Genomic DNA, 55,954 nt, shown 5'->3' with positions numbered 1-55,954 from the left:
CCATGGCTTCTCGGGATGGTTCTCGCAGACCCACCGGCAGTTGTCGCAGCGGGCGCACCAATGCATCAGCGTCCTCTTAACGGCACGATGTCACGAGTCTTCGTCCGCCATCGGCACGCCGTATTGATCAGCGGAGCCGGCGAGGCGGAGGTCGCTTAGTTCGTGCTTGAATGGGACGCCTTCCGGGTCGTGTATTTCGAACCAGGCTTGGGCTTCTTCCTCAGAATCGAAACTCTTGAAGATTTCGCCGTTGTCGTAGATCCGGACTGTTTTCATGAGAACGAATCCTTCACGCGCTCAAAGCTCGGGTGCGTCCGGTTCTTGACCTTGATCCAGTGATCACAACGGCCGGCGCGGTAGGGACGTTCCTTGTGCTTGGAGACCAGGCCCTCTAGGCCCATCTCGCAGGCGGCCCGGAATAGCTCCGGCCGGATCTCACCCTCTTCAAAGCGCCCCCTGGATGCTTATCGCGGCTGAGTGGCCTAATGCAACCTTTCACTCCACGCCTCCGTTGTTGTGCATGACTGGTAATTCCCACAGCAATTGCGCATCAAGTTCTTCCCCGCCGGCACCTGCCGACTTCGATCCGAACACGGCTATCGAGACAACTGAGCAGCTGCGCATTGCAATCGACCAGGGTCACGCCGGGGATAAGGTGGATGCTGGAGACCCAGCGGCCGCTCCCCTCGGGACAGACGACGAAGCTGGGGGAACCCCCAACAGTACAGCCCAGGTTCGGCTGGCCGCGGCCAACGAGGTTCGTGCACGGCCCGACAAAGACCGGCAGCGAACCTCCGGCATCGGGCACGCTTGGTGGCTGATCGGCTTTTCCGTGTGTTCAGACGAACTTGGTATCGTCGCTGACGGCTGCGCCGCCCAAGCCGGCAACTGTAACAGCCAGGATCTTTGCGTCCCTCAAATAGGAACGCGCTCAACATTACCGAATTAGCCGCTCGTGCAGCGAAAGTGCAGAGAGACCCTGGTCCATTTGCACTCACATTGCGGGCTCGCAAAAAGCATGAAGCGAGGTCTATTATTTATAGCCATGGCTTGCCTAGCCGTGGGTTTTTCAAGCGTGTGCTTCGGGCAGGACCACGCGATGGATGACAAGCTGACCAGGGAGGAAAGCGTCAACGCCACCCGTGAACGGCTGAAAGAGCGGCGGGAGGAACTGCGGCTCGAACGTGAAAAACCACTAGAGGCAAAGCGGGAAGAACTACGGCTCGATCGCGAGAAGCGGCTTGGACCAAAGCAGGAAGAACTGCGGGTCGATCGCGAGAAGCGACTTGGACCAATGCAGGAAAAGCTAAGGCTCGATCGCGAGAAACTTAGACCAAAGCAGGAAGAGCTACAGCTCGAAATTGAACCAAAGCGAGATGAGTTACAGCGTGATCGCGACAAACAACGAGAGAAGAAAGGCATCGTGTCGCCGTCGACTACGCAGGCCAAGTGAGATGTTTCAACCGAGCGCAACGAAATAGAACTGTTTAGATGGCCGGCAGTGACACCCTCAAGAACCCATCCAATTGGCGCGCGGGGCCATCCTCACAAACTACAACCTTACTGAATGACTCCAAGATAGGCGGTAAGCGGACGACGTGGAGTCGGGTAAGGCTCATCTGTCGCGCGGAATGCGCACTTTATGGGATAGGAACCGCCGTTCTGCAACGCATTTGCCCGTGGAGGCTGCAAGCAGCAAGGAGACTGGCCGTGATGGGTGAAACGTCCTATGCGATGGTGTGGCTATGGTTCATAGGAGCCGGCCTGCTAGGAGCTGTGCTGGCTTACGGCGTGATGAGAGCAGGGAATTTGCGACGGAGCGAGCGCGCACGCTTGGACCGCAATACCGTGAAAACGCAGCAAGCTGAAGATCAGCAGAAGCGTCCGCTCTAGGCTTTCAGCAATTCGGGCAGGTATCTCCGATGCCGCGCGCGCACCATTTCATTGCAGGTCCTCCCGCAGGCCTTTGAAGAAGGGATGTCGCACCTTCCCCTCGGCTGACTTGGCGCGGTACTCGATTTCAGCGAGTAGCTTCGGCTCAATCCAGATGCCCTTGTGCGCGATGCGTTTGGTGTAGGGCTGCGTTTTCCGGATCAGCGGCGTTAGACGTTCTTGCAGGTCGGCGGCGGACACCTTGTCGAAGCCATGATCGACCTTGCCGGCATAGATCAGACTGCTGCCCTTGCGCCGGCCGAGATAGATGCCGTCCCATTTGCCGTCGTCCAGGGCAAAGCCGGCGATCGTCAGCGTCTCGCGCTGGGCGCACGGCTTCTTTACTCAATCACGGCCGCGGCCGGATCTGTAGGGACTGTCGGCGACCTTCGAGACCACGCCCTCGTACCCGATCTGCCAGGCGTGCTCGAACATCGCGCGGCCGTCGACCTCGAAGCTCTCGCTGAACTGGATGTCGGTGCCGGCGATCAGCTTCTTCAAGGCGGCCTTGCGTGTGCCGAGCGGCAGCTTTCGCAGGTCGTGCCCATTGAGGTAGAGCAGGTCGAAGGCGATCATCACCTTCTTCGAGCGGCCCTTCAGCTCGTTCTGCAGCACCGAGAAATCCGTGCTGCCGTCCTCGCTGGGTGCGACCACCTCGCCATCGACGATCGCCCCTTCGGCGGAAATTTGCCAGGCATCATCGGGGATTTTGCGGAAGCGATGGGTCCAATCGTGGCCGCGTCGAGTGAAGATCTTTATCCCTGTCGGCACCCGCTCGATGTCGGTCGCCAGCGCCGGCTCGATGAAGCCGGGGTAAGGAGCCTTGCTGCCGATCGGCGCCGGCTTCTTACGCTGGAACGCCACTCAATAGCCCACAAGGAAAGGCTGATTCAATTGCACCTGCGACCTTTCGTTCCAACAGCAGTTCGCGACGGGAACGGAAGATCATGGCGTCGGTTGACGCAGCGAAGGCAGCAAATGTGTGAGGAAAGAAACAATGAGGATTAGAGCGATCAGTTTAGCCACAGTTTTTGTATTGTCGTCGGCCGTTGCAATGGCGCAATCCGGCAGCAGCGCTGGCGGCAGTTCGGAGGCGGGTGGGCCGGCCGCCAGCAAGACCACTACGGGAGAGTCCATGAGTGGCTCAACGACCGGAGGCGGCGCAAACATGAAGAACAGCGGGACGGGACCAGCTGCGCAAAGCTCGGCTCCGTCCGCCAAAGAGCCGAGCACTCAAGGTGCTGGCCCAGCCGGGGCTCCCGATCGGAAGGGCGACGCCGCATCGCCCGGAGGAGTCATGAAGAAGTAGTTCCGGCCCAGCGTCTAGCCTCAGCTCCTGCCGCGGAGCTGAGGCCCATTCGCATTTGACTCCGACTCATGGATGAGGTTGGCTCGGCCTTCAGCGAGGGCGATGGGTCATCGCCCAATTCGGCGGTGACCCCTCATTCCTGAGATCGTCGCAACAATCCGAGCCGACATGAGCGGGAACTGATGGCGCCCTAAACTCGTTCTGCGAAGCAGCAGGGTGCCGATAATTGGTGAGTTGACCTCACTAAGTCATCCTTAGAAGGTGTTGTCGTATCAGCGAAGGAGGAAGACGCGATGTCGACTTCAAAGATGCCGCTGAAACCCGATGATTTTCCGGTGAGTGCCGAAGGCAAAACCATCAAGAAGCAGGACGGTACGCCGATCGCGACGACGGAAGCTTCACCTATCGCTGATGATGTGGCCGAGCGGCTCAATGAGGACGAAGCCCGCCGCGAAGAAGATAAGTGGGCCTGATCGCAAGCCGTCGATGGACGACGGACCACCGCGCTGACGATCCCAATCTGGAGATAAACAAAAGGGCCACTAGGGTTGACCCTTGAGCTGATCCAATTCGACCCTTATCAACTGATCCACAATCAATGACTTCGTCCCAAAGAAGCAGCCCGGCCAGGGGCGGACCGAGCTGCTAGGGGAGTGCACAGCACGGTTGGTGATCGTGTGTGCGCGCTTCCAACCTTGGGGCGAGGCATCGGTTCCAAACAGCCTGCCCTCAGGCGGTGTGGGCCGAGGTAGGCGCACCTGAGTTCGTGACATCGGCGGAGCCTCGGACCTCGGAGCAGTCCTTGCAGGGCATGTGGCGGCCGGGTGTGCTTCGGTCATGCCTCTAGCAGAAAAAAGCCGCCCGAAGGCGACTAGTACTTGGTTGTCTCATTGCCTACTTCTTTGCAGCATCAGCCGCATTCCGGACGGCATCTTTCACGTCGCCCGCAGCGTTATGCGCGGAGCCTTTGGCCTTATCCATCTTGCCTTCGGCTTCCATGCTCTTGTCGCGAGTGAGCTTGCCAGCGCCCTCCTTAATTGCGCCCTTTGCTTTATCAGCGGTACCCTTCACGTGTTCGCGGTCCATTATCGTTATCCTTCCTTGCGGAGATGGCAAGGCAACGGCGTGCCTGCTGGGCCGTTCCTAAAGGCTTTGGTGATTATCATGCGCGGCCCTGCTGGTCGGCGAGGCTCCGCAGATTGTCTCTCGCGACTTGGGACGCATCCCTCGCATCGCGCCTGGGCTGCTCCATGCTGCGTTTGGAACGTTACACCGCAAGCCCTGTTGTTTTTTCAGAAATGAACCGCGATGTGCGAGGAGAACTTAGTGGGCGAACTGCTTCGGCAGTACCATCACGATGTTGACTCGCGCTTCAAAATCTTTGCAGCGATGATCTGGATGTGGGAAAAGTTATCCTCGACTTCAGCCGCGGTCTCCTCATCCTTCGCGTAGACGAACAGGATATCACCGTCTAGTTCATCGAACCGGATGCCGGCGAATAGCCGGTCAAACGTCCTCGTGCCCACGATGAGGGCTATTCGCGCTTGTATCGCTTGATCTTCGACCTGTGTCAGATCCATCTGCTGAAGATAGAGACGTCAGAGTCGATTACAAGTAGTTGCGTGCGAGTGAGGCTTTGAGGTGCCATTGCCTGCCAAGCGCGACGCGGATGCGCGCTACATCAGTACGTGACCTCGTGGATCCATTCCGGCCGGTCAGGGAATGCAGGGAAGGTACTTGGGTTTGAGCATGCCCAGGAGATAGGTGCCTCAGTACGGGATTGCGAATCCGCCGCATGCCTTCCGGTTTTTTGTAGGAACAAATGCCGCAGCAACGGCTTGTGGCGCATGCCTCGCTATTACTTCGATACCCGCGACAATGAGAAGTTCGTCCCCGACGAGCTCGGTCTGGAGATCGCCTCGTTTGAGAAAGTGAGGGCCGTCGCGTCCGTGGCAATGGCCGACCTTGCGAGAGACGTTCTGCCCGGCTCTGTCGCCCGCGACCTAGCGATCGAGGTGCGGAACGATGCGGGGCCCGTTCTCCGCGTTAGCCTCCGTTTTGAGGTTGAGCAGGTTGCAGCACGGTAAAGGCACGCCTCGATGGCTGCATCCCGGCGGCGAGTACGTCGTCGCATGCGCATATTTTGAAAGTGGTGCATGGGACCAGACGAGAGGCCATCATTTCAGCGTCCGGCGTTTTCTTAAGCCGGGCAATGCGACAGCGCCGCAGGGGCCCCAGTTTTGCCCAGAGCTTGGGGCCTTTGTCGCGGCCGGATCGAACGTCAGCTATCGCGTTCTTCTCCTCGTTTGACGCGTTCTAATCTTGCTCAGTGGAACGGATTTCGCAGTCCGAATTGTAGGCGAATGAGGCGGTACTACTTCGACATCATCGATGGAGACGCCCTCTCCGTCGATGAAGAGGGGGTTGTCCTACCAGATCTGGAGGCAGCGGTGGATGAAGCTGCGCGCTCATTGGTCGACGTCGCCAGGAACACGCCTCGGCCCAAGGGTAGTCGCTCGCCTTTTGCCATCGATGTCCGGGATGAGAACGGCCCCCTATTGCGGGGCTCCATCGTGTTCCATCCTCGGGCTGTAAAGCAGTAGGGGCGCTGCTAAATGACGAGCCAATACACGCCGGCCGCCAGCAGCAGCGCGACGAGTGACCTGACCACCGCGACCACAGCCCAATCCCTTTTTCTGAGCAGTTCATATTCAAACATGTTCATGCCGCTCTACCGGACTACGCCGGCGACATCATCCTCACTGGCACGACATAGTCGACAGCGAGAAGTGCCGACTCAAGAACGAGAAACGCCACTGCGCCTCCCAACCAACCAAAGAACACAATTGAGAAGCCGCCCAGGAGCACCGCGCAAAAAACGTCGGCTACGACTTTGCATGCTCTTTGTGTTCTGTTCTGTCGCGCGGAGAAATAAGGCATGGTCTTCCTCTCGTTGATGGATGTCAGGCTGCCAAGTAATCTTCCATGTCCGGTCCTTGCATGACGATCTTCAGGGTGTCATCGGGCAACGGCCGCTGGAGTGCCTTGGCCTCATCCCACGGGGCACAGCCAGTCGTCGCGCTCCTCGTCCGTCGTGAGGATGACCGGCATCGCCTTGGGATGGATCGGCGCCACGACAGCGTTCGGCTGGGTGGTGAGGAAGCCATAGACCAAATGAGGGCCGAGGATCGGCTTAGACCTCGTGCCGCGGTCGCCGTTGAATACGGTCCAGATCCCGGCAAAGGCGGTGAGCGGCCGGTCATCATTGAGCGCGAACCAGACGACATCCTTCTTCTTAGTTTCTGGGTTCGGCTCGGGCGCGTATTCCGCAAAGCTGTTGAAAGGGACGAGGCAGCGGTTCTCCGGCTTCAGCCAGCCGCGCCAGTGCGGCGAGCTGGTATTGCCGATATTTGTCACCGGCGGGCCGCCGTTGCGCGGGGGTGGCGGCATGCCCCAGCGCATCAGCACCATCTCACGGCCGTCGCTGCCGTTGCGCACCACGGGTGCCGGATAATCCGGGAAGACGCCAGGCATCGGTGGCAGGTTGCCGACATAGCGATTCATGACCCGGAACAGCGCCCGGATCGCTTCCTGGTTGGTAGTGATGCTGTACAGATTGCACATGCCTTAGTGTCCATATCTGCTTTCTGAAGCGCAAACAGCGAGATCGCGATTGGGCGGGCCCGCTCAGTAGACCGGGATGGTCTTGAAGCCCCTGGTCTTCATCTCTGGGTAGTGCTCGTATTTAACCCCTAGTGTCCTAAGCGGTTTTTCTTGAGTGTCCTATTCGCCCGGCATTTGAATAGCGCTCCGCTAGCGGTGTTAGCATAGGCGTAGGCTATGAGATGCGTCTGTGCTGGAGCTGATCCTGATAGTGTTGACGCTTGGCATGGTGACCGTAGGTTCGGTCCTTGCCGTATTCGAGCTGTTGGCAGCGCGAGAGCGGCGGCGCCTCAAAAAGTAAGGCCGTTGGCCAGGGCCCGTAGTTCTCCGGTCGAGAACAAAGTTCCTAACATAGGTCGAGGTAACTTTCAGGTTGCAGGAATCTGCAAATGCGGCGAAGGCGGCAAGAGTGGCGTCATGGAACTACGGATGCATCGACTGGCTGAACTCACCGCACCACAATTGGTGAAGTGAAGCGCCGTAGGGGATACCCTCCATTCAAAAAAGCGCGGATTGACGAACCGGCGGTGCGCACGTCGTCGTCGGGTTGACGATAGGACATTCTGTCGCTCAAAAGAAAAAAGCAGGGCATGGCGCCAGACGAGAGGCCATCATTTCAGCGTCCGGTTTTTCCCGAGCCGGGCAATGCGACAGCGCCGCAGGGGTCCCAGCTTTTGCTCAAGAAGTTGGGACCTTTGGCGCGGGGTCGGAATATCTGTTCGGGTGAACAGTCTTGCACCTTCCGTGATCTGCAGGTAAGTGCCGCTCTCGTGCGCCTACTCAAACTCGTAGAGGCTGGCCTTAATCTTTCGGCTCAAATCGCTCGATCTTGCGTGTGCCGTCCCATAGCTCCACAGGCCGCCCGTTGACGAGCTCTTTCGCTCGTTGCTTCGCTGTGGTCTCGTCCTCACAGTCTAAATCTACGCGGTCGATGATGTGACCGTCGTCGCCAAAGATGAAAATTCGGTAGATGTGGTCCATCGAAGCCGCGCCAGTTTCCGGAGGTGGAACCTCCTTTAGCGCCACGTAGATCGGTGGGCAATAATGAAAGACCTTGGATATTAAGCGGCCTCTGTCATTCGCGGCCAGCGACCCCGCGGGCTTCAATAAATCCGAAGGACTCCGCACCTTCGAGCGTGACCTTCACGTATGTACCGCTTTCATGCATCCAGAGCCAGCCGCGCTCGACCGCGAGCTTGACGCCAGCGCCGTACTCGGCCCGCAGCTTTTTTAGCTTGCCTTGTTGTAATTTTGGATCGCAAGCCAGACACCAAGTTCTTCCTCTACGATTTTGATCGCGCGTTCGGGACTTTACGAGATCCGCAACGACAAGAGTTCCGACAATAAATTCGCCTGCGGAGACAGTGTCTGGCCTTTGGTTAGTATTGCATCGCATCAGCTCCGCTAGGACCCATAGCACAGCCGCAAAATCAATTTAGTGTACTCATAAATGTCGGCTCACCTAAGTAAAGCGGAAGTCACCCTGTGCCTACCGCAAATCAGATGCGGGCATATTGATGGTGCAGTCCGCCCAAGATCGGATAGCAGACAATGCGTCCAGCTGTCTCGGCGGCGCGAGACATCGGTGCATCCTTGTTCAACGATAAATGTGTGCGCACCTCATTGTAGTATTTCATGTACGACAGCAGCACATGACGCAGATGTCGTTCGCCGAATACCACGACATGATCAACGCACTCCCTGCGGATCGAACCGATTAGCCGTTCAGCATATCCGTTTTGCCATGGGGAGCGAGGAGAGGTTGGCCGATCGCGAATGCCCATTGATCGAAGTCTTCGGATGAAGATCTCACCATAGGCCCCGTCCAGATCACGGATCAGATAGCGGGGAGCCTGGTCCCAGCCGCAAGCTTCCGTGATCTGATTTGCAATCCATTCTGCCGTCGGATGCGCCGTGACGCCAAACCATAAAATCTGTCGTCGACCATGCCCCACGATCAATAGGCCATACAGCAGACGAAATGAGATTGTCGGCACGACGAACAGATCCATCGCGGCGATGCCGTCGGCACGATTGCGGAGGAAGGTCTTCCAGCCTTGGGACGGCGGATCTCTTCGCCTGGCCATATACTTGGCAACGCTAGTCTGGCCGATCTCAATGCCGAGCTTGAGCAACTCACCGTGGATTCGCGGCGCTCCCCACAATGGGTTGGCGACGCTCATCTCCCGGATCAGTCGTTGTATTTCGGCCGAAACCGTCGGTCGGCCGGAACGAGCTCGTGACTTCCAGCGCCAATACGACCTGAACCCGGCACGATGCCAATGGACGACAGTCTCCGGCTTCACAATCGTCAGCGCATTGAGGGCACTTGGCACCAAACGATACAGCCCAACAAAGATCAGGCGATCCACGGCACTGAAGGTCAGTCTCTTCGGCAGATGCCGGCGCTGGATGTTAAGTTGATGACGAAGGATCAGGATCTCAGCTTCCAACGAGGCCCGCGACCGGAACAATAGGAGCAGCACCGACCAGACCAGGCTGCAAGCTTCTCGCATAAGATGAACATTGCGCGATTCGGCCCCGCTTGCCAGCCGGATTAGGTTTCCGACAGGGACAGCTAGACGCCTTGGCTGCCACGAAGAATGTTCATCAGCGCTACGGGATTGTCCGGCAGCCGGTCGCCACGCCACGCGACATGCTGATCCGGACGGGCCAGCGACAGAGAGTGCCGATAAACATCGGGCAACTCCGCTGCGCCTGTGTCGAGAACTGTCAAGGGCACACCGGCCGCCGCAGCAGCAGTCGTCAAGCCGTCCACATCGACGCGTGGATCGGTTCGAAGCAGTGTGTAGTAAGGTCCCATGGCGTCATATATCGAGCGACCATCGGCGAGCCAAAAGTGAGGAACGCGCGCGCCGGGAGCAGTCGATGGCCTGAAGTCGCCCATTGTATAGGGCGGCGGAATCTCGTCATCATAAGCAATGATTGGGGAATCTTGATAATAGTAGCCGAAATTGAGCCCGGCACAGCAATATTGCTGAACATTGAGGTCGTAGGCCGATTGTCCAATCGAGCTGCGAATGGCGTTGCCTTCCGGCCCCTCCACTTCGATTTCGGGTGGAATGGTCTTCCGCGCCTTCGCCATGGCGTCCGCGTGGTTCATAGCGAAGTGTGACACCTGCTCCGTAATCGGAAGCCGCTCGGCCTCGTAGGCGTTCAGAATGCGCTCATCGGCCCATCCTTCCAGATGGGCCGCCAGCAACCACGCCAGGTTTGCCGCATCGGCGATCCCCGCATTCATGCCGTAGCCGGCGTAAGGAACCCACAAGTGGCAGGCGTCTCCGCATATGAAGACCCGCTCCTCGCGGACCTTGTCCGTGATCAGACGCCGCCCGATCCAGTCCTCCCTGGCGAGTAATTCGTACTGAAAATGCTGATCGACGCCGAGCACTGTTCGGATTGCACTGTCGCGATCGACGGCATCGAATTCCGTCACATCGGCATTGAGGTAGACATGGACGAGCCAGGTCTCCCTGCCATCGATCGCGTACACGTTGCCGGACTGACGCGGGTTCAGCGCAAAGGATGCCCACGCCGGCGTCCCGCCAAGTCGTCGTAAGATCCCGAGCAGTTTCGGCGCTCGAATGAAGCTCGACTGCACCCGCTGCAGAACAGGGTCACCACTCAGCCGCCCGCCGATCATGTTGCGGACCAGAGAGCGGCCACCATCGCAGCCGACCAGAAAGCGGCAGGATAGTGTCATCTCCTCTGCCGTGTCGCGCTCCCGCGCACATGCGATCACACCCTCCGGACTCTGTCGAAAATCGACGAGCGATGTTCCGCTCAGGATCCGCACGCCGAGCATCGATGACAAATGCTCGAACAGGACGGGCTCAAGATAGATCTGGTTAATCCGATGCGGCGGCTCCGGCGTCGGCCACCATGTATCCGGGCCGTCCTTGGACGTATATCGCTCCGCGCGGCAGGGAATCTTGATTCTGGTCAGTTCATGGCCAAGGAATGACGTTCGATAGGCGACATCGTTCGGATAGTCGGGTGGCAGTCCGGCGTTGCGCACCTTTGCAGCGACGCCGAGCCGCCGGAAGATTTCCATCGAACGCGCCGAGACATGGTTTGATTTGACGCTGGGCGGCTCATTACGTCTGCGCGTCTCCAGCACGGTCACGCGTCTGCCGCGCCAAGCCAGATCCATGGCGAGGGTGAGCCCGACCGGCCCAGCGCCGACAACCACGACATCCGCGTCAAGCATCCCTGGCATCGCACCGCTCCCCGCCCGCGCCGTTCACGGCTCGATCTTGACATTGCCGATCCGTGCAATCTCGGTCCAACGCGCGATATCCGATGCGATGAGCTGGGAGAATTCGTCCGATGAAGTGCCCATGGAATCGATGTTAAGAAGCTTCAATCGGGAAACCACTTCCGGAAGTTTGGCAATCTGCATGAATTCATCCTGCAGCTTCCTCACGATCTCCGATGGCGTCCCTTTGGGCGCAAGGATGCCGCTCCACAATACGGCATCGACGTCTGCACCTGCTTCCTTCATGGTCGCAACGTCAGGCAGTTCCTCCATGCGCTTCGGCGCCGCAACGGCGAGCGCGCGCGCCTGGCCTCCTGTGATCTGGCCCCAGACTGAACCGGCGTCGGCGATCGTCGCTGTCACCTCGCCTGCGATCACCGCGACCACGGAATCGTTAGCGCCCTTGTATGGGATCATCTGCATCGGCGCGCCGGTCTTCTGCTTGAACAGCTCTGTGGCTAGCTGGAACGCCGCGGACGAACTGGAGTAGTTGGCTTTGTTCGGATTCTGCTTTGCGTAGGCAACGAGCTCGGAAACGGACTTGAACGGCGACGCCGCATTGACGATCAGGATCAGCGGAAATGACCCAAGTTCTGAAATTGGAATTAAGTCGCGAACAGGATCATACGGCAATTTCGTGTAAACCGCCGGATTGATAACCATGGCGCCGCTGGCACCGATCAGGAGCGTGTAGCCGTCCGGCGCCGATTTCGCGACATAGTCGGTCGCGAGAATCGCGCCTGCGCCCGGCTTGTTTTCGATGATGACCGGTTGACCAAGGCTCTCCGACAATTTCTGTCCGAAAAGACGCGCGATAATGTCGTTGCCGCCACCGGGCGTGAAACCGACGATGATGTGGATAGGCCGCGATGGATATTTTGCAGGCTCCTCGGCAACGGCGGTGCGAGCGGACACCAATGCGAACAATCCAATACAGATGCCGGCCAGGAACTGCCTTTTCAAAATCTTCACGGTGACGTTTCTCCCTCGCAATTGCCGCGTCTTGTTTTGTTGTTGTGACGACGGCACTGTTCAGTGTTGTGAACTAAAGGCGGCGTGACGTGAACATGCAGGACTGCGGCCCTGCCGTCGTCCACCGCCGCCAGGCACCGATCGATCGCCCCGGCAAGCTCATCGGGTTCGACCACGCTCTCGCCATGAGCTCCAAAAGCGCATGCGACATCGGCGAAACGCCGTTGCTGACCCTGACGATCCGACCTCAGCCTGGACTGGAACGAGTTGGTTTCCGCGGCAACGCCCGTGGGGTAAACGCGCTGAACTGCGGATTTCACGGCCTGCCAACCGCCGTTGTCCAGCACCACAGTCAGGATCGGAAGCTCATATTGCTGCGCGGTTGCATAGACGGCGTCGGGCGAGGAAAAATGAAAAGCGCCGTCGCCGATGATCTGCACGATCCGCCGATGCCGCTGCGCCAGCTTCAATCCCAGCGCCATGCCGCCGCTGAAACCGAGGCCCCCGCCGGCGAGCCCCACATAGCTTCTGGGTTGCGTGCGGCGAATCTGCTCCTGCAGCATCGGCCCGTTGCGGATCGCCTCGTTGAGAATGATGTCGTCTTGCGCCAGCTTGCCATTCAGGACAGCAAACAGATAGCTGGGATTGAGCGCACCCGAACCGCCTTTGTTGGCGCCAGCCGCGGCGCGGCGTTTCGCGGCGGCCTCACGCGCCCCATCCCAACTCGCGATGCGCTCAGCGACCCGCCGGCGATAGCTGTCGTCAGCGCGCGCCTCGACGACGTCGAGAACCTGCTGCAGAACGGTCGCGCAGTCGCCCTGAATCCTCATGTCGGTTGGAAAGCCCCACATCGGAAAGTCGGATTTCAGGGGATCGATGTCGATCTGGATCCACCGGATCGCTTCGATCCGCTTGGCGTACTGCGGAACGAATGGGACATCAGTGTCCAGCAGAAGCCCGAGATCCGCCTGCTCCAGCAGGGGCAGAGGATCGAAGCCAGCAAAGCAGGGCGAGTCCTGCGGAATATTGAGATCGATTGAATTGAATTCGGCAACGCCGATGCCACAGGTTTGCGCCAACCGATCGAGCACGGCAACCGCCTCTGACTTGCGACCGAGATAGGCTGTCAGCGCGATTGGGTTGTCGGCGGCCATCAGCCGATCGGCGACGGCCTCCACTCTTGCCTGATCGATACCCCCGGACCGAACGCAGCCGTAGCGGGCGGGGTCGTAGGCGGGCATCCGCCTCTCATCCCACGTCTCCGCGAGGGTCTCGCGCGGCAGCATCATGTAGACCGGTCCGGGAGGATCGCTGTGCATGAAAGCGCCGGCACGCGCCAGAGCCTCCTTGACCACGATTCCCGACGGCAGCGAGTACTCCCATTTCACATAGGGACGCACGATGCTTGCAATGTCGAAGGGATCCTGCACGAAATGCACATAGGTATCGCGCGAGCCCGGCAGTTCGCCGTGCAACGTGTAGGGCGCGCGGCCGGCGAACAGCATCACGGGCAAACGGTGGCGAAACAAGTTCTGGATCGCCATGCACGCATTTGCAGTGCCAGCGTCGACATGAACGAAAACGGCCTGCCCCTTCCCGGTCGCGAGTGCGTAACCACCTGCCATGTGGACCGCGACGATCTCATGCGGACAGAGAATAATCTGCGGACGCTTGCGGCCCTGCTTGTCCCAGCGCGCGATTTCCTCAATCAGGGACACATGGTCGGTCCCGAGATTGGCGAAGATATATTCTACTCCGAGGTCCACGAGACCTTCGAGGAAATAATGCGCAGTGCTGTAAGAGCTCATGCCCTAGTTCCCTGACGTTTCCCTGCCGGTTCCGGCTTTTCAGTTTCTTGTTCTGAGCTGGAGGCGTTCCGGCTTCACGGATCGCCACCCACACCGCGTCGCAGGATATCCGCCGGATCGCCGATCGCCTGGTTGGACGCCCAGGCAACGAACTGATCGGGACGGACCAGCACGAGCGAGGCGTCGTAACGCTCCCGGCCGTCGGCACGGCTGTCCTGGATCACCTTGAGCGGAAGACGCAGCCTGTCGGCTGCACGCTGGAATTCCTGCGCAACACCGTTCGGCGAGCCCAGATCAAGCAGCGTGAAGCCGCTGCCGAGTTCTTCGTAGATGTTCTTGCGCGAGGATAGAGGCTGCGGGCTGAGATGGTGGCCAGCGCGGGCCGCGTAACTATGGGAGCCGATCGCACTGCTCACGGTACCCGGCGGCCCAAACACGATCGGCGAGCCCTCATAATTCGGCTCAAACGCGTTGACCTCGGCGCGCGCGCCGGACTGTCGCGCCTGCCAGGCCGCTTCGAAGTCGGCGCGGTCGACGGATGGATTATGCCGGCGAAGGAAATCGCGATCATCGAAGATCGCCTTCTCAATGAAATCGCGGGCGGTCGAGGCGAAGACCGGCCGTCGCTCCGCGTCATAGCTGTCGAGCAGGCCGGAGCCGCCCCAGCCCTGCAGAGTGGCCGCGAGCTTCCAGGAGAGGTTGATGGCATCTTCCAGGCCGCTGTTGATCCCGTAGCCGCCGTAAGGGGGGTGGCTGTGCGCCGCGTCGCCGGCGACGAAGACGCGGCCTGCGCGATAGCTGTCGGCCAGCGCAAAGCGCAGGTCCCAAAAACCGATATGATCGAACTCGATGTCGAACTCGGCTCCGGCCGCCTCGTGCAGGAGGCGGCGGAAGTCGAAATTGTCGCGCGTGGTGTCGCCGGGAACGGGCGCATGGAAGAACCACGTGGTGCCGAGATCCACGCGGCCGAAGAATTTCCAGTAGCCGTCAAGTTCCGCATGCAGCACGTTATAGAACGATTTTCCGGGGTAGCGCTCAAGCAGTCGGTGAAGCCCGCTCGAACGGAATACGAGCAACACCATCATGCGGTCATGGTCGGAAGCGGTCTGGCGAATGCCCGCCTGATCGCGCACGAGCGATCGATTTCCGTCGCAACCGACCACGTAGTCAGCGCGCAAGCTTCGCCTGATTCCGTCGCGATTGGCGATTTCGATATTCACCCCATCTTCGTCGGGATGAATCCTCTCACAGGTCCAGCCATACAAGCTATCGATGGCCGGGATCTGAGCGGCCCTTCGGCGCAACACCGCCTCGGTGGCGTATTGCGGCAGGCGCTCATTGTCACAGAAATAGAACGGCCGCACGAGTTCGCGCTGCAGCCAGTCGTACCGGTAACCGCTCAGCAAGCTGCCATAGCTGGTCATGCCGCCGATGCCGTAATCTTTCGGTATCGTTCGGGCGGCGCGCAATTCCTTTTCGGCACCCCAGAAATGGAAATGCTCGAGTGTACGCTGTGTGAGATTCTGTCCTTTCGGAATCGGCTGCGGCTCGTTGTAGCGTTCTACAACGATGCAGTTGATGCCCCTTAGACCGAGATCGATCGCAAGCCCGATCCCGACGGGTCCTCCGCCGATGATTGCTACCGGAACAATGTCAACTGAACTCGGCATCCGGGGCCACCCTCACCTCCTAATCGATCCGACTCCGGTTGCACCGGAGACCATTATTCAATGCCGCCCGCCTCACCTCAGTCAAGAGAAAATCTCATCATATGAGATTTCTATGCAACATCAAAAGCCTCGGCGGAGATCAACCGGGCCGTTTCCCGCACCTCCATGCTGATCCGATCAATCAGACCGCCATTCGCATGTTGCCCCGCGATCGTGAGACAGAGACTCGCGACTGGATAGTTTGCATCAAGGATAGGAGCAGCAATGCCAATAGCCCCGGGCGTTACTTCGCCGAAGGCGACTGCGACCCCTGCTCGCCGGATGCGCTTCAGCACCACCGCGACTTCCTCGGCTGTCGCACCGACCCCGACACTGCGAAGATCGTCGGCGTAACGGGCAAGCAACGGGGACAGGTTACGTTTCGGGAGGAACGCCATGATGGAGCGGGCAATCGCACCGCGACCCATTGGCATTGGTCGACCCCGCAGATAACTGCTGACTGGATTGGGTGCCGACGATTGCGAAGCAACGCAGAGCATTTTGCCGCCGTACCAGCGGACAATCAGAGCAGTACAGGGACGCGCCACCGTAAGACGCTCCAGATACGGTGCTGCGACGGCGACAAGCGGGTCGGAGCGCCGGCTCAGATAGTCCATCTCGACGACTTTCGGTCCGAGAGCGAAGCGGCCACCGCGGACGGACATGAGCAGCCCGCTTTCTCTTAGGCTCTTGAGATAGCGATAGAGGGTCGGACGCGTATAGCCCAGCTCTCCCATGAGTTCGTCGGGCGTCCAGAGCGGGCGCGTTTCGCTGAACAGTTCCAGCACAGCGAGGACCCGGTCTTGGCTGTTTCTCTTCTCCACCTGTCAATCCGTTCCAATGTCGGCCCGTCCTGTACCGCGGTCCCGCGTTTCCGGGAACTGGACATCACCGCAGGTTTGTCCTCGACATAATCTCACTATAAGAGATTTTAAGATAGAAGATGGCGGGGCATTTGGATCCGCCAGGAGGAAATCGCACCATGGCAATCGGCGTGAAGGAGGACTCCAAACTGATGGTCGTCGATGTCCCCAGCTACATCGACCGACAGCCGGTCGGCACATTTCAGATTCAGGTGCTGCTGATCTGTGCGGCGGTGCTCTTTATCGACGGCTTCGACACGCAGGCCATCGGATACGTTGCGCCCGCCCTGGCGCAAGAATGGAAGCTGCCGCGCGGTGCGCTGGGACCAGTGTTCAGCGCCGGGCTATTTGGCCTGATGCTCGGTGCCTTGATTTTTGGCCCGCTCGCCGATCGGATCGGGCGCAAGCGGATCATCGTGGTCAGCACGGCTGCATTCGGTATCGGAAGCCTGCTCACCATGCAGGCTCAGGATGCCACTTGGCTAATGGCGCTCCGTTTCCTCACCGGTGTCGGGCTCGGCGGCGCGATGCCAAACGCGGTTGCAGTGACCTCCGAGTTTAGCCCGCACCGCCGTCGAGCGACCATGGTGATGGCGATGTTTGCCGGATTTTCGATCGGCGCCGCGCTCGGCGGCTTGCTCGCGGCTGCGTTGATTCCCGCTTTTGGCTGGCGCTCGGTGTTTCTGGTCGGCGGCATCGCGCCGCTCCTGCTCGTTCCAGTTCTTCTGTACGCGCTGCCGGAATCGATCCGCTATCTTGCACTGGCAGGCGGGCGCGATCGCGAGGTCGCCGGGCTGTTGCGGCGTATCACGCGGGACGCGAATCTTGGGAGCGACGTCCGCTTTGCGGTACAGGAGCCGAAATTGTCCGGCCTGCCGGTTGTCCATCTTTTCACGGAGCAGCGAAGTGCCGTCACGTTGCTGCTCTGGATCGTATTCTTCATGAGCCTGCTCGATCTCTATCTTCTCTCAAACTGGCTGCCGACGGTGCTTAACGATCTCGGCCTATCGGTGTCGGCGGCCGCCGCGATCGGGGCGATGCTGCAGGTCGGTGGCGTGATCGGCACCTTCGCGCTGGGCCACTTTATCGACCGCTTCTCGTTCCGCGCGCTCGCGCTCACCTACCTGTGTGGCGCGGCCGCGGTGGCGGCGATCGGTTTGACCAGTCATTCGACAAGCCTCGCCACCGCCGCGATCTTTTCTGCCGGGTTCTGCATCGTCGGCGGGCAGATCGCCTCGAATGCTCTGACTGCAACGTTTTATCCGACGGCGATCAGGTCGACGGGTGTGGGCTGGGCACTCGGCATCGGCCGCATAGGTTCGATCGTCGGGCCAATGATTGGCGGCGTGATGCTTGCCCGTAACATGGAAGCACAGTCGCTGTTCGCGGTAGCCGCCATTCCGGCGCTGATCGCCGCGACGGCAGCGCTTTTCCTGGCCCGTTTCGTGGCGCGCTGAATGTCTGGTCCGACCCCGAGCGGTCTCGAGTTGTCGCAGCGTCGGTGGGATACTGCCGACATTGAATCGGGATCGGGCTCAGAATGTGACTTTAACCTGCCCCCGAACTAAATGCCGCCGCCGTGGTTCTCGTCTCTTCGATTTTATCGAGAACTCGCTCTGGCGCAATATCCGACGCAGCCTCGTGAAGCTCTGCCTGTTCGCCAGCAACTATGTTCAATTTCGCTGCCATCTCATTCACGAGTCCGACGATTTTTGCAATCTCGTGTTCGCTGAGCAGGCTGATCTGGAGATCCAATTCAGCCCGCTTGTCAGCATCAGCCGCCAAGCGATTTTGTGAAATCAGTACAAAGGTTGAGAGAAAGGTTGCTTCAACCGATGCGACCATGGCAAGCACTACGAAGCTCTCGTCCTAAGCGGGCAAGCCCGGTATCCAGTGAAGACTCGCCGCGATCCAAACGCCGAAAACTGCGAGATGCAGGTAGACGAAGGTCATGCTGCCGGTAAATGCGGTTATCGCATCCGCAACCTTTTGCTGGATAGAAGCGTCTGACTGCTCGCGCCTTTGTCTCTCGACTAACGCTTGGATGTTGCGCTCAAGGGCCGGTGTCAGCCCGGGAGGAGCTTCGGGATGAGGCGCTAAAGGCTTATTCATCCCAAGGCAACCAGTCCCAGTGAGGAACGTTCCTCAGGCTCTCCAGCAGGTGGTGGTCCACATCGGAGTTCAGCTTGCCAAGTCGGAACCTGCTCGTGAGTTCTGCGCAGTCATGAGCTACTTAGCCGGGTTGGAGAAAAAAATCTTCTTCGCCCACTGCATATTTGGGGCCCAGCCGCGCGGGTTCGACCGCATGCGCGCCAGCGAGCTCATCCAGCGGGATCAGTTAGATCGCCCAATCGCCTTGCTTACAAAGCCCGCCGCATTTCTTGCGCGAGCTCGATGCCGGTTGCCTTCCTGCTTGACGCTGTCTTGGATGCTTCGTCTTGCTTTACATGTCGCAGCGTCCCCACGGTTCGCCCGATAGCCGGCAGGACGGTACGCTTCATGGGCGGTTTGGCCCTTAATAGCTCTTGGGCAAAGTGCTCGTGCTTGGCGGGGGAGAGAACAGGCATCAGTCAGCTACTCACGTTGCAGCGCAGGAATCGTATAGCGGCCAGCGCTCAGGAGCAGGGAACAGGCCGAACGTGACCTGGCCGATAACGTAGCGGCTGTCGACATAGAACGGGAGTGCGACGGCCGCGGCAAGAACAACGAGGCCGATCATGAGATGAGCGAGATCCTTGCCGCGCCGATGTTCCATCTCGCCAACGGGGCGGCGATGTATTCGCTGCTGCTCTCCCGCGGCTCCAATGTGATCGTCCAGGGCTTTACGCCCGACGCCGTCGCGGCCGCGATCCAGAACCATCGGGTCACTGATGTGCTGCTGGTGCCGACAATGATTCAAATGCTGGTCGATCACCCAGCGATCGGAAACCATGACCTGTCCTCGCTGAAGAACATCATCTATGGCGCATCGCCGATCAGCGAGGCGGTGCTCGACCGCGCCGCACGGGCGCTGCCGCATGTTCAGTTCACGCAGGCCTATGGTATGACTGAGCTGTCGCCGATCGGGACGCTTCTGCACTGGAAGGAACATATCGGCGAGGGGCGCAGGAAGGGCCGCCACCGCGGCGCGGGCCGCGCCACCCTAGGGTGCGAGGTACGTGTCGTCGACGAGAACGACCAGCCCGTACCCTCGGGCACGTCGGCGAGATCGTGGTGCGAGGCGACAACGTGATGATGGGCTATTGGGAACGGCCGGAGGAGACCGCGCGCGCCATCGTCGACGGCTGGATGCATACCGGCGACGGCGGCTATATGGACCAGGGTTCATCTATGTGGTCGACGGCCTGAAAGACATGATCATCTCCGGTGGTGAGAACGTCTATTCGGTCGAGATCGAGAACGCGCTGGCGCAGCATCCCTCGGTGCTGCAATGCGCGGTCATCGGCATCCCCAGCGAACAGTGGGGCGAGCAGGTCCATGCCGTCGTGGTCAAGCGCAGCGGCGTCGATGTTTCCGCCGGCGAGCTGATCGAGTTTACCAGAACGCTGATCGCGGGCTACAAATGCCCACGAAGCATCGAGATCACCGAGGCGCCTCTGCCGCTTTCCGGCGCTGGCAAAGTGCTAAAGCGCGAGCTGCGCAAGCCATTCTTGGAGAATCGCGAACGCCGCGTAAACTGATTCTCGGTTCATCGGGATCTGCTTGGCCAACTTCCACGAATCGCTGTTCGCCAGCTTGGCACCGACACGTTGGCACCTTGTCGGATCGAGTCCAACCCATTACGAAGAACGGGCACACTAATCAGCGGTCCATCCGCCGTCGACCAGCAACGAAGAGCCGGTCATCAATGCCGAAGCGTCACTTGCAAGAAAGAGCACCGCGCCCATTACGTCCTCGACAGTGCCGATGCGTCCCAGCTTGATCTTGGAAAGGACGTTCGCGCGGAAGGTGGCATCCGCGAAAAACGGGCGCGTCATGGGCGTCTCGATGAAGGTGGGACACAATGTATTCACGCGGATGCCATGAGGCGCGAGGTCAAGGGCCATGGACTTGGAAAATCCCTCCATCGCCCATTTCGAGGCGCAATAGATCGAACGGCGTTCGCCCCCGACGTGCCCCATCTGAGACGAGATATGAATGATGGAGCCGGCGATCTTGGCGGCGATCATGCGACGGCAAACGGCCTGTGCCGCAAAGAACGCCGCCCGCACATTCAAGCCCATGACAACGTCGAAATCCTCGGACGTGACATCGGTGAACGGCTTCGGGCGATTCGTTCCAGCATTGTTGACGAAAACATGATAAGGCTGCCGCGCTTCAATTGCCGCCGCGAAGCTCGTTATGTCAGTAACATCGAGAACGAGCGTGTCTGCCGCAAGCTCCTCAGCACGCATGGCCTCGGTCACCGTTTCGAGTTCGCCACGGCTGCGCGCGCAGAGCGTCACCTCGGCTCCGGCCCGGGCGAGCGCCGTCGCCGCTGCCAGGCCAAGGCCACGCCCAGCGCCGGTGACAAGCGCACGCCGCCCATCGAGCTGGAACGACGGCGTCTGCGGGAGGACCGCGGTCATTCCGCCGCCCCCGCATAAGGAACATTTCGCCCGCCATACCGACGCACGCGCACATTGGCCTGCTCGGCGTGTCCCGCGAAGCCCTCGAGCATGCAAAGCCGCGAGCAGTACTCTCCGATCATCGCGGACGCGCTGTCGGTCGTTACTCGCTGGTAGGTGACGGTCTTCAAGAACTTGCCGACCCAGAGTCCGCCAGTGTAGCGCGCCGCCTTCTTCGTCGGCAACGTGTGGTTAGTCCCGATCACCTTATCGCCATAGGCGACGTTCGTCCTCGGACCAAGAAACAGCGCTCCATAGTTGGTCATGTTGCGCAGGAAGTAATCCGGATCGCGCGTCATGACCTGCACATGCTCGGAGGCGATCCGATCCGCCTCCTCCACCATCTCCTGCTCAGTGGCGCAGACGATCACCTCCCCATAATCCTCCCATGCCTTGGCGGCGATCGCCGCCGTCGGCAGGATTTTCAGCAGGCGCTCGACTTCAGCCATCGTCTCCCGCGCGAGTTTCTCCGAGTTGGTCACAAGGATGGCTGGCGAATTCGGCCCGTGCTCCGCTTGGCCGAGCAAATCGGTGGCGCACATCTCCGCGTCAACCGTCTCATCGGCGATAACGAGCGTCTCGGTCGGACCGGCGAACAGATCAATGCCGACCCGCCCAAAGAGCTGCCGCTTGGCTTCCGCGACAAAGGCGTTGCCGGGGCCAACGAGCATATCCACGCCTGCGATGGACTCCGTTCCAAGCGCCATGGCACCGACCGCCTGGATACCCCCGAGACAGTAAATCTCGTCAGCCCCGGCGAGATGCTGGGCCGCGACGATCGCCGGTGCGGGCTTGCCCATGAAGGGAGGCGCGCAGGTGACGATGCGCTGCACGCCGGCGACCTTGGCCGTAATCACCGACATGTGCGCGGAGGCAAGCAGTGGGTACTTGCCGCCCGGCACGTAGCAACCGACCGAATTCACCGGGATGTTCTTGTGACCGAGCACGACACCGGGCAGCGTCTCGACCTCAATGTCCTTCAGGGCGGCGCGTTGGTGTTCGGCGAAATTCCGGACCTGCTCCTGCGCGAACTTGATGTCGTGCAGGTTTCGCTGTGAGAGTTCCGACACGCACTGACGGATCTCGGCGTCAGTCAGACGGTAATCGCTCCGGTCCCACTGGTCGAACTTGACGGAAAGCTCCCGCACCGCCGCGTCGCCATGCTGTTCGATGTCGGCGAGGATCGTCTCGACGGTGGTGCGCACCCTGGAATCGTCCTCCGCACGCTGCGCGGCATCGCGGCTTCGTTTCAAATAAGTGACCATGGAACCTCCGCGCTTACTTGATTGCCTGGGGATTGATCGGCGATCCGGCACCGCCGGGCAAATGCAGCGGCGGGGCGGTGAAGAAGAACTCATAGACCTTGTCGGCGGCACAATCATCCGCGAGTTCCTTCAAGTAGAAGATCTCGCCCATGGAGATGCCGATCGCCGGTATAACGACCCAATGCCAGGGCTGGTTCGCGTCCTTGGTTTCATTGGGGCGAACCTCACAGCCCCAGGTATCGGTGCAGATCGCGGCAATGTCCTTCTGCCGAATCCAGTAGCAGGTCTCGAACGCGACGCCGGGCGCATCGCCGCCGCCATAACCCGACCAGTCCTTCTTCTTGAGACAGCGCTCCTGGTGGCCAGTGCGGACCAGCACGAAGTCACCTTTGCGGACCGTCACGCCTTGCGCGGCGGCGCAGCCATCGAGGTCCGCGTTCGTGATAGCGTATCCGTCATCGAGGGACTCGACGCCTTTCCAGCGTGCCACATCGAGCAGAACGCCGCGGCCGACCATCTTGTCTCGAACATTCTCGATGCCGAGCTTACGCGCGCCGCGCGCATCGACGAGCTGCGCGTCGTAGCCGTTGTACATCTTGTCATCCAAGAAAATGTGGCAGAGCGCGTCCCATTGCGTCGACGCCTGACAGGGCATATTGATCGCATCATCAGCGTATCGAAGGTAAGGCGACGGCGTATCCTGGTTGCCCGCGGCAGCATCGGTACCGGTCGCAAGCATCGTGTGAATCGGATTCCATCGACCGCCGAATAGTCCGGACTGGATCGGCTCCCTCAGCGACAGGCCGAGCGCGAATACCTTGCCTTTCTTGATCAATCGCCCGGCATCGATCACGTCCTGCGGCGTCACGTTGTTAAGCGTGCCAATCTGGTCGTCCTTGCCCCAGCGCCCCCAATTCGACAGGGTCTTTGCTGCTTCGTAGATGGCGGCGCGATCGACTTTCATGGTTGATCCTCTGTGTTCTTGTTGATTGGTCTGGCGTTCTGACGGCATGAATGCCGCTCAAGCCGCAACTGTTCACACCGAGCAGTAGCGTTCCTTGATTTCATCGTCGGCGAGCAGCGCCTGCGCGCTCCCCTGATGTACGACCATGCCTTGATCGAGCACATAGGCGCGGTCCGCGATGGCGAGGGCGAGTTCGACGTTTTGCTCGACCAGCAGGATCGTCGTGCCCTGGCTTTTCATACGGCGAAACAGCTCGAACATCTCGTCCACCAGAACCGGCATTATGCCCTCGGACGGCTCATCCAGCATCACCAAGTCCGGCCGCGCGATTATCGCCCTGGCAATCGCGAGCATCTGCTGCTCGCCGCCCGACATGGTGACCGCATCCTGTTCAAGCCGCTCGGCAAGCCTGGGAAATATTCTTGCGATCTCTTCGATCCGCCGGGTTTCCTCGTGCTTGGTCTTCGAGGCGACGAGCCCAAGTCGCAGATTCTCGCGCACCGAGAGCCCCTGCACGATGCGGCGCTCCTCCGGCACATACGCGAGCCCGCACGCGAAACGGACGTGCGCCGGGGCGGCCAGAATCTCTTCGCCCTTGAAGACCACGGACCCACGGCGCCGATCGAGCAGGCCCATGATGGTTTTCAACGTCGTGGTCTTTCCGGCACCGTTGCGGCCGATCAGGCAGACGATCTCGCCTTGATGCACGTCGAGCGAGATGTCCTGGAGCACATGGCTAGGACCATACCACCCGTTAAGATTGTGGATGCGCAGCATCGGCTCCGGCATGGTCTAGTGCTCCCGCTGGCCCAGGTAGACACGTTTGACCTGCTCGTTCTGGCGCACCTCGGCCGGTGTTCCCTGCGCCAGCAGTTCGCCATGATGCAGCACGAGGACGCGGCGGCTGATGCCCATCACGAGCTTCATTTTGTGTTCGACGAGGATGACGGTTCGCTCGCTGGCAAGGCGAACAATGAGATCCATCATGACCCTCGTTTCCTCGGGGCTCATGCCGGCCGTCGGCTCGTCAAGCAACAGCAGCCGCGGATCTGCCGCAAGTGCCATGCCGATTTCCAGCGCACGCTGCTCGCCATGCGCGAGATCGCGGGCCCGGCGCGCGCGACGGTCCTTCAAACCGACGAGTGCGAGCAGTTCGTCGGCACGTTCAGCAAGGCCCGGGACCGTGCTCCGCGGACGCCAAATGTCATATCTGGACACGAAGGCTTGCAGCCCCACCCTGACGTTTTCATGCACGGTCAGGTGCGGGAAGATGTTGGTGATCTGGAACGACTTGGCGATCCCGAGATGCGCAAATCGATGCTGCGCAACGTTGGTGACATCATGGCCCTCGAACTCGACTTTGCCTGTCGTCGGCCGGAACGCACCTGAGAGCAGATTGAAGTACGTGCTCTTGCCGGCCCCGTTCGGACCGATGATGGAGGTGATAACGCCGCGTTCAAATTCGGCGCTGATGTTGTTCAGCGCGACGAACTTGCCGAACATCTTGCTGACGCCGGTAGTGCGGAGGATGATCGGAGATGCTGCGGTTGCGGTCATGGCTTGATCCTCTTCAGGATCGTACCCCAAATGCCCTCCGGGAAGAACAGCACGCAAACGACGAACACCGCGCCGACGAACAGCTGCCAATGCACGGTCCAGAGCGAGACGAGATTCTCGAGCAACAGGAACACCGCCGCCCCGACAAAGGGACCGAAGAAGGTCCCCATGCCGCCCAACAGCGCCATCATCACGGCCATGCCGGAGGTTTCATAATGAAGACTTTCGATCGGCACGATCGACAGATGCAATGCCGCAAGCGATCCCGCAAGACCGCAGAAGCCGCCGGAAAGGATGAACGTGATTAGACGCGTGGCGACCACATTGTATCCGGATGCGCGCGCCCTGGCCTCGTTCTCGCGCACTGCCTCGATCACGGCACCGAAGGGAGATGCGAGTATACGCGACAGCACGAAGAACGCCAGAATGACGAAGCTGGCGACCACGTAGTAGCGGACCAACGGATTGATGAAATCAAAATGGAAGCCGAACAGATCGATCGCGCGGACATTGATGCCGCGCAAGCCATTCTCACCGCCGGTCCAGTCCACCGCCTGATAGAAGATGTAATAAACGCATTGGGCAAGCGCCATGGTCACCATGGCAAAATAGATACCGCGGGTGCGGATGGCGAGACTCCCGATCAGGGTCGCCATCGCCAGTGCGCTCAGAACGCCGATTGCAATCGCGGCGTACCAGGGCAGCCCGAAATGAACGATGGCGATGCCGCAGAGATAGGCGCCAGTCCCGAACAGCGCAGCATGTCCAAACGACAGCAGGCCGAGATAACCGAACAGCAGGTTAAAGCCGAGCGCATATAGGCCGTAGATCAGGATGTTCACGGCAAGTGCCGTAAAGGGCATCACGAACGGGAAGATCAGCACGAAGATGCTGGCGAGCAGCACGCGGTGACGTTTGGCCAGGTCGAACCAGCTGTACGATCTGGAAGATGCAGTGGCGATGGTAGGAGCGATATCGATCATCGTTTCAACTCATCAACCCTGCGCGGCCAAAGAAACCTTGTGGCCGGACCAGCAGCACGATCGCCATCAGCGCAAAGATGGAGACTTTGGCCATTTCAGGGGCGAACAGTGAGGTCATGCTGACAACAACCCCCACCAGCAGCCCGGCCAGCACCGCACCGCCGATCGAGCCCATGCCGCCGACGACGGTCACCACGAACGCCTCGGCCAGGATGGTCGCGCCCATTTCAGGGATCACGCCCTGCAGCGGTGCGGCCAGAAGGCCCGCAAATCCGGCGATCGCGGTCCCGATGCCGAAAACGATCAGCCAGACCCTGCTGACATCAACCCCGAGCACCCGCACGATTTGCGGATCGCGCGCGCCGGCGCGGATGATCAGACCGAAATTGGTTCGTTCGAGGAACAGCCACAAGCCGATAAGGACCACCGCCGTCGCGCCGATGACGAACAGCCGGTACAGCGGGAAATAGCCGACGCCGATGTCGACGGCGCCCTGCAGAAGTTCGGGCGTATCAAACGGATAACCGCTGGTGCCGAATGCGATTCGGATCAGTTCGATCATGATGTAGGAGAGACCAAACGTCAGCAACAGCGGATAATCTATGCCCCGTCCGTACAGCGGGCGCACAAGGAAACGTTCGACGATCATGCCGAAAGTGCCGATCAGAAGCGGCACCGCCACCAGGCAGATCCAGAAGTTGCCGCCCATCGATACCAGGAAAAGCCCGGCATAGGCCCCCACCATGTAGAAAGCCCCGTGGGCGAAATTGACCACGGTCAGCATGCCGAAAATCAGCGACAGGCCAATGGCGAACAGCACATAGATCGCGCCGAGGGCCAGCCCGGTGAAGAGCTGCAGCGCAATCAGGTCGAAACTCAATCCAGCCATGACGTCCCAGTTGCGATCGATTGAGACAAGAAGGCCGGGCGCAACCGGAGGCGCGTCCGGCAAATCGGATCAGCTCTTATGGCCTAGCGCCTCGCAGGTCCGCAGATTGGCCTCGTTCGGCTCGTCGGTGCTGATGACATTGAAGACATCGGCATCGCCCTTCTGCGGGGTCGCCTTGGACTCGATGATGAAAACCGACTGCACCGACTGGTGGTCGCATTTGCGGTAATATTGCGGTCCCTTGTAGTAGTCGTACTTCAATGCTTCGACCGCTGCGATGACCTTCTCGGCATCCAGCGATCCGGCAGCACGCGCCCCCATCAGCAAGGTCTTCACGCCGCCATAGCCGAGCGCGCCGTAGTCGGAAGGCACTTTGCCGCCGTGCATCTTCCGGAAGCGGTCATTGAACGCCTTCGCGGAAGCCACCTTGTCTTCGATTCCCCAGTAGTAGGATGTGCCCCCTACGACGCCATCGAAAGCCTGCGCGCCAGCGGCCACTCTGCCGGTATAGAGCAGAATGGGCGCGACGATCTTCATCGACTTCTTCATGCCGAAGTCGGTGGCCTGCTTGAGCGCGATCTGCTGATCTCGGCCGAAATTGCTGATGCACAGGATATCCGGCTTCAATGCCTGGATCCGCGGCAACAGCGCCGAGAAATCCGTCGTGCCGATCGGGTGGCGAACGTCGGTGACCGTCTCGATGCCAAATGCCTTTCCGGCCTCCTGGAAGCCCCGCACCATCTCATGACCGTAGGCATAGTCCGCCGTGAGAAAGGCGACCTTCTTGCCGAACTTCGGGAAAGCATAGCGGCCGACGGCGCCGGCGGTCATGTGCGGATTGAGCGCCTCATGGAACGTGAACTTGCTGAAATCGGAGGCTTCGTTGATCGTATCCGACTGGCTGATCGAATTGAAGATGATGCCGCGCTGCTTGGTGACGTTGTTGACGGCGAGCTGAACGGCGGCCGACAGGCTGCCGACAATGAGATTCACCTTCTCTTTTTCTACCAACTCAAGCGTACGTGTCGCCGCCTCACCCGGATTGAGCTTGTCATCGCGAACGAGCAACTCGGCCTTGCGACCATTGAGACCGCCGCTTTCGTTGAACTCCGCGATCGCCACCTCGGCAGCTCGCACCTGGTCCTGGGCTTCGGTGCCATATGGACCAGTCAGCGGCACCGGAAAGCCGACCTTGATGGTGGGCTCCTGCGCCATCGCCAGGTTGATGCGAAAAGGCGAAGCGGCAACCAGCGCGCCAACGCCCGCGGAGGCGAGCACGCGGCGGCGACTCATGCGCTTCGATGTCAACTTGTTATCCTCGGTCATCCATTCCTCCCTGGCTGTGTTTTCTTTGATTGAGTGTGCAGGCTACATCATATGCGTCCAAGCGCGGATAAAATCACGCGCGGGGTAAGCGGGATCTCCGTAATGGAGACGCCAAACGGCGACAGCGCATCGTTGACTGCATTGGCGACAGCGGCGGCCGCGCCCGCCGTACCCGCCTCCCCAGCCCCCTTTGCGCCGAGTTCGCTTTCCTTGGTTGGCGTAACCACGTGACCTACCGCGATATCCGGCATCTCGGCGGCCATGGGCACGAGATAGTCGGCCATATTGGCGTTGGTGAGCTGGCCTCGCTCATCGTAGATGCAGTGTTCGAACAAGGCGGCACCGAGCCCCTGGACCACACCGCCGCGGATCTGTTCATCCACCAATTGCGGATTGATCACCGTACCGCAGTCCTCGACCACCCAATGGTTGAGCAGGCTGACGAAGCCGGTTGCGGTATCGACCTCCAGCCATGAGGCCTGGATTCCGTTCGTGAAGGCAAAACCGTATTCGCGCGGAACGAAGTGTCGCGTCGCGACCATTTCCGGCTGCAGCCCCGGCGGAAGCGTGTCAGGCCGGAAGAAGACGATGCGGGCCAGCTCAGACAGTTCGATCTTGCGTTCTCCGCTTGACGGATCCACTACGGCATTATCGCTGATGTCGAGGTCCTCAGGACGCGCCTGCAGGATGGCTGCCGCAACCTGGAGGATATTGCCGCGCAGCATCTTGGCCGACTGCAGCGCAGCCTCGCCGCCGATTCCGGCCGCTCGCGAAGCCCAGGTGCCTCCGCCATAAGGCGTTGCATCGGTGTCACCGAGGACAACACGCACGCGGTCGATCGATACGCCGAGCCCACTGGCAACAATCTGGGCCGTGATCGCTTCCGAGCCCTGGCCCTGCTCTGTGATACTGGTGTAGCAGGTCACCGAACCTGCGGCATCGAGCCGAACCGTCACGCCATCCTGGGATGAAATGCGTGCGCCGCCGACCCCATAGAAGGCGGCGCCAGGATTGGTGACCTCAATGAAACTCGCAAGGCCGATACCGCGATGAATTCCCTGTCCACGTAGCCGCGCCTGTTCAGCACGAAGCGCGTCGTAGTCCATCATCTGCAGCAATTTCTGAAGCGATGCATGATGCGAAAGCGCCTCGAAGCGCAATCCCGTCGGCGAGGCGCACGGATAGGCATCATCGCCGATCAGATTAAGACGCCGGATTTGCACCGGATCCATTCCGATGCGGCGCGCGGCAAGGTCGACAAGACCTTCGGTGACCGAGCAGGCAATCGGATGCCCCACCGCGCGATACTGGCAGGTAACGTTCTTGTTCTGGAAAACGACCCGTGCCCGCGCCCGGTAATTGGGCGTGGTGTATTGCCCGCCGACAAGGTTGACGACCTGGTTCGCCTCGATCGCACTGGTGCGCGGATACATTGAGTAAGATCCGATCCCCGTCAGATCATCGATCTCGAAGGCCTTGATCGAACCGTTGCGATTAACCGCGATACGTCCCTTGCAGATGTGATCACGCGCGTGAATGTCCGTATTGAAGCTCTCGACCCGGTCGGCCACGAACTTCACCGGCCTGCGAAGCAGTTTCGCAAGACCGTAGGTTGCCATCTCGTCGGCATAGATGTGAACTTTGATGCCAAATGATCCGCCCACATCTTTGCACACGACGCGCACCTGCTGCTCGGCAAGGCCGAGATGCTTTGCCGCGATGTTCTGCACCATATGCGGCGCCTGGGTGCCCTGATATATGATGAGACGGCGCTCGCCCGCATTCCAGTCGGCAACAACCGATCTCGGCTCCAGCGTCACACCGGTATGACGGCCGAAAACAAACTCCACCTCGACCACTTCGTCGGCTTCGGCAAACGCCGCATCTACCGCGCCGGCGTCATGATTGCGTTCGAATGCAAGATTGTCGCCGAGATCGGGATGGATCGCCGGCGTTGCCGGGTCGAGCGCCGAGCGCATATCCGTGACTGCCGGCAACTCTTCGTAGGAGACTTCGACTGCTTCCGCCGCATCTTCGGCGAGCGCCCGGCTGCTCGCCAGAACTGCGACAACCGCCTCGCCTTGCCAGCAGACCCGATCGATTGCCATGGCGTGCTGAGGTGCGGATTTCAAACCTTTCAGGTGCGACAACACCCCGACCCAGGGAGTCACGACATCAGCTAGTTCGCGGCCGGTCACCACGGCGACCACGCCAGGCATGGCCCTGGCGGCCTCGGTATTGATCGCGGAAATCCTCGCATGCGCATGCAGCGAGCGCACGAACGCAACATGGATCATGCGCGGCAGCACGAGGTCACTTACGTACTGACCCCGTCCCTGCAGCAGGCGGGCAAGGTTGGGGCGCGGCACGGATTGGCCGATATAGGAATTCGGCCGATCCAGCGCGGTCAGGCACTTGGGCTGATTTGAGCTAATCATGAACGGCGCTGCCTCGCCTTGGCCGTACGCTCGACGGCATCGACAATCGCATGATAGCCGGTGCAGCGACAGTAATTGCCGGAGAGATGCTCACGAATCTCAGTTCGTTCCGGGTTTGCACACTTGCGCAGAAGATCCTGCGCCGTCATCAGCATTCCCGGCGTGCAATAGCCACACTGGAGCGCATTGCGTTCACGGAAAGCGGCTTGGAGATCGGCTATCTCGCCGCTGTCGGACAGGCCTTCGATGGTTTCTACCGCGCAGCCATCCGCCTGTACGACGAGCGTGAGGCAACTGCGAACGATCTCGCCATCGACGCGCAAGGTGCACGCACCACATACCCCGTGCTCGCAGCCCACGTGAGTGCCTGTCAGCCCAAGCTGGTCGCGCACGAAGTCGGCAAGGTTCAACCGCGCCGGCACGTCCGCGCTGACGCTCTCGCCGTTGACCGTGAGCGCAATGCGGGTGGTTGTCACCTCACCGCCTCCATCGCAAGCTCCGGCCGCCCGAGAACGTCTGCCACGCAGCGAAATAGCAGCAGCCGCGCAAAATGCCGGCGCATGGCTGCGCTAGCCTGCTGATCGTCCGGGGGGTCGAGCTCGGCGTCCAGTTCGGCTTGCGCCTCGGCAATGCGCTCGGCAGTGATCTCAACGCCGACCAAATGAGAGGTGGCGCGCGCAAGGTGCGGGCGATCGCTGATGGCGAAGTATGAGAGGCGCAGATCGCCGAGCTGCGCGCCATCAACGTGCGCAAGAGCGGCGAGACCCGTCATGGCGTAGTCGCCACTGCGGCGGACGAATTCATGGAAGTAAGTGCGCGAGCCTGGCTGGGGCCGCGGAACTTCAATCGCGGCAAGCAGTTCGTGTGGTTCGAGTGCGGTCTCGTAAATACCGCGGAAAAAATCGCGCGCATTGACGCGCCGTTCGCCGCCCTCGCCTCGAATGACCATTCTCGCATCAAGTGCGAGCATGCAGGCAGGGAATTCGGATGCCGGATCAGCATGCGCAAGATTTCCGCCAATGGTGCCGCGATTACGAATGGCGGGATGCGCGACATGGGCTGCGGCCTTTCGCAGCAGCGGTAGGCTGGCCGATATTTCTTCCGAGGTCAGCAGGTCGGCGTGGCGCGTAAGCGCGCCGATCGTGACGACATCGTCACGAAGCTTGATACCGCGCAGCTCATCCAGCCGACCGATATCAATCAGGACAGCGGGGGCGGCAAGCCTCAGATTGAGCGCGGGCAGCAGGCTCTGCCCACCGGACAGAATCTTCGCCGCGTTGCCATGGCGTGACAGCAGCTCGAGCGCATGCTCGACGCTCTCCGCGCGCACATAACTGAAAGCCGGAGCTTTCATTGGCCAGCCATCCTCCCAGGTCTTTTCGTCAAGCCGCCTTATGGTGCCGGCCTACAGCGGATTAGACGTTGCAAGTTGCCAAACGTCAAGTTTGTTTATCGATCGATCACTTGGGCCTACGGGTGCCCCGCGCCTTTCGGCCCGGCCGGGGTACCGACAGGCCGCTCATGATCATGCGGTCAAACAGCGCCTCTGCACGCGCCGCCTCCTCCTTGAGGAGCCTTGCAAATAGTGCCGCTGCCGGGGAGATCGCCTTGCGTGCCGGCTCAATTAGGACGAATTCGGAATGAAGCGGCGGATCCTCGAGCGGCCGGATTTCAAATCGCGCCTCCTTTACGTCCGACACCATCATAATGAAGGGCAGGATCGCAACGAAGTCGCTCGCTGCGACGAATTGCAGCGTACCCATCATGGCGTCGAGTTCCAACCGTTGAGCGATCTCGATCCCATTCGCGGCGAAATAAGTTTCGATGTTGCCGCGGCGGGTGTTCTGCCAGCCCGGCACAACGACCTTCAAAGGACCGAGGTCGGACAGTCGGATCGGGCAGGTGCGGTTGCCGCCCCTTTTCCGCGGGCGCGCCCGCACCAGCATCTCACGGTCGCGCAATAAGAGACGCTGCGAGATCCCGGGCGTTCCGGAGAACGCGGGCACTGCGGCAAAGTCGAGCTCCCCCGCCCGCACCATGTCGGTAAGGACGCCGGAATAGGCCTCGGTAATATGAATCTGGACCGCCGGCGCCGCGAGCAGGAAACGCTCGAGCACGGGCGGCAGCAGCGACCGCGTGAAGGTCGGCATGAGGCCGACGCGAAGGGGTCCGCTCGGTTTCTCGGCAGCGACCTTCCGCGCCGCAACGTCGAGCCGCTTCAGCGCCGCGATGCATTCTTCGTAATACGTACGTCCTGCCGCCGTAAGCGCAACGTTGCGACCGTGCCTCTCGAACAGCGCTGCGCCGAGTTCCTCTTCCAGCTGCGCCACATGCTGCGAAATTCCGGACTGCGTCGCGCCCTCGCGGAGCGCAGCCGCGGTGAAGGAGCCTTCCTCATGCACGGCGATAAAGGACCGGAGCTGCCGCAGCGAGACCATAGTTCTCCCATCAAATTAGCTAATGCGAGGGAGCAAGAATTATCATTTTTCTTGCGCCCGGCAATGGCTACTCTCGTGGAGGCCTTCAATCAGGATGACGTCCATGAAACTCGGCTTCTTCACCATGCCGATGCACCCGCTGCAAAAAGACTGGCGCCAGTCGCTCCAGGAGGACCGCGAAGCCTTCATGCTAGCGGACGAGCTCGGGTTCAGCGAAGCCTATGTCGGCGAACACGTGACCGATCGCGCCGAAAACATCACCTCGTGCACCGCGTTCATCGCCTGGATTGCAGCTGCGACCAAACAGATCCGCCTTGGCACCGGAACGGTCAACCTGCCGAATGCGCACCCCGCTGCCGTCGCAGCGTCAATTGCCATGCTGGACCACATGCTCGAGGGACGGCTGATCTTCGGAATCAGCCCCGGCGGCCTTCTGTCCGACGCCGAGCTGTTTGGCAATCTCGACGCTGATCGCAACGAAATGTTCGTGGAGGCAATCAATCAAGTGCTGGCGATCTGGCAGAGCGAACCGCCGTACGACATCAAGGGCAAATATTGGTCGGTCTCCACGGCACGAACCACGATGACGGAGATCGGACAGGGCTATATCGCGCGCCCGCTGCAGCGGCCGCATCCGCCGATCGTGGTTACGGCCGTTGCACCTTTCTCGAGAGGTGTCACTGAGGCTGCCGCCCGCGGTTGGGAGCCGATTTCGGCGAACTTCCTGATGCCTGGCTGGGTCAAGAGCCATTGGCCGAGATATGTCGAGGGCTGCCAGCGTGCGGGGCGAACGGCGGATCCTGCCAATTGGCGCGTTGCCAAAAGCATCTTCGTCGCCGAGGATGAAGCCACTGCCAAGGCTTACGCTACCGATCCCGATGGACCTTACGTGAACTACTACCGTTCGCTCTTCACCAAGTTGAAGAAGAATGGCCGCATCGAACTGTTCAAGACACACCGCGACCAGCCGGATGAGGAGGTCACCCTCGAATCGATTTGTGAGCGCCTGGTCATCTACGGAACCCCTTCCAGCGTGGCCGACAAACTGCTCGCCTTTCAGGAGCAGGTTGGTGAGTTCGGAACCTTGCTCTATGCGGGCAAAGACTGGAAGGATCGCGAGCTCGGGCGCCGCTCCATGATCCTTATGGCTGAAAAGGTGTTGCCCCGCCTGCAGTCAGGAAGGTCACGACGAATGGTGGCAGGCTGAACTGACGAGGATCGGCAGAAGACAGAGGAGATATCCCGTGGCGCTGTCGGAGCGAATTCCTCACCAGGCGCTGATCGACCGGCCGAAGCTTGAGCTGCCCGGCGGAAAACGGCTCGCCGTTTGGGTGATCCTCAACGTGGAGGAATGGCGCATCGAACATGCGATGCCTCGCACCGTGCTGAGCCCTCCCATGGGGCAGCCACTGCTGCCTGACGTTCCGAACTGGTCCTGGCACGAATACGGCATGCGCGCCGGGTTCTGGCGTCAGTTCAAGGCACTCACCGACCGCAACATTCCCACCACGCTCGCCATCAACGGAAGTGTCTGCCAATCCTATCCGCGAGTTGCCGCCGCGGCGCGCGAGGCCGGCTTCGAATTCATGGGCCATGGCTTTCTGCAGGGCCCCATGCACAAGGTCGACGACCAGAGCGATGCCATCAAGCGCACGGTCGACATTATCGCGACGTTCGCCGGCAAGCCGCCGCGTTCGTGGGAGAGCCCCGGTCTTACCGAGACGGGCGAAACGCTTGATCTGCTGCGCCGACACGGGATCGAATACGTCGCTGACTGGGTGATCGACGATCTTCCGCAGGACATCGATACGCCATACGGCCGGATCACGACCATTCCATACACCGTTGAGACCAACGACATCGTCGTGCACGCCCTCCAGCATTTGCCTCAGAGCAGTCTTTGCGCCGCTGCATCGATCAATTCGATCGGCTGTATCAGGAGGGAGCGGATAACGCCCGTGTCATGGCGATTTCGATCCATCCCTACATCACCGGCGTGCCGCATCGGATCGGCGATCTCGAGCAGATCCTCGACCACGTCATTGCCCATGACGGCGTCGCCCTGATGACAGGAAGCGAGATCGGCGACTGGTATCGCGAGAGGCACTGGCCAAGGTTCAGGGTACGGGGCGCGCATCATGATCAAAGCCGCCGTCATCGGCCTCGGCTGGTGGGGCCAGACGATCCTCGCCAATCTTAGCGAAAGCTCGATCATCCGGCCGGTGCTCGGCGTGGATCCGGCACCGGCTGCCCGTGCGGCCGCCGAGGCAAAAGGCTTAGAGACCGCCGACAATTCCGAAGCCGCCTTGAGCCGAAGCGACATCGAAGCGGTCATCCTGTGCACGCCGCAGGACCGCCATGCTGATCAGATCGTTGCAGCTGCGGCAAGCGGTCGGCACGTTTTCTGCGAAAAGCCCCTATGCACCACCGGATCGGATGTGGACCGTGCGCTGGCAGCGGTGAAGGCGGCGAAGGTCCAGCTGGGCATTGGTCATGAGCGTCGCTTCGAGCCGGCGGTCGTCGAACTGCGGCAGAGGCTCGCAGCGGGCGAGTTCGGCAAGGCGTTGATGGTTGAAGCCAACTTCAGCCAGGACAAGTTTCTCGATCTGCCGCCGGACAATTGGAGGCTCTCCGCAACTGCAAATCCGGCAGGACCGTTGTCGGCGACCGGCATTCACCTTGTCGACTTGTCAGTTGCCTTGCTCGGAACACCCACGACCGTCTGGGCGCGGCTGGCCACACTCGGCAGCCATTTTGCAAATGGCGACACGCTGTCGATCACGCTCGGCTTTGAGGGCGGCACCACCGCAGCGTTGACTGCAATCCTCGCCACCCCCTTCATGGGCCGGCTCGCCCTGCTCGGATCACATGGTTGGATGGAGATTCGAGATCGCACTCATCCGGAAAGGCCGACCGGTTGGGACGTGACCCGGGTCGTTCGAGGCTCCGACCGGCATATCGCCTATTATCCCCCGCATCCAGCCGTGCGCGATAATCTGGAGACGTTCGGCCGCGCGATTCGCGGTGATGGAGTCTATCCCGTGACGCATGACGAAATGCGCTACGGCGTTCGGGTGTTCGAGGCCGTGCAGCGTTCAGTCCTCACCGGCAAGCTGGAGACGGTCTGATCGTCTCGAGAGCCGGCGCGGCTCGGCGATCCGCGTAAAGCTTGCAAGATAAACGTCGACGGCATCCGCGATCATCTTGTCCTTATCCTCAAGCACCGATGCCTCGTAGATGTATTTCCTGATACCATAATAGAAAATGCCGCCGTGAAAGACCCAAGCCATCTCGAGCTCAGCCGCCGTGGGCTTCTGAGCCGGCAGATCGGCAGCGGCGCGGCATTCCCTGACGATGCGCGTCAGGATCTTGTCACGAACCACATTGACGTAGGCTCGATTGATCTCGAGCCCTTTCAGACCGGAAAACAGATAGATGCGCAGCCAGATCCGCGTGAAGATAGCGTCTGTGTACGCGTTATAGAATTCACACAGCCGCTCGCGGATCGGTCGCGAGCGGTCCATCAGACGCTTCTCCCAACCGCTCTCGAGCGGTTCGAGATAGACTTTCTTGTAGACCTCCTCGATCAGATCGTCTTTGCTCGGAAAATAGCGATACAGCAGCGGCTGGGTAACGCCGAGGCGACGGGCCAGCTCCCGCGTGCCGCCATTGAACCCTTCATCAGCGAAGAATTCGGTTGCCTTGCGGATGAATTCCTGGCGCCGGTCCTCCGGCGAAAGGCGCTTGGATTTGGGGCGGGCGGAGGTAGGCGGTTTCTTGTTCATGATAAGCGAGGATCACACACCAGGGCTGAAGCGGCCAAACTCGCCGCGTGCAAAGAGCAGCGGCTCGGCATCGTTGTAGGCGTAGCTCTCCACGGCTCCAAGAAAAATGATGTGGTCGCCGCCGTAATACCGGTCCGCCGTGCGGCACTGGAAGTTCGCTGCAGTGCCGGCCAGCAAGGGCGCGCCGCCGAGCCCGCTTCGCCAATCGGTTCCTGCAAACCTGTCGGCCATGCTGGCCGCGAAGCGCGCAGCCAATTCCTGTTGATTGGCTGCGAGCACGTTGACGGCGAAATGCGCGGCGTTCTGGAAGACGCTCATACTCTGTGAATAGACCAGAAGGCTCCACAGCACGAGTGGCGGGTTGAGCGAGACGGACGCGAATGAATTGCAGGTCAGGCCGACGGGCCTGCCATCCTCAGCAGCAGCCGTGACTATAGTGACGCCGGTGCCGAAGCTTCCCAGCGCCTTTCGAAAGTCCCGTCCGTCCAATGGCGCGGCGGCCATTTGCAGCTCGCTACAGCGTTAGGTTTTCGGACGGCAGGCCGAGAGCTACCCGTCCGTAATTGGTACCTGCCGCATCGAAGCTAAAGGCGATGTGGGCGTTGATCGCGTGCGCATCGCGGAATTGACGCTGGAGCGTTCCTGCCGTGTAAAGGCCACGCGCCCCGCTCGCCGTAAACAATAGTCCAACTGCCTCGGTGCACAGATTGACCGAAAACGCGCCATCGCGGCGATAACGCGTTTTCTCGGCAATATCCGGAATCCGTCCGCGTCTTGCATCGGCCATCGCCTCGATGCAGGTTCGGCGCATGATCAGCCGCGCCGCGTCAATCTTGGCGGATGCTTCCGCAATCTTGATCTGCGTGGTCTGCAGATCCCCGAGCTTCATCCGATTATAGGTTGACGCTCGATGCCGAGCGATCTCGATATAGTCATCCAGGCAGCCTTGCGCATTGCCTAACGCTGCGCCGGACAGCACAAAGGGGAACAGCGAGAACACCGGCAGCGCATACAGCGGGTTGTGATTGACTGTGCTGCCGCGCGTCGGTCCTCCAGCGACGTCGCGCACTGCAAGCGTCATGTGATCGGGAACGAAGAGATCCTCGATCTCTACGTCGTTGGATCCTGTTCCCCTGAGTCCGCTGGAGTCCCAGGTCTCGATGATGCGATAATTCGCGGACCGAACCAGAAAGATCCGGTGCTCGATCCCCTCTGCCTCGTCGTCGCTGGAAACGATGCCGGCGAGCATGTTCCAGCCGCTCGAATCGACGCCTGAAGAAAACGGCCAGCGCCCGGAGATGCGATAGCCGTTTGCGACCTTGCGGGCACGGCCTGCGGGAAATACGAACGACGATGCTATCAACGCGTCCGGATTCTCCTTCCAGACCATATCCTGAGCTCGCGGATCGAACATGCCGAGCATCCAGTGGTGGCTGGCGAGATTGGCCAAGTTCCATGCCACCGATGCGTCGGCAACGGCGATGACCTCGGCGAAATCAACCAGAGCAACATAATCCAGCTCCGAACCGCCGACCCGTTTCGGCTGCAGGAGCCTGAACAGCCCCGCCTCATGCAGCTCCCGTTCGGTGTCGGGCGGTAGGCGGCGCAGTTGTTCGGTGGTCGCCGCCCGTTCACGAAGGCGCGGCAACAGTTCTCGCGCACGCTCGAACATCGCTGCATATATCTTGTCGGCAGCATCGCGTTCGCCATTGGCTGGTTGAAGGATGCTTGCCATCGCCCTCACCTGCCCCGACCTGTCCGGTTCGGCTTCATGTGTGGTCGGTCAAGATATAGCGAGGCGCGAAAGCCTTCGGCATCTTGTGCGGCGAACTCGCTCAGCAGCTTCATCTCGGGAATTTTCGAGCGGTCGAGCGTGTTCACATCCGGCCAATCCACTTCGATCAGGTTGCCCGCTGGATCACGCAGATACATCTGCACGCATCCGTCGGGCAGTTCGTTTACGCAATTGCGGAATGCGGTTGAATCTAGTGCGCCGAGCGCCTTGGCGCGCTCATAAACTGTATGGAAATCATCCACATCGATCGCGAAGTGCTGGTACACGGGAATGTGGTCCTGCAATTCAAAAATGTGGAGCTGAAGATCGCCGCAGCGCAGGTACCGCGTCTTGAAGCCGAAATTGTAGGTCGGTATCGGCTCGAGCCCGAGCACCTCCTTGTAGAAGCGCATCGAGGCTTCCAGATCCTTCGCACCCACGGACAGATGGTTGAATCCCAGAACCTTCATGGCGCGCGCTCCCTTTGGTCTTCTTGATTATCGAGTGATAAATATGGTCTTTCGTTGTCGAATGCAAGACTGAAATGGACCGCACCTTGCGGCGCAAGCTGAGCGTCGATGATCCGTATGATGGCCGAACACGTCGATAATCGGCACGCTTCTGCCGATGACACGAGACCATCGATACGAGGATGGTCCTGCCCGCGTACTTACGACAGTGAAATTGACTAGGTCTGCCAGCGTGCTTATCGCTTGGTCATTAATGCGGCTGGCGGATGCGAGCAGCCAAGGGGAACTCCGGGAGAGAAACATGGGCGGCCGAGGCATTGAAGAAAAGCGCGTCGGCATCGTCGGCCTCGGAATTATGGGCGGCGCGATCAGCGCGAACCTCGTCCAGCGCGGCTGGAGCGTGATCGGCTATGACATCGACGAGGCTCGCCGTCATGAGGCAGCAGAAGCCGGCGTCACAGTCGTCGAAAACGTATCCCAGGTCGCGGCTCGCAGTCGAACTATCATGACAAGCCTGCCCACACCTGCGGCCGCCCAGATGGTCGGGCAGACGATCGCGCATGAGTCCAGCCCACATACCGTCCTTTAGCTCAGCACTTTTGCTCTCGACGATAAGCTCGCTTTCAAGGCAATCCTTGATGCCAGCAATCATGTCGCGCTCGACTGTCCGCTCAGCCAATCGAATGCGGCCGGTTCAGGAAGAACGACCGATTTCCCGTCGCCGCCTCTGCATATTGGTCAATGGCCACGATGATGGCCTGAACGTGCTGATGGCACCACCCTTCGAGCGTCGCCAAGCGACGGGCCTCGTTCAGAGCTTTGAGAAATGGCATCAGGTTCTCGCCATCGCTGAAATATTTCACCACTTTCGGCTTCCAAGCACCTTACCTGCGGTCACTCCTGGTAATTCTCTCTTGAGCCTATCGCGCTCGGTGCAAAGACCTTCGATCTTCGCAAGCATTCTTTGGAGGAGCAGTTCAGCTGAGGCGGTGGAGATCCCTGCCCGTTGAAGCTTCAGAATGTCTTTCCGTTGACGTCCAACATGGACGCGCATGTATTCGATTTCCCGGCGGACGAACTCGAGATCCGGCATGGAGGCTCCCTTGTGTAGAGCCCTATGTTTCAAGTTACAAGTTGGGACCAGTGCAAGGTTTTGAGAGGTTCACTATGGCGACAACACCCAAAAGGACCCGGATGAGTGGGTTTCAGGACATGATCCGATGACAGGAGCCCAGGCGTCATATCTCAAGACGCTTGCCGAGCAGGCGCACGAGCCGGCCCCTACGGCGAACGGACTGACGAAGGCGGAAGCATCCGAGCTGATCGAGAAACTGCGGAAGAAAGCCGGACTGGCGACGTAGCCGCTCCAGCCAACCTTGACGGCAGTTCCTGGTGCGCCCGCCGCGCGACCATTGAGGCGGAAACAACGCGTCCTGCGCGTGCGAATCCCTGCCCTGTGCTATCTCGCCGGAACGCAAGCTAAGCTCGCGGATTCCTATGGCACCAGGAGCCTTCAGATGCTGATGACCAGAGAGCGGCGCGCGACGGTCCGGACGCTGCGAGGATGGGCTATCTCCGTTCTGCAAGAAGCCGGCGCTATTCGCGAATGCGAAGAGCACGGCTGGATGAAGGACCGCGCCGATCCGCACGCCCGGGATCGCGCCTTCAATGTCGCCCGCGAGCACCCGCCGCCTTGCGTCTCGTCGCAAGCTGCCGCCGTCGCAATCGCTGAAGTGCTGGACTCGATCGGCGACACTTGCCCAGAGTGCCCGCCAGAAGTTTAGAGGCCGCGGCGTTCGGCCGACGAAGCTTTGAGATCCGGTGCCGACGGCAGACCAGAGCGTTCCGATCGCCGCTCTCTGCCCAAAGCGAAGCTCGGTCTGGCTCTCTGATAGTAGGCCTACCGGGTAAACCGGAAGCAGCCGAACGATCTTCCGATTGGCACCTTCTGACCCATACCAGACCATTTGAAATTCTGAGAGCGCTAGGAACCTTGGAGGTCGGACGCTTTGACTACAGTTACGTTCACGATGCGTGTTCCATCTAGCTCGCGCACAATCCGTTCGTCCGAATGAACGGCCCCGAGATTGAACTCGTGATTGGAAGTGACGAGCGTCATTTTGCTTCCGACAATCACCAAAACTGTCACGTCGTTCACTTCCCCGGCTTCGGCCCATTTTCTTATTTGAGTACGAAACGGTTCTTTGCGCCAAGCATCTGAGAAGCCAGGGTCGCATCTAATCTCCAAGCCATCCTGCGAGTTCGTCAGGACAATTTTAGATTTGTTAGGTTTCCAGTGCGGCCCCAATCTCTCATCGATCAACCAAAGACAATTAAAGCTCCGACACTCCGCTGGTCGGTCGACGTAACGCTTACAGCCACTTCCAATCTTGCAGTGTTGGCACCAAGCCCCTGCTGGCTTCTCCAGTTCTTCGATTGCCATCACCTTGCAACAGAGGGTGCAATCTTCGCATGCTCTCCGAGGGGCCGACGCCGCGGTCATGGCAACTGCTATTTCTTTGTCTCAACCAAATGTCTAGCGATAGCACGGACGGATCGTAGCTGCGAGGGTCGGCTAGTGGCCCATCGGCGAAGTGACGGCAGGCCTCATCCAGGTCAGCTTAGTGGGGTAAAGCGGACGAGATTTGCTCACGGTGAGCTTTTCGCGTTTTGACCCGAAGCCGACTCCAGCGTCCCTTGCGATAGCGCCCAGCCGAAATTGAAGAGCCGCCGCTCGGGGCCCTCCACCAGCAGCGAGGCACGCTCAGGAGCGGAGCCTGACAGTGCCTTCGAGTTCCTCTTGCTTTCGAAGGTGATCGAGTTCGTGATCGAAAGTCACCCAAGGGTGCATCGTCACCTCCCATCCCGATAGCGTCGGCCAGGGCACCGACAGATCCGCGAATGCGCCAAGGGCGATGCCGATGAGGTCCCGGACATATTCAGCTTGCCAGAACACGGTGGAACCGCAATCGGGGCAGAAATGGAGTTCGACTTTTCGGCCCGAGTCGCTGCCGCGTTCGTAAACCTTGTTCGGCCCCTCGGTGCGCACCTGCTCTTTCGGAAAATAGGTTGCGACGCCAAAGGGCGAGCCAGTACGGCGCTGACACTCCATGCAATGACAAGCGGCCACAAGCGCCGGCTCGCCAGTCGCCTCCGCGCGCAGTGAGCCACAGCAACAACGCGCGATCCTCGGCATAGGGAATCCTCAACACGTACTCTCGGTTTGCGCCACTCGAGGAAGTGGCTACTACGGCTCGATTGCAGCTTAGCCATTGCACCGGCTCCTCATCCGCGTGACGGTGACGGAACATGAGACGGCAAACCGCTTACAAATGATTTCAGCGCGGACAAAGCGCGTTACGATCGTAACGTTGGTATGCTGTGGTGATCTGGCTGTGGCTGTCGCCCCGGAAACGGAGGAATGCCATTGCCGCTCGAGGCGCTCCCCCGCCGCCAACCTGCAAAGCGTCTGACGCCGCTGATCCGAAGACGCACCAGGCGCATCGCGCACAAGGGCATCTGGGTTGAGCCGAAGCTGCTTGACAAGATCGAGTACCGCGCCACAAAGGTTGTCTTCACGCCGCCATCGATCAGCTGCTCTGCGTAGGCGCGCCCTTCGTCCTGACAGCGGCTCTTATTGGCGAGCCGCCGACAGGTCGAATCGTGTGTCTCCAACGTGCCGGCCACGAAGCCGCCGCCGTGAAAATAGATCAGTGTTGGCAGCGGCCCATCTGGTGACCCCAACGGCCGATAGCGCCTATAGCCGATCTTGCCAGCCGGTCCAGCAAGACTACCGTCCTCAACCGCGGCAACCTCCGGCGGGTCGGCTTCGCCATCCTCCAACTTCTTGTCGACCTCGGCACGCCCCACTGTGTAGGGCAGCGTATGGAGCTTGGGCCGTCCCTCCTGGACGGCTTTGTCCATTAGGTCAAGCAATGTGCGGACTTCGGCATCGAGCATGATTCACTCCGAGTTGAACATGTAGCGATAGGCGTTACGGCTTCCAGAAGATCCACATCGCATCATCGATGCGACGGACTCCCATATGGCCCTTGATCTTGGGTGGCCTATCCAGGTGCAAGTGAGGTATACGGGCGGCAATCGCACTCAGGCTTTCCTCCAGTTCGGCGCGTGCGAGCGCCTCGCCCAGGCATCGGTGCGCGCCAAAGCCAAAGATCGGATGCAACCGCGGCTGATTGCTGCGACGAATGTCAAATACGTCTGGACAGTGGTAGACGGTTTCGTCCCGCATCGCCGACATAGTCGAAAGCGTAACAAGCTGGCCGAACGGTATGACGGTCCCATCGACGTTCAAATCCTCGCGTGGGACCCTAAAAGTCGCCGCTCCGCTAGGCTCGCGCATCGCTTCTGTGACCGCAGCCGGAACCAGCGAAGGATCATCACAGACCGCTTCCCATTGCTCGCGATGCTGAAGCAGAAGAGAGAGTTGCGCTGCGAGCGCGACCCTGGTCGTGTCGGTGCCGCCGATGATCAGCGCGTCATAACCTGAGAGACTAGTTCCTCCGGTGAGCTTTCGCCTGCTTCGGCGGCCGCCGCTAGGTACGCCGATAGAAAATCGTCGCGTGGGCTGCGGCTACGTTCATCGAGAGCTGTTTTTGAACAACCACGCAGCTTCTGCATGGCCTTATCGATCTTCTCGATTTCGTCCGGCGACAACCCGAAACTAAAGATTTTCGTCACTTCATACACCTGCACGGTAAATTCCGGAATCTCCTCGCGCGCAAGGCCCAACATGTCGGCGATGACGCGGGCGGGCAGGCTCGCCGCAAACTCACCTAAGAAGTCGACCTCGCCATCTGCGTACCAGCCGTTGATGAGATCATGCGCCGTGCGGCGGATGCTTTAGCGCATTTGGTTGATCGTGCCAACGGCAAACTGTCGCGACAAGGGCACGCGGCGTCGCCGATGGACGTCGCCGTCGGCAGTTATCATGCTGTAGTTGAAAAGATCGGATATCGCTCCACTGCTGATGCCCAATGCCTCAAGGTAGGGTGGTCCCGCTGGGGCCGACTCGCCGGTCATTGCCTAGCCGGTCGACATCGGCAGAACGCAGGACGAAATACCCGCCGGTCTCATGCAGCACGACAGCGTGATCCTTGCGATACTTGCGAATGACGCCATGTCGATCCGCATCCAGTTTCTTGAGGGTGAGCACCGGAAGCGCCGCACGATGTGAGCTCCCCAACTTCGTCTCGGCAACGTTCACGACCGGCATTGCACAGTCTCCATTGTTCGAGTGTTCGATTGCGAACCTCCGGTGTGAGCCCGATAGCTCCGTTCGAATCCGGCCGGGGGAAGGGGTCCCTTCGGCCGGGACATAACCGTTACCGGGTTGATCAGACGGGCAGAGGCGTCGCTGAGAAGAAGCTGTCCGGGTCGAAACGCCGCTTCACGGCCTGAAGTCTCCTGATGTTGTCGCCGTAAGCGTGAGCGATTTGATCCCGAGCATGCGGTCCCAGAAGGTTGGGATAGCCGCCCGGCAACGACATGGGGGCGAGTGTCTGAGAAAGATCGCGTGCCCAGCGTTTGTGGACAGAACCGTTATCCGCATCGGTAGGATCCCAACACGCTATGATCTCAACCAGGACATGTTCACGTCGCAGTCCAAAGGCGGTGCCGTCCGGAGGAATTTGCGTGGGCAGGCCGCGGAAATGCTGAAGGATGATGGTCGAGAATGGCGACGTTCGCCTGGCGCCACCTGCAATCAGGGCAGAAATCGCCTCCGGATTGAGTGCCGGTATCCAGCGGGTTTCCAGTGCATAGTGCTTCTCATTCGCCACACGCGCATCAAAGCTCTGAATCAGATCCTGATAGCTCATTGAAGCGATCTCCACGTGCATGGGATTGCCGCAACGCTTCAGGACCTCCATCGCGATTTCGCCGTCGGGTATCTCGCCGGTCCACGCTGGAGCGAGGAACAGAGCCGGGCTACCGTCCGGCAGGGACATGACTCCTGTGACGACGGAGAGATTGTTGCTGGCGGATCCTATTGCCTTGGCGCACCGGGTCAGCACCGTCTCGGCTTCGTCCCATGAAAACAGAATTGTGCCGCCGAGAACCTGGCGAGCAGGATGCAGGCGAATTTTCATCGACGTCACCACGCCGAAATTGCCTCCGCCGCCCTGAAGCGCCCAAAGCAGATCCGGGTGGTTCTGATCGACGGTGAGGCGTTGCCCGTCGGCGAGGACAAGTTCGGCGCCGGTCAGGTTATCCAACGCCAGACCGTGGCTTGCAATCAGAGGGCCATAACCGCCGACGGTCGTCAGTCCCGTCATTCCCGGCACACCATTCCAACCTGTCACGGCCATGAGGTTGCGCGCGCTAGCGGCGGCGATAACTTTGGCGGCAGTGGCGCCGCCGGCAACGGTCGCGATCGGATCGTCAATCTGGATGTCGTCCATTCGAGAGAGGTCGATGACGAGCGCGTCTGGCCGCACCGAACGTCCGGTGGCGTCGTGTCCGCGGCCACGAACCGATACTGGCATGTTAAGGGCACGCGCTGTTCGCACGGCAGCCTGGACGTCTTCGGCGCTTTCGCAGAAGGCAATCGCGACTGGATGGTGATCTACCGCGCAGTTCCATACCTTTCGAGCGTTCTCGTAGCCTCCGTCTCCTCGGGCGGTGACCCGGCCTTGCATTTTGGCCCTGAGATCATGCACCGCTTGTTCGGCCTGTCTGACAATTTCCTGCGACATATTTCTGGTCTCTCGATCGTGATACATGCAACAGCCGGAAGAATACGGGAGAAGATATCGACGATCGCAGGATGGATCGTCAGCGCCGCAGCCTTTCGCTCGCGACCCGGTATTCAATCTCGCAGGACGATTCCCGGGCAAACTCCGTATTGCCGCTTATAGGCGACGATGAAACTGGAAGCCGTCGCGTAGCCTGCATGGCGGGCTGCCTGCTTGACGCTAGCTCCTCCTTGTTTGAGAGCCCGGTCGGCCCGTTGCAGCATGAGTCCCGTGCGATAGCCCGAAAGTGTCGTGCCGTAGACCTGCTTGAAGGCGGATCGGAGCTTGGTTCTGTTCATGGCAGCGACGCGCGAGAGGGCATCGACGTCGATGATGCGACGTGGCGCCCGATCGATGATCCGCTTCACGCGGTCCAGCCGGTCAAGAATGCCCGGATCGAAGGCACCGTCGCCGGCGCGGAAAGCGTCGCGTCGGGAGAACTCGTTCAACAGAGCAGAAACCAATTCAAACGTCTTGGCCTCATAATAGAGCGCGGCGAGCGACGGAAACATCGCGCGTCGGGCAGCAACATCCCTTGCGATCGCACCAAAATGGCCGGGGGCAAGCGTCTCCATCGCGATCTGCCGCCCTCGGATCATGCGTAGAAGCGATTTCGGCAATGCCGCATCAGGAAGACCGCGAGTTTCCATCATGGACATCACGTCCACGACAACAGTAACTGCCTTGAGACCTCGGGAAACACTTGTCCCAAATTGGAAGTGCTCGCGTTGAGGCACGAAGACCATCGTCATGTCTGCACCTTTCGCGTCGAAACGGCGGTCGCCGACGACAAAATCCGTCCGGGCGCCGTCCTGATTGAGCACAGCACTGCAGACGATGACGTCCTTGCCTGCCAGCGCGTTCAGCTCGACGATTTTCGAATCCGCCCAATCGACCACGAAGATACCCATATCCCGTCCGACCCACGCTACGTTGCCGACGGACTCGCTGTCCGCAACGGTTGACCATGGGACGTCGATCAGATTTCCTCCGCGGACCTGCATGCCAATGCGACTTAATGCTTCCTGGAAAACGATCTGCGACATCACGTTCATCCCGATATCAGCGTCGCCGAAACCATGACGCGTGCGGAGGATGGCGGAGCCCCGGACCCGACAAAAGTCACAACCCTGTACGTTCCTCCTTAATTGGTTACGCGCGTAATGTTTCTTGTTGAGCCGCGTATGTGCGTGCTGCACGTGCGTGCACAGGCATCCGCAGGATGGCGCGGCGAGGATAGACATCTCGGCGAGTCAAATGGCAGCGAGGTTGAATTGCTGCGGAGATTCCCGAACCAGGCGCGCCCCACTATTTGGCTCATCAAGGAGCCGTTGTTGACTTTGCTGCCATCTCCTTCAGCGCGCCGGACATCGCTTCGATGACAGGATTGGCGGCTTCACCGATGCCATGCCGATGCGCGATGTAGGCCGGGTCATTGTAAGAAAGGAAGGTCTTGCCGGCCTCGTCCTGCCAGACCAGCGCCCTGAGCGGGAGGTCGATTCCGATCGTCTGCACCGATTGCATCAGCGGCGTGCCGCCCTTGGCCGCGCCGAAGATCAGAAGATTCGTCGGCCGCAGTCGCAGGCCGACCGCGGTAGCGCCAGCAGCGTGATCGATACGGCTAAAGACCGTCATGCCCCTGGCACGGACCTCCGCTTCCAACCGGTTCAATGTTTCTTCGGGGCCAAAGCTGCTGTGTAGCGTGATCAATCCATCGATGCACATTGCATGCTCTCCTGACAACCAGGTCGTTGTGATCAACACGAAGACGATGGTTCTTATAAGGCTTATCTTCATTTCTTCCTGAACAGCTCGGCTGGATCGAACTCCGGCTCCGGAACGAAGCCATCACGGTTCGGCATCTTGATTTTCGGTAGGCTGTCGCGATCGAGCTTGCCGTCGGGAGGCAAAATATCGTTCAAGTGAAGGATATAGGCGGCGACGGCATAGGTGTCGTCGCTGCTGAGCGAACCCGGTGCCTGATAAGGCATCGCTCTGTGAATGTAATCGAACAGCGTGGTGGCGTAGGGCCAGAAGCTGCCGACGGTCTTCACGGGTGCGTCCGAAGCCAACGTGCCCCACCCTCCGACGAGACGGTCCTTGATACCGCCGACGCCGTTGTCGCCATGGCAAGCCGCGCAGTTGTCGGCGAAGACCTGCTTTCCATGCGCCACCGTGCCGCTGCCCGGCGGCAGTCCTTTGCCGTCCGGCCTGACGTCGATGTCCCACAGCGCGATCTCGTTGGGTGTCGCCGGACGGCCGAAATCGTATGCAAGTACCGGAGAAACGAGCGCGAGCGCAATCGCGCCAGTAAGCAATGCCTTGCTAGTCGAGGACATTTCGAACCCTCCCGGTCTCGTCGATGCTCCAGGTCTGCAGCGCGTTGTAGTGGAACATTGCGTTGGTTCCCATCGCGGCGATGAAGGATTTTCGGTCGGGCTGGACATTGCCCTTTTCGTCGGTCGCGCGGCTGAGGATCTTCGTCGGCTTACCGTCCCAGATCCAATCCATCTGAAAGCGAGTTTGCGCCTTCCGCAATACCGGCAGATTTAGCTGCGCTTCCTTCCAGCTCTTGGCGCCATCGGTCGAAACCTCGACTTTGGCGATCTTGCCGTGACCGCTCCAGGCGAGCCCGGTGACGCGCTGGTAGCCGGGCTTTATCAGCATCGTTCCGGACGGCGATGTGATTACCGAATTGGTTTCCATGCGGAGCTGGAATTGGGTGGCTTTGCCGTTTGCCCGAAGTTGCGTGTAGCGCGCAGTTTCCCAACGCGTCATCCAGGGCCGATCGCCGAACTTCAACCGGCGCAGCCACTTGATGTTCAGGTTGCCCTCAAAGCCCGGCATTATCAGTCGCATCGGAAAGCCGTGCGCGGGCCGCAGCGGCTCGCCGTTCTGCCCATAGGCCACGAACGCCTCGTCCAGGATTTCGTCCGTCAGTGGGATGCTGCGGGCGACCCCCGCGGCGTCGCCGCCCTCAGCGAGCATCCAGGTGGAATTGCGGTTCTTGCCGACCAAATCGATCAGGAACTTGAGGGGGACGCCGGTCCATTCGTTGGTGCTGACCAGACCGTGCGTGTTCTGCACGGTGAGGTTCTCGTCAGCCTTCTTCCAGTTCTCCCATCCATTGCCGGTGCATTCGATGAAGGCCACGCGCGACACCGACGGCATCGCCTTGAGATCGTCGACGTTGAACACCAACGGATTCCGCACCATTCCGTGCACCAGCAGCCGGTGTTTGACCGGATCGAGATCGGGCACACCGGAATGGCTTCGCTCATAGTGCAGATCCGAGGGCGTGATGCTGCCAAAGAGCTTGTCGATCGGCGTCTTCGAATTGATCGCATCGCTCGGATCGACATTGCGCTTGCCTGGAGCGGCTTCGGGAATGCGGGAGATCTTGACGTATTTCGATCGCTCGCTGTGGCCGCCCAGGTCAGCGCCAACCTCGCGGGGCGGCACATCAGCAAGCGAATCGGCCGTCGCACGGCCCGCAACGATGCTCCCGACCAGGCCCGTGGCAGCCGCGATTAAATTCCTGCGCGAGAAGCCGGCCGGCTCATGGTTAGCGCCCCTTTTTTCGACGGGGATATCGCTCCGATTGGTCATTATCGATTTCCTGGGTTGTTTGCGATTAGTCGATCGCGCTTCCTGCGATGCGCCGCCTCCGGTCCAACCGCTCGGCCTCGGATTTGTCACTTGCCCATTGCACTGGCGATCTGACCGACGAGCGTGGCCCAGGGCATGTCGAGTGCGCCGTAAACGGCTCCGGCCTCCGGCCGTCTGTTGTCCTTGAGGATCTCGACCATGAGCGTGGCGTAGTCGGACACGACGACACCCGCCTGCATCATGCGCAGCAAACCCGCCTCGCGCTTGGTCTCGCTGAACGTTCCGGACGCGTCGAGGGCTACATAGGCCTCCAGTCCACGCGCCACGGCGGTCATCGCGGGGAAGGCCGCGCACACCTCGAGCGAGATGCCGGCGAAGATCAGCTTCTTCCGTCCGGTGGCCTCGATAGCTTTGACGACGAGGGGGCAGTCATAGGCGTTCACCCATGGGCGATCGATGATCTCGACCCCAGGCAATGCTTCGACGAGTTCGGGAAAAGTTGGTCCCCACATGCTGTCGCGCGCGGTCGTCGTGACGATGATCGGCAGCTTCAGCGCCTTGGCCGCCTTAGCGAGCGCCACCACGTTGTGCTTGAGCTCTCCGGTCGAGATATCCCGGACGCCGGTCATCAGACCGATCTGATGGTCGACCAACACGACGGCAGCGTTGTCAGTCGTCAGCGGTTCGTAGGCGCGGTTAGCCATGAAGTCCTCCTGGTTGTCCAATCCGCTTTCCAGAGCGTGCGAAGCCCGAAATGCGGCCGTGTCGCGCGGAGGTACCCACTGGACTATCGGCCCAAAAGTCCTCAAAATCCGAACTCAGCGTCCCAATGGTTGGACGATGGTGGCGTATGCTGGATTTGAACGATTTTTTTCTATTCGTGCAGGTGGTCGACCGGGGCGGCTTCACAGCTGCGAGTCGAACTCTGCGGACTCCCAAATCGACGCTCAGCCACCGCATCCAGCAGCTCGAGGGCAATCTCGGCCTACGCCTGCTTAACCGCACGTCGCGCAAGTTCGGGATGACCGATGCAGGCGAGGAGTTCTATCGGCACGCGGTCGCGATGTTGCGCGAGGCGGAATTGGCCGAGAATGCCGTGCGACATCGGCTGAGCGAGCCGAGCGGCACGATACGCTGCACCGGAGGCGTGGCGACCATGCAGTTCGCCATGACCGGCATTATCAGCGACTTCCTGATCCGGTATCCGAAGGTCAGTATCGTCGTGCATGCCATCGATCGGTCGGTCGATATTGTGGGAGAGAACTTCGATATCGCTATCAGGGCCCATTCCGGCCCGCTGCCCGATTCCAACCTTGTCCAGCGGACGCTTGCACCGGCTCCCTGGTTCCTGTTCGCCGGGTCCGACTATCTCGCCGCGAACGGAGAACCCCAGAAGCCTCAAGACCTCCGGGATCATCCCTCGCTCTTCATGATGCGAGCCGGCGTCGACCCGGTCTGGCGATTGCGCCCTGCTCGCCAAGCCAAGCAGGCGAAGAATGACTTCGTGATGCCGCTGACCCCGCGGCTGTTGAGCGATGACGAGATCGGGCTCCAGGAAGCGGCGATCAAAGGTCTCGGGATCGTGGCGTTGCCCGGCTACATCTGCCGCGCGGCGGTCAGATCCGGAGCGCTGCGACGGGTGCTGCCGACCTGGATCGCGGGCGACTCCACGATCACCGCGCTCATTCCGTACAGGCAAGGGCTGCTACCGTCGGTTCGTGCCTTCCTTGATCATCTCGCGACTGAGTTTCCGAAAGCCGTTCTGATGTAAGATCGTCCAGCTCATTGGACGCTAGGTTCGATATTTGACGTCTGTTCGGCCGACGGCCTTCTCTCCTACATCCAGTCCGAAATAAAAATCGTTTTAGGGGATGAGGCGCGCTTCATCTCGCAGGCCGATACCCAGAAGCCCGTGATGTCAGACACCGAAGTACGCGATTATCAGCGGATCAGAATGGAGTTCATTAAGATTTCGGTAGACGAGCGCAAGCGCGAGCGCGTTCTACGCCAGCGGTTCGCCGACTTCTGGGCGACGGCGAGCGGGACGCCGAGGGCGATCTACGATGCCTTCATTTCCGCCAGCCCCCTGACCCGGGATGTCACTCTCGGGGCGGTCTATGAAAGCAACGTGCGGGGGTGGTGGGTTCGTCCGCAGCAGGCCGAGCCCGGTGGAGCGATCCTGTTCCTGCATGGCGGCGGCTACGTGCAGGGCTCCGCAAAGGCATATCGGGGATTCGTCAGCCAGATCGTCAGCCGTGCGCGGATTCCAGCGCTCGTCATCGACTACCCACTGGCTCCGGAAGCCACAGTACCAGCGGCTCCGGAAAGAGCGATGGCCGCCTGGCGTTGGCTGGTCGCTCAAGGCTTCGATCAAATCGCGATCGTCGGCGACTCGGCGGGCGGCGGTCTGACGCTGGTGACGCTGGCGGAGTTGATCAAGAAGCCCCACGGCCCGGCGCCGATCGCAGGCGTGGTCTTCTCGCCATGGGTGGATCTGGCTTTCACGGGCGCGTCAATGAAGGATCCAGCCGTCGCCGATCCGTTGATCAGCTACGATTACCTGCAGGACTGCGCGCGTAAGTATCTCGGCGCGGCGGATTCCTACTATGCCCTCGCCTCGCCCCTCTTCGGCGATCTGCGCGGCCTGCCGCCGCTCCTCATTCAGGTGGGTACTGACGAACGCCTGCTCGATGACGCCAAGCAATATGCGGACCGCGCGAGGCAGGCCGGCGTTTCGATCGATCTCGAGATCTTTGAAGGGATGCATCACGTCTTTCAGCTCGACGTCGTACACCTCGAAAGCAGCCGGGTCGCGCTCGACCGCGCCGCTCGATTCCTTCGCAACGCCCTCGACGGCCGATGACACGCTCTTCGCGTCGGCCATCCATCAGGAAAAGGAAAGTGTTATGGCCAGTGCGGCCAAAGCGTTCGACGTCATCATTGTAGGCGGCGGATCCGCAGGCGCCGTGCTCGCGAACCGCCTCAGCGAGGATCGCGGGAGGCGCGTTCTCCTGCTGGAGGCAGGTGAGACCTACAGGCCCGCGGACTACCCGGACGTGATCGCGAACGCGAACCGCGTCGGGGGCGATCAGACGCACGATTGGGGTTACCACACCCAGGATCACATCGGACTTGGTCACGATGTGACGGCGCTTCGCGGCAAGGTGCTCGGCGGCAGTTCGGGCGTCAATGCCGCGGTCGCGATGCGCGCCAGGCCGTCCGATTTCGCGCGCTGGAGTGCGCACGGGCTCGAAGGCTGGTCCTTCGCGGACGTTCTGCCGATCTACAAGGCGATGGAGAACACGCCCACAGGCGACGATGCTTGGCACGGGCGCTCAGGCCCCTTTCCGATCCGCCAGCGGACGATGGAGGAGAATACCCCCTCGATGCGAGCCTTCGTGCTCGCCGCCGAATCATGCGGCCTGGCGCGCGTCAGCGACTTCAACGGCGCGGAGCAGCACGGCGTCTCACCTTATCCGTTGAACGTGGTCGATGGGACGCGCATCAACACCGGCATGGCCTACCTCACGGACGACGTACGCCGCCGGCCGAACCTGACGATCATGGGCGGCATCGAGGTCGACAGCGTCGTTTTCGAAGGCCACCGTGCGACCGGGGTTCGTCTCGCGAACGGAGACACGATGGCCGCCGGACAGGTGATCCTGTCGGCCGGTGCGTATGGCAGCCCGGTGATCCTGATGCGCTCGGGGATCGGTCCGTCCCCGCATCTGCAAGAGCTCGGCATTCCCGTCATCGTGAATGCTCCGGTCGGCGAACGGCTGAAAGAGCATCCATTCTACTACAACGTCTATGCGCTGAACCCGGAAGCCAAGTCGATGGTGCCGGCTGCGGGCGCGATCATCTGGACCAGGTCCAGCGAAGCCGGGCCCGCCGAACTTGATCTGCACATTTCCGCTACGCACATCTTCGATCCCGCGCAAAGCCCGACCGGAGGGGCGATCGTCCTTGCCTGCTCGGTCACGCTTCCCAAATCGCGCGGCTCAATCCGCCTTGCGAGCCGCGACCCGCGCGCGATGCCGCTCATCCGCTTCAACTTCTTCCAGGATCGAAGCGACCTGCGCCGGATGATGGAAGCCGTACGCCTGTCGCGCAAAATCGGAAGAACGGCGCCGTTCAGTGAGGTGGTCGAACTCGAGATGACGCCTGGCAGGGACGTAGAGGAGGATGCCGCGCTCGAGGCGGCGGTGGTCGCCTCTGTCGACGGATATTCTCACCCGACCTCGTCCGTCCCGATGGGCGGCGCCGAGGACCCTGGCGCCGTCGTCGATACAACCGGTGCGGTACGTGGAGCAGACCGCTTGCACGTCATCGACGCTTCGATCATGCCTGACATCATCTCGGCTCCGACGAACCTGACGACTATCATGGTTGCGGAAGCCTTAAGCCGAAAGCTCTGACCCGTTCGTCGTCACCCCATGAACCGGTTTGCCCACCAACCGAAACGAAAGGCCCTAAGCAGAGAGCCTGGGCAATCGGCCCCAAGCGGCAACCAGGCTGTTCACCGCCGTTCTAAAGCGTCCACAACTGTTCGCGCAGTGCTCGGAAACCTTGAAAATAGGGCGCTTCCGCGTACATCAGGGTTCGTCACGGCGTCTAACTCGGAAATCTTCATTCATTCAAAATAGTCAACGATCCTTGCAGCCAACAAAGTGTTCGTTCGCGAGGTGCCCGGCATAGGCTCCATTGCCGATATTCAGATCGAAGATCGTCACGTCAGCTCACCAGGCCACACCGGACGCCGCTCAGCGCGGCATCACGTGCCGCTTGTGACCCTGGCTGTGTGAAAACGCTGCTATGATTCTCTTGTGATTCTGCGGGGGAATCGATGCGGCGCTTCGTTGAAGAGGCGGATCTTGGGCAATGGACGCTATTGCCCGAATGCCTCGATGATTTCATTGACGAGAGCAACCCTGTTCGGGTGATCGACGCGTTTGTCGATGCGCTCGATTTGGCTGAGATGAGCTTTGAGGGGGTGGAGCCGGCGGCGACTGGTCGGCCGTCGTACCACCCCTCGGTTCTGCTTAAGCTTTACATTTACGGCTACCTGAACCGGGTGCAGTCGAGCCGGCGGCTCGAACGAGAAGCCGGACGCAATGTCGAGGTGATGTGGCTGCTGGGTCGGCTCGCTCCTGATCACAAGACGATCGCGGACTTCCGGAAAGACAATGGCCTGGCGCTACGCAAGGTATGTGCGCGCTTCGTCGAACTCTGCCGTGAGATGGGCCTTCTCACGACGGGGAGCGTCGCCATCGATGGCAGCAAGTTCAAAGCCGTGAACAACCGGGACAAGAACTTCACACGGGCGAAGTTGGAGCGACGGCGTGCGCAACTGGAGGAGAGCGTCGCGCGCTATCTGAGCCAACTTGACACGGCCGACCGACAGGAGCCGACCGAGGCGTTGGCCGCGAAGGTGACGAGGCTTTCCGAAAAGCTGACGAAGCTGAAGGAGGAAATGGGCAAGCTTGCTGTCTACGAGAAGCAGATGCTTGCTTCGCCCGATCAGCAAATCTCCCTGATCGATCCCGACAGCCGTTCGATGGCAACGAGCGGCCACGGCTCCGGCGTTGTCGGCTACAACGTGCAGGTCGCCGTTGACACCGAGCACCATCTGATTGTGGCGCATGAGGTGACGAACAGCGGCTCGGATCGGGCGCAACTCACCAATATGGCCAAGCAGGCGAAGGCCGTTCTCCAGACGGAGACGCTCGAAGCTGTAGCCGATCGTGGCTACTTCAGCAGCCCGGAGAGCCTCGCCTGTCACGAGGCCGGCATTGCGGTGACGCTACCCAAGCCGCAGACGTCGGGTGCCAAGTCAGACGGAGCGCTTCAGCAAGCAGGACTTTGTCTATTTGCCAGAGGCGGACGCCTATCGCTGTCCAGCTGGGGAACAGTTGCCTTATCGCTTCACGCATGAGGAAGATGGTAAGAGGATGCGGCGCTACTGGACCACAGCCTGTCAGAATTGTTCGCTCAAATCCCAGTGCACGACGGGGCCAGAGCGGCGGATTCCGCGATGGGAGCATGAGCATCTGCTCGAAGCTGTCCAGCAGCGCCTTGATGCAAATCCAGAAGCCATGCGCCAGCGCCGAGAGACCGTCGAGCATCCGTTCGGCACCATGAAAGCCCGCATGGGAGCGACACACTTCCTCACCAAAACGCTTCCGAAAGTAGCCGCCGAAATGGCACTCTCCGTCCTGGCCTACAATCCGCCACGGGTCCTGAACATCGTCGGGGTCAGGCCGCTGATGGCTGCGATCGCGGCCTGAGACCAAGTTGGTCATGGCTTCCGACAGATCGCCTTGGAAATCGTGTTTTACACGGCCAAGACCCGAAGCGGACATCTTCTTCCTGATTGGCCTCTCGTCCAACCCGTCAACACCTCACGCTCATGTGTCCAGAGAAGGCGGACACCCTTATTGAATTACGATCGTAATTTTATATTATAACCGTCATGGCATCGCGCTGAGCCGCTGTTTGGTGGACGCGGAATGCCGCAAACAGGCTCTTTGCGAGGACTCCATGAATGACAGCAGCAGCA

The 55,954-nt window shown here is 60.3% G+C and carries 55 protein-coding genes and 7 pseudogenes; 16 read left to right on the top strand and 46 right to left on the bottom strand.

The genetic code is table 11. The annotated features are described in order from the left end of the window. Positions 1 to 90: 90 nt before the first annotated feature. Complete coding sequence (locus tag I6F35_RS31950; protein WP_225121613.1) at positions 91 to 276, bottom strand: RNase H1/viroplasmin domain-containing protein; 186 nt, start codon at positions 274 to 276, stop codon at positions 91 to 93. Between the two features lie 823 nt (positions 277 to 1,099). Here I6F35_RS31950 and I6F35_RS31940 point away from each other — a divergent pair. After that, the gene (locus I6F35_RS31940) at positions 1,100 to 1,453 is read left to right on the top strand and encodes a hypothetical protein (RefSeq protein ID WP_225121612.1); all 354 of its coding nucleotides are present in this window, start codon (positions 1,100 to 1,102) and stop codon (positions 1,451 to 1,453) included. Positions 1,454 to 1,941: 488 nt separating this feature from the next. On the opposite strand, the pseudogene I6F35_RS31935 reads toward I6F35_RS31940, so the two are convergent. Both I6F35_RS31935 and I6F35_RS31930 read right to left on the bottom strand, forming a co-directional pair. Next, positions 1,942 to 2,796: pseudogene (locus tag I6F35_RS31935) on the bottom strand (DNA ligase). An 81-nt stretch (positions 2,797 to 2,877) separates the two neighbouring features. After that, a complete protein-coding gene (locus tag I6F35_RS31930) occupies positions 2,878 to 3,069 on the bottom strand; it encodes a hypothetical protein (protein WP_225121611.1) in 192 nt (63 codons plus the stop codon). 465 nt (positions 3,070 to 3,534) lie between these two features. Between I6F35_RS31930 and I6F35_RS31925 the strand changes: the two genes are divergently transcribed. Next, entirely contained in the window at positions 3,535 to 3,714 is a 180-nt protein-coding gene (locus I6F35_RS31925; protein ID WP_225121610.1) for a hypothetical protein, read from the top strand. Positions 3,715 to 4,135: 421 nt separating this feature from the next. Here the strand turns inward: I6F35_RS31925 and I6F35_RS31920 are convergent, their stop codons facing one another. After that, a complete protein-coding gene (locus I6F35_RS31920) occupies positions 4,136 to 4,327 on the bottom strand; it encodes a CsbD family protein (RefSeq protein WP_225121609.1) in 192 nt (63 codons plus the stop codon). A 266-nt stretch (positions 4,328 to 4,593) separates the two neighbouring features. Beyond that, entirely contained in the window at positions 4,594 to 4,821 is a 228-nt protein-coding gene (locus I6F35_RS31915) for a hypothetical protein (protein WP_225121608.1), read from the bottom strand. Positions 4,822 to 5,088: 267 nt separating this feature from the next. Here I6F35_RS31915 and I6F35_RS31910 point away from each other — a divergent pair, with 267 nt between their 5' ends. Continuing rightward, the gene (locus tag I6F35_RS31910) at positions 5,089 to 5,328 is read left to right on the top strand and encodes a hypothetical protein (protein ID WP_225121607.1); all 240 of its coding nucleotides are present in this window, start codon (positions 5,089 to 5,091) and stop codon (positions 5,326 to 5,328) included. A gap of 876 nt (positions 5,329 to 6,204) precedes the next feature. On the opposite strand, the pseudogene I6F35_RS31900 reads toward I6F35_RS31910, so the two are convergent. The 9 genes and pseudogenes from I6F35_RS31900 to I6F35_RS40625 all read right to left on the bottom strand — a co-directional run bounded on the left by I6F35_RS31900 (position 6,205) and on the right by I6F35_RS40625 (position 16,496). Next, positions 6,205 to 6,865: pseudogene (locus tag I6F35_RS31900) on the bottom strand (SOS response-associated peptidase family protein). Between the two features lie 840 nt (positions 6,866 to 7,705). Then, positions 7,706 to 7,885 (bottom strand): hypothetical protein, encoded by a 180-nt coding sequence (locus tag I6F35_RS31895; RefSeq protein ID WP_225121605.1) that lies wholly within the window; start codon positions 7,883 to 7,885, stop codon positions 7,706 to 7,708. Positions 7,886 to 7,979: 94 nt separating this feature from the next. After that, positions 7,980 to 8,300 (bottom strand): hypothetical protein, encoded by a 321-nt coding sequence (locus I6F35_RS31890; protein WP_225121604.1) that lies wholly within the window; start codon positions 8,298 to 8,300, stop codon positions 7,980 to 7,982. A 103-nt stretch (positions 8,301 to 8,403) separates the two neighbouring features. After that, a complete protein-coding gene (locus I6F35_RS31885; protein ID WP_225121603.1) occupies positions 8,404 to 9,357 on the bottom strand; it encodes an integrase core domain-containing protein in 954 nt (317 codons plus the stop codon). Between the two features lie 125 nt (positions 9,358 to 9,482). Further along, entirely contained in the window at positions 9,483 to 11,135 is a 1,653-nt protein-coding gene (locus I6F35_RS31880; protein ID WP_225121602.1) for an FAD-dependent monooxygenase, read from the bottom strand. 33 nt (positions 11,136 to 11,168) lie between these two features. After that, positions 11,169 to 12,155, bottom strand: a complete 987-nt coding sequence (locus tag I6F35_RS31875; RefSeq protein ID WP_225121601.1) for a tripartite tricarboxylate transporter substrate binding protein — start codon at positions 12,153 to 12,155, stop codon at positions 11,169 to 11,171. Further along, positions 12,152 to 13,963 carry a thiamine pyrophosphate-requiring protein gene (locus tag I6F35_RS31870; RefSeq protein WP_225121600.1) on the bottom strand — a complete coding sequence of 604 codons (1,812 nt, stop codon included), beginning with the start codon at positions 13,961 to 13,963 and terminating at the stop codon, positions 12,152 to 12,154. Before I6F35_RS31870 ends, I6F35_RS31875 begins: the two co-directional genes overlap by 4 nt. A 74-nt stretch (positions 13,964 to 14,037) precedes the next feature. Next, positions 14,038 to 15,633 (bottom strand): FAD-dependent monooxygenase, encoded by a 1,596-nt coding sequence (locus I6F35_RS31865; protein ID WP_225121599.1) that lies wholly within the window; start codon positions 15,631 to 15,633, stop codon positions 14,038 to 14,040. 110 nt (positions 15,634 to 15,743) lie between these two features. Continuing rightward, positions 15,744 to 16,496 carry an IclR family transcriptional regulator C-terminal domain-containing protein gene (locus tag I6F35_RS40625; protein ID WP_225121598.1) on the bottom strand — a complete coding sequence of 251 codons (753 nt, stop codon included), beginning with the start codon at positions 16,494 to 16,496 and terminating at the stop codon, positions 15,744 to 15,746. A gap of 158 nt (positions 16,497 to 16,654) precedes the next feature. On the opposite strand from I6F35_RS40625, the gene I6F35_RS31855 reads away from it, so the two are divergent. Beyond that, positions 16,655 to 17,992, top strand: a complete 1,338-nt coding sequence (locus I6F35_RS31855) for an MFS transporter (protein WP_225121597.1) — start codon at positions 16,655 to 16,657, stop codon at positions 17,990 to 17,992. Positions 17,993 to 18,083: 91 nt separating this feature from the next. Here I6F35_RS31855 and I6F35_RS31850 read toward each other — a convergent pair. Beyond that, a pseudogene (locus tag I6F35_RS31850) lies at positions 18,084 to 18,647 on the bottom strand (DUF1003 domain-containing protein). Positions 18,648 to 19,113: 466 nt separating this feature from the next. Next, the gene (locus I6F35_RS31845; protein WP_225121596.1) at positions 19,114 to 19,254 is read right to left on the bottom strand and encodes a hypothetical protein; all 141 of its coding nucleotides are present in this window, start codon (positions 19,252 to 19,254) and stop codon (positions 19,114 to 19,116) included. Positions 19,255 to 19,257: 3 nt separating this feature from the next. On the opposite strand from I6F35_RS31845, the gene I6F35_RS31840 reads away from it, so the two are divergent. From I6F35_RS31840 to I6F35_RS31835, 3 genes are read left to right on the top strand one after another with little or no spacing between them, the layout of a single operon-like run. Continuing rightward, positions 19,258 to 19,767, top strand: coding sequence for an AMP-binding protein (locus tag I6F35_RS31840; RefSeq protein WP_249792803.1), 510 nt, complete (start codon positions 19,258 to 19,260; stop codon positions 19,765 to 19,767). Next, positions 19,749 to 19,883: a hypothetical protein gene (locus I6F35_RS40005; RefSeq protein WP_346283223.1), complete on the top strand. Its 135-nt coding sequence runs from the start codon at positions 19,749 to 19,751 to the stop codon at positions 19,881 to 19,883. The genes I6F35_RS31840 and I6F35_RS40005 overlap by 19 nt, the downstream gene beginning before the upstream one ends. Continuing rightward, complete coding sequence (locus I6F35_RS31835; RefSeq protein ID WP_225121595.1) at positions 19,868 to 20,215, top strand: hypothetical protein; 348 nt, start codon at positions 19,868 to 19,870, stop codon at positions 20,213 to 20,215. The genes I6F35_RS40005 and I6F35_RS31835 overlap by 16 nt, the downstream gene beginning before the upstream one ends. A 117-nt stretch (positions 20,216 to 20,332) precedes the next feature. Here the strand turns inward: I6F35_RS31835 and I6F35_RS31830 are convergent, their stop codons facing one another. The 12 genes from I6F35_RS31830 to I6F35_RS31775 form a co-directional block, all read right to left on the bottom strand. Then, positions 20,333 to 21,103 (bottom strand): SDR family oxidoreductase, encoded by a 771-nt coding sequence (locus tag I6F35_RS31830; RefSeq protein WP_225121594.1) that lies wholly within the window; start codon positions 21,101 to 21,103, stop codon positions 20,333 to 20,335. Next, entirely contained in the window at positions 21,100 to 22,407 is a 1,308-nt protein-coding gene (gene hisD, locus I6F35_RS31825; RefSeq protein WP_225121638.1) for a histidinol dehydrogenase, read from the bottom strand. The genes I6F35_RS31830 and hisD overlap by 4 nt, the downstream gene beginning before the upstream one ends. A 13-nt stretch (positions 22,408 to 22,420) precedes the next feature. Next, positions 22,421 to 23,371, bottom strand: a complete 951-nt coding sequence (locus I6F35_RS31820) for a cyclase family protein (protein ID WP_225121593.1) — start codon at positions 23,369 to 23,371, stop codon at positions 22,421 to 22,423. A 72-nt stretch (positions 23,372 to 23,443) separates the two neighbouring features. Beyond that, complete coding sequence (locus tag I6F35_RS31815) at positions 23,444 to 24,148, bottom strand: ABC transporter ATP-binding protein (RefSeq protein ID WP_225121637.1); 705 nt, start codon at positions 24,146 to 24,148, stop codon at positions 23,444 to 23,446. A gap of 15 nt (positions 24,149 to 24,163) precedes the next feature. Beyond that, positions 24,164 to 24,928 carry an ABC transporter ATP-binding protein gene (locus tag I6F35_RS31810; protein ID WP_225121636.1) on the bottom strand — a complete coding sequence of 255 codons (765 nt, stop codon included), beginning with the start codon at positions 24,926 to 24,928 and terminating at the stop codon, positions 24,164 to 24,166. Beyond that, on the bottom strand, positions 24,925 to 25,911 hold the full coding sequence (locus I6F35_RS31805) for a branched-chain amino acid ABC transporter permease (RefSeq protein WP_225121592.1): 987 nt from the start codon (positions 25,909 to 25,911) through the stop codon (positions 24,925 to 24,927). The genes I6F35_RS31810 and I6F35_RS31805 overlap by 4 nt, the downstream gene beginning before the upstream one ends. Before the next feature lie 4 nt (positions 25,912 to 25,915). Beyond that, positions 25,916 to 26,800 carry a branched-chain amino acid ABC transporter permease gene (locus tag I6F35_RS31800; RefSeq protein ID WP_225121635.1) on the bottom strand — a complete coding sequence of 295 codons (885 nt, stop codon included), beginning with the start codon at positions 26,798 to 26,800 and terminating at the stop codon, positions 25,916 to 25,918. 69 nt (positions 26,801 to 26,869) lie between these two features. Further along, positions 26,870 to 28,126, bottom strand: a complete 1,257-nt coding sequence (locus tag I6F35_RS31795) for an ABC transporter substrate-binding protein (protein ID WP_225121591.1) — start codon at positions 28,124 to 28,126, stop codon at positions 26,870 to 26,872. Between the two features lie 47 nt (positions 28,127 to 28,173). Then, the gene (locus I6F35_RS31790) at positions 28,174 to 30,564 is read right to left on the bottom strand and encodes a xanthine dehydrogenase family protein molybdopterin-binding subunit (RefSeq protein WP_225121590.1); all 2,391 of its coding nucleotides are present in this window, start codon (positions 30,562 to 30,564) and stop codon (positions 28,174 to 28,176) included. Further along, positions 30,561 to 31,040 carry a (2Fe-2S)-binding protein gene (locus I6F35_RS31785; protein WP_225121589.1) on the bottom strand — a complete coding sequence of 160 codons (480 nt, stop codon included), beginning with the start codon at positions 31,038 to 31,040 and terminating at the stop codon, positions 30,561 to 30,563. The genes I6F35_RS31790 and I6F35_RS31785 overlap by 4 nt, the downstream gene beginning before the upstream one ends. Next, entirely contained in the window at positions 31,037 to 31,918 is an 882-nt protein-coding gene (locus I6F35_RS31780; protein ID WP_225121588.1) for a xanthine dehydrogenase family protein subunit M, read from the bottom strand. Before I6F35_RS31780 ends, I6F35_RS31785 begins: the two co-directional genes overlap by 4 nt. A 106-nt stretch (positions 31,919 to 32,024) precedes the next feature. Then, positions 32,025 to 33,002, bottom strand: a complete 978-nt coding sequence (locus tag I6F35_RS31775) for a LysR family transcriptional regulator (RefSeq protein ID WP_225121587.1) — start codon at positions 33,000 to 33,002, stop codon at positions 32,025 to 32,027. A 103-nt stretch (positions 33,003 to 33,105) separates the two neighbouring features. Between I6F35_RS31775 and I6F35_RS31770 the strand changes: the two genes are divergently transcribed. From I6F35_RS31770 to I6F35_RS31760, 3 genes and pseudogenes are all read left to right on the top strand, one after another. After that, complete coding sequence (locus I6F35_RS31770) at positions 33,106 to 34,209, top strand: LLM class flavin-dependent oxidoreductase (RefSeq protein WP_225121586.1); 1,104 nt, start codon at positions 33,106 to 33,108, stop codon at positions 34,207 to 34,209. A gap of 37 nt (positions 34,210 to 34,246) precedes the next feature. Further along, positions 34,247 to 35,202: pseudogene (locus tag I6F35_RS31765) on the top strand (polysaccharide deacetylase family protein). Beyond that, positions 35,141 to 36,130 (top strand): Gfo/Idh/MocA family oxidoreductase, encoded by a 990-nt coding sequence (locus tag I6F35_RS31760; protein WP_225121585.1) that lies wholly within the window; start codon positions 35,141 to 35,143, stop codon positions 36,128 to 36,130. The pseudogene I6F35_RS31765 and the gene I6F35_RS31760 overlap by 62 nt, the downstream one beginning before the upstream one ends. Here the strand turns inward: I6F35_RS31760 and I6F35_RS31755 are convergent. From I6F35_RS31755 to I6F35_RS31725, 7 genes are all read right to left on the bottom strand, one after another. Then, entirely contained in the window at positions 36,098 to 36,787 is a 690-nt protein-coding gene (locus tag I6F35_RS31755; protein WP_225121584.1) for a TetR/AcrR family transcriptional regulator, read from the bottom strand. The two genes, I6F35_RS31760 and I6F35_RS31755, sit on opposite strands and share 33 nt — an antisense overlap. Positions 36,788 to 36,799: 12 nt before the next feature. Further along, positions 36,800 to 37,291, bottom strand: coding sequence for a flavin reductase family protein (locus I6F35_RS31750; protein ID WP_225121583.1), 492 nt, complete (start codon positions 37,289 to 37,291; stop codon positions 36,800 to 36,802). Between the two features lie 10 nt (positions 37,292 to 37,301). Then, positions 37,302 to 38,522, bottom strand: coding sequence for an acyl-CoA dehydrogenase family protein (locus I6F35_RS31745; RefSeq protein WP_225121582.1), 1,221 nt, complete (start codon positions 38,520 to 38,522; stop codon positions 37,302 to 37,304). A 5-nt stretch (positions 38,523 to 38,527) separates the two neighbouring features. Then, complete coding sequence (locus tag I6F35_RS31740; RefSeq protein ID WP_225121581.1) at positions 38,528 to 39,031, bottom strand: VOC family protein; 504 nt, start codon at positions 39,029 to 39,031, stop codon at positions 38,528 to 38,530. A 250-nt stretch (positions 39,032 to 39,281) separates the two neighbouring features. Next, the gene (locus tag I6F35_RS40000) at positions 39,282 to 39,683 is read right to left on the bottom strand and encodes a hypothetical protein (RefSeq protein ID WP_249792801.1); all 402 of its coding nucleotides are present in this window, start codon (positions 39,681 to 39,683) and stop codon (positions 39,282 to 39,284) included. A gap of 19 nt (positions 39,684 to 39,702) precedes the next feature. Continuing rightward, complete coding sequence (locus I6F35_RS31730) at positions 39,703 to 39,897, bottom strand: hypothetical protein (RefSeq protein ID WP_225121639.1); 195 nt, start codon at positions 39,895 to 39,897, stop codon at positions 39,703 to 39,705. After that, entirely contained in the window at positions 39,891 to 40,124 is a 234-nt protein-coding gene (locus I6F35_RS31725; RefSeq protein WP_225121579.1) for a hypothetical protein, read from the bottom strand. Before I6F35_RS31725 ends, I6F35_RS31730 begins: the two co-directional genes overlap by 7 nt. An 82-nt stretch (positions 40,125 to 40,206) precedes the next feature. Here I6F35_RS31725 and I6F35_RS31720 point away from each other — a divergent pair. Together I6F35_RS31720 and I6F35_RS31715 are read left to right on the top strand one after the other, a co-directional pair. Beyond that, positions 40,207 to 40,392: pseudogene (locus tag I6F35_RS31720) on the top strand (DUF3072 domain-containing protein); the annotation flags it as partial. Between the two features lie 156 nt (positions 40,393 to 40,548). Further along, a complete protein-coding gene (locus tag I6F35_RS31715; RefSeq protein WP_225121577.1) occupies positions 40,549 to 40,815 on the top strand; it encodes a hypothetical protein in 267 nt (88 codons plus the stop codon). 980 nt (positions 40,816 to 41,795) lie between these two features. Here I6F35_RS31715 and I6F35_RS31710 read toward each other — a convergent pair. The 11 genes and pseudogenes from I6F35_RS31710 to I6F35_RS31660 all read right to left on the bottom strand — a co-directional run bounded on the left by I6F35_RS31710 (position 41,796) and on the right by I6F35_RS31660 (position 50,099). Next, the gene (locus I6F35_RS31710) at positions 41,796 to 42,227 is read right to left on the bottom strand and encodes a GFA family protein (protein ID WP_225121576.1); all 432 of its coding nucleotides are present in this window, start codon (positions 42,225 to 42,227) and stop codon (positions 41,796 to 41,798) included. Positions 42,228 to 42,667: 440 nt separating this feature from the next. Beyond that, positions 42,668 to 42,955, bottom strand: a pseudogene (locus tag I6F35_RS31705) (alpha/beta hydrolase); the annotation flags it as partial. Positions 42,956 to 43,025: 70 nt separating this feature from the next. Next, positions 43,026 to 43,469, bottom strand: coding sequence for a cytochrome P450 (locus I6F35_RS31700; protein WP_346283227.1), 444 nt, complete (start codon positions 43,467 to 43,469; stop codon positions 43,026 to 43,028). A 53-nt stretch (positions 43,470 to 43,522) separates the two neighbouring features. Continuing rightward, on the bottom strand, positions 43,523 to 43,786 hold the full coding sequence (locus tag I6F35_RS31695) for a cytochrome P450 (protein WP_225121575.1): 264 nt from the start codon (positions 43,784 to 43,786) through the stop codon (positions 43,523 to 43,525). 247 nt (positions 43,787 to 44,033) lie between these two features. Further along, the gene (locus I6F35_RS31690) at positions 44,034 to 44,267 is read right to left on the bottom strand and encodes a hypothetical protein (protein ID WP_225121574.1); all 234 of its coding nucleotides are present in this window, start codon (positions 44,265 to 44,267) and stop codon (positions 44,034 to 44,036) included. Positions 44,268 to 44,388: 121 nt separating this feature from the next. Then, entirely contained in the window at positions 44,389 to 45,747 is a 1,359-nt protein-coding gene (locus I6F35_RS31685; RefSeq protein ID WP_225121573.1) for an FAD-binding oxidoreductase, read from the bottom strand. 113 nt (positions 45,748 to 45,860) lie between these two features. Then, positions 45,861 to 46,832 carry an AraC family transcriptional regulator gene (locus tag I6F35_RS31680; protein ID WP_225121572.1) on the bottom strand — a complete coding sequence of 324 codons (972 nt, stop codon included), beginning with the start codon at positions 46,830 to 46,832 and terminating at the stop codon, positions 45,861 to 45,863. Between the two features lie 274 nt (positions 46,833 to 47,106). Beyond that, a complete protein-coding gene (locus tag I6F35_RS31675) occupies positions 47,107 to 47,511 on the bottom strand; it encodes a DUF302 domain-containing protein (protein ID WP_225121571.1) in 405 nt (134 codons plus the stop codon). A 68-nt stretch (positions 47,512 to 47,579) separates the two neighbouring features. Next, positions 47,580 to 48,125 (bottom strand): cytochrome c, encoded by a 546-nt coding sequence (locus I6F35_RS31670; RefSeq protein WP_225121570.1) that lies wholly within the window; start codon positions 48,123 to 48,125, stop codon positions 47,580 to 47,582. Continuing rightward, complete coding sequence (gene soxC, locus I6F35_RS31665; RefSeq protein ID WP_225121569.1) at positions 48,112 to 49,395, bottom strand: sulfite dehydrogenase; 1,284 nt, start codon at positions 49,393 to 49,395, stop codon at positions 48,112 to 48,114. The genes I6F35_RS31670 and soxC overlap by 14 nt, the downstream gene beginning before the upstream one ends. A gap of 86 nt (positions 49,396 to 49,481) precedes the next feature. Next, the gene (locus I6F35_RS31660; protein WP_225121568.1) at positions 49,482 to 50,099 is read right to left on the bottom strand and encodes an isochorismatase family protein; all 618 of its coding nucleotides are present in this window, start codon (positions 50,097 to 50,099) and stop codon (positions 49,482 to 49,484) included. Positions 50,100 to 50,245: 146 nt separating this feature from the next. Between I6F35_RS31660 and I6F35_RS31655 the strand changes: the two genes are divergently transcribed. From I6F35_RS31655 to I6F35_RS31640, 4 genes and pseudogenes are all read left to right on the top strand, one after another. After that, positions 50,246 to 51,166 (top strand): LysR substrate-binding domain-containing protein, encoded by a 921-nt coding sequence (locus I6F35_RS31655; RefSeq protein WP_225121567.1) that lies wholly within the window; start codon positions 50,246 to 50,248, stop codon positions 51,164 to 51,166. Between the two features lie 144 nt (positions 51,167 to 51,310). Beyond that, positions 51,311 to 52,258: an alpha/beta hydrolase gene (locus I6F35_RS31650; protein WP_225121566.1), complete on the top strand. Its 948-nt coding sequence runs from the start codon at positions 51,311 to 51,313 to the stop codon at positions 52,256 to 52,258. Positions 52,259 to 52,301: 43 nt separating this feature from the next. Continuing rightward, positions 52,302 to 53,813, top strand: coding sequence for a GMC family oxidoreductase N-terminal domain-containing protein (locus tag I6F35_RS31645; RefSeq protein WP_225121565.1), 1,512 nt, complete (start codon positions 52,302 to 52,304; stop codon positions 53,811 to 53,813). A gap of 428 nt (positions 53,814 to 54,241) precedes the next feature. Next, a pseudogene (locus tag I6F35_RS31640) lies at positions 54,242 to 55,682 on the top strand (IS1182 family transposase). Positions 55,683 to 55,954 lie beyond the last annotated feature (272 nt).

The sequence above is a fragment of the Bradyrhizobium sp. BRP22 genome, assembly GCF_020194175.1.
In the GTDB taxonomy this organism is placed as follows: Bacteria; Pseudomonadota; Alphaproteobacteria; order Rhizobiales; family Xanthobacteraceae; genus Bradyrhizobium.
This window is presented reverse-complemented; position numbering and strand designations above follow the sequence as displayed.

Coding starts and splice junctions, on each gene's coding strand:
- I6F35_RS31950 (WP_225121613.1), bottom strand. CDS start 276: ATGAAAACAGTCCGGATCTACGACAACGGCGAAATCTTCAAGAGTTTC.
- I6F35_RS31940 (WP_225121612.1), top strand. CDS start 1,100: ATGGATGACAAGCTGACCAGGGAGGAAAGCGTCAACGCCACCCGTGAA.
- I6F35_RS31930 (WP_225121611.1), bottom strand. CDS start 3,069: ATGGACTCTCCCGTAGTGGTCTTGCTGGCGGCCGGCCCACCCGCCTCC.
- I6F35_RS31925 (WP_225121610.1), top strand. CDS start 3,535: ATGTCGACTTCAAAGATGCCGCTGAAACCCGATGATTTTCCGGTGAGT.
- I6F35_RS31920 (WP_225121609.1), bottom strand. CDS start 4,327: ATGGACCGCGAACACGTGAAGGGTACCGCTGATAAAGCAAAGGGCGCA.
- I6F35_RS31915 (WP_225121608.1), bottom strand. CDS start 4,821: ATGGATCTGACACAGGTCGAAGATCAAGCGATACAAGCGCGAATAGCC.
- I6F35_RS31910 (WP_225121607.1), top strand. CDS start 5,089: ATGCCTCGCTATTACTTCGATACCCGCGACAATGAGAAGTTCGTCCCC.
- I6F35_RS31895 (WP_225121605.1), bottom strand. CDS start 7,885: ATGGACCACATCTACCGAATTTTCATCTTTGGCGACGACGGTCACATC.
- I6F35_RS31890 (WP_225121604.1), bottom strand. CDS start 8,300: ATGCGATGCAATACTAACCAAAGGCCAGACACTGTCTCCGCAGGCGAA.
- I6F35_RS31880 (WP_225121602.1), bottom strand. CDS start 11,135: ATGCTTGACGCGGATGTCGTGGTTGTCGGCGCTGGGCCGGTCGGGCTC.
- I6F35_RS31870 (WP_225121600.1), bottom strand. CDS start 13,963: ATGAGCTCTTACAGCACTGCGCATTATTTCCTCGAAGGTCTCGTGGAC.
- I6F35_RS31865 (WP_225121599.1), bottom strand. CDS start 15,633: ATGCCGAGTTCAGTTGACATTGTTCCGGTAGCAATCATCGGCGGAGGA.
- I6F35_RS31855 (WP_225121597.1), top strand. CDS start 16,655: ATGGCAATCGGCGTGAAGGAGGACTCCAAACTGATGGTCGTCGATGTC.
- I6F35_RS31845 (WP_225121596.1), bottom strand. CDS start 19,254: ATGATCGGCCTCGTTGTTCTTGCCGCGGCCGTCGCACTCCCGTTCTAT.
- I6F35_RS31840 (WP_249792803.1), top strand. CDS start 19,258: ATGAGCGAGATCCTTGCCGCGCCGATGTTCCATCTCGCCAACGGGGCG.
- I6F35_RS31830 (WP_225121594.1), bottom strand. CDS start 21,103: ATGACCGCGGTCCTCCCGCAGACGCCGTCGTTCCAGCTCGATGGGCGG.
- hisD (WP_225121638.1), bottom strand. CDS start 22,407: ATGGTCACTTATTTGAAACGAAGCCGCGATGCCGCGCAGCGTGCGGAG.
- I6F35_RS31820 (WP_225121593.1), bottom strand. CDS start 23,371: ATGAAAGTCGATCGCGCCGCCATCTACGAAGCAGCAAAGACCCTGTCG.
- I6F35_RS31815 (WP_225121637.1), bottom strand. CDS start 24,148: ATGCTGCGCATCCACAATCTTAACGGGTGGTATGGTCCTAGCCATGTG.
- I6F35_RS31810 (WP_225121636.1), bottom strand. CDS start 24,928: ATGACCGCAACCGCAGCATCTCCGATCATCCTCCGCACTACCGGCGTC.
- I6F35_RS31805 (WP_225121592.1), bottom strand. CDS start 25,911: ATGATCGATATCGCTCCTACCATCGCCACTGCATCTTCCAGATCGTAC.
- I6F35_RS31800 (WP_225121635.1), bottom strand. CDS start 26,800: ATGGCTGGATTGAGTTTCGACCTGATTGCGCTGCAGCTCTTCACCGGG.
- I6F35_RS31795 (WP_225121591.1), bottom strand. CDS start 28,126: ATGACCGAGGATAACAAGTTGACATCGAAGCGCATGAGTCGCCGCCGC.
- I6F35_RS31790 (WP_225121590.1), bottom strand. CDS start 30,564: ATGATTAGCTCAAATCAGCCCAAGTGCCTGACCGCGCTGGATCGGCCG.
- I6F35_RS31780 (WP_225121588.1), bottom strand. CDS start 31,918: ATGAAAGCTCCGGCTTTCAGTTATGTGCGCGCGGAGAGCGTCGAGCAT.
- I6F35_RS31775 (WP_225121587.1), bottom strand. CDS start 33,002: ATGGTCTCGCTGCGGCAGCTCCGGTCCTTTATCGCCGTGCATGAGGAA.
- I6F35_RS31770 (WP_225121586.1), top strand. CDS start 33,106: ATGAAACTCGGCTTCTTCACCATGCCGATGCACCCGCTGCAAAAAGAC.
- I6F35_RS31760 (WP_225121585.1), top strand. CDS start 35,141: ATGATCAAAGCCGCCGTCATCGGCCTCGGCTGGTGGGGCCAGACGATC.
- I6F35_RS31755 (WP_225121584.1), bottom strand. CDS start 36,787: ATGAACAAGAAACCGCCTACCTCCGCCCGCCCCAAATCCAAGCGCCTT.
- I6F35_RS31750 (WP_225121583.1), bottom strand. CDS start 37,291: ATGGCCGCCGCGCCATTGGACGGACGGGACTTTCGAAAGGCGCTGGGA.
- I6F35_RS31745 (WP_225121582.1), bottom strand. CDS start 38,522: ATGGCAAGCATCCTTCAACCAGCCAATGGCGAACGCGATGCTGCCGAC.
- I6F35_RS31740 (WP_225121581.1), bottom strand. CDS start 39,031: ATGAAGGTTCTGGGATTCAACCATCTGTCCGTGGGTGCGAAGGATCTG.
- I6F35_RS40000 (WP_249792801.1), bottom strand. CDS start 39,683: ATGATTGCTGGCATCAAGGATTGCCTTGAAAGCGAGCTTATCGTCGAG.
- I6F35_RS31725 (WP_225121579.1), bottom strand. CDS start 40,124: ATGCCGGATCTCGAGTTCGTCCGCCGGGAAATCGAATACATGCGCGTC.
- I6F35_RS31715 (WP_225121577.1), top strand. CDS start 40,549: ATGCTGATGACCAGAGAGCGGCGCGCGACGGTCCGGACGCTGCGAGGA.
- I6F35_RS31710 (WP_225121576.1), bottom strand. CDS start 42,227: ATGCCGAGGATCGCGCGTTGTTGCTGTGGCTCACTGCGCGCGGAGGCG.
- I6F35_RS31695 (WP_225121575.1), bottom strand. CDS start 43,786: ATGTTGGGCCTTGCGCGCGAGGAGATTCCGGAATTTACCGTGCAGGTG.
- I6F35_RS31690 (WP_225121574.1), bottom strand. CDS start 44,267: ATGCCGGTCGTGAACGTTGCCGAGACGAAGTTGGGGAGCTCACATCGT.
- I6F35_RS31685 (WP_225121573.1), bottom strand. CDS start 45,747: ATGTCGCAGGAAATTGTCAGACAGGCCGAACAAGCGGTGCATGATCTC.
- I6F35_RS31680 (WP_225121572.1), bottom strand. CDS start 46,832: ATGTCGCAGATCGTTTTCCAGGAAGCATTAAGTCGCATTGGCATGCAG.
- I6F35_RS31675 (WP_225121571.1), bottom strand. CDS start 47,511: ATGTGCATCGATGGATTGATCACGCTACACAGCAGCTTTGGCCCCGAA.
- I6F35_RS31670 (WP_225121570.1), bottom strand. CDS start 48,125: ATGTCCTCGACTAGCAAGGCATTGCTTACTGGCGCGATTGCGCTCGCG.
- soxC (WP_225121569.1), bottom strand. CDS start 49,395: ATGACCAATCGGAGCGATATCCCCGTCGAAAAAAGGGGCGCTAACCAT.
- I6F35_RS31660 (WP_225121568.1), bottom strand. CDS start 50,099: ATGGCTAACCGCGCCTACGAACCGCTGACGACTGACAACGCTGCCGTC.
- I6F35_RS31655 (WP_225121567.1), top strand. CDS start 50,246: ATGCTGGATTTGAACGATTTTTTTCTATTCGTGCAGGTGGTCGACCGG.
- I6F35_RS31650 (WP_225121566.1), top strand. CDS start 51,311: ATGTCAGACACCGAAGTACGCGATTATCAGCGGATCAGAATGGAGTTC.
- I6F35_RS31645 (WP_225121565.1), top strand. CDS start 52,302: ATGGCCAGTGCGGCCAAAGCGTTCGACGTCATCATTGTAGGCGGCGGA.